Source organism: Flavobacterium sp. HBTb2-11-1, assembly GCF_009826975.1.
In the GTDB taxonomy this organism is placed as follows: Bacteria; Bacteroidota; Bacteroidia; order Flavobacteriales; family Flavobacteriaceae; genus Flavobacterium.
The window spans coordinates 288,356-346,026 of record NZ_WUMO01000007.1; the positions used below are offsets into that span (position 1 = coordinate 288,356).

Sequence of the window (57,671 nt, forward strand, 5' to 3'; positions counted from 1 at the left end):
AAAAAGCGATTGGTTATCCAATCGCTTCTTGTAATTTATTGAATATCTTTTTTTTAGAAAGTATAGTTTAAAGTAAGTCTAAGATCTGAACCTGCTTTGTAAGAAGTTACGGTGATGTCTCCTACAGACTCTTTTCCAGGTACTTCTCCCTGCTCTTGTACACGCTTAAAAGTTGGGTTTAAGATGTTATTGTAAATAAGACCAATTTTTAAGTTTTTAGTTAAGCTAGAGTTTACAATAAAGTCGAGTTTGTTTACGGCTTTATCAACCATGTTTCCAACTCTTGAAGTTCCAATTACAGCTAACTTATCTGAGAAATAAGAGTAAGATACTGTTGCTGAAAGATCTGTGTTTTCTGAAAACTCATTTAAGAATGATAAGTTCGCATTGGCAAGGAAATTAGAAGCTCCTGTTAATTTACTTGACGTAAAAGTAAAGTTAGCTCCAAAATCATTTTCATTGTTTACTTTGTCATTGCTCAGATCTTGTTTAGTGTATAAATATGATCCGTTTGCGTCAAAAGAAAGTTTTGTTTTTAAGTTGTCTCTTTTTTCAATTTCAAAAAGATCTTTTCTATATTCAACTTCAACCCCAGCTACAGTTCCTTTGTCTCCTGTATTTGCATAAGAAATATCATTTGAAGAAGAGTTCAAGAACATTTCGTTGATTGGGTTTTGAATGATTTTACCAAAAGCAGTTACCGAAATTAACTCACTTGCTTTAGGGAAAAATTCCCATCCTAAATCGAAGTTGTAATTTGTTGAAGCATATAATCTTGGATTTCCTTCGTATGCTTGTGCAACATCTTCGTAAATAATTGGCACTTTTTCTTTAAATTGAGGAAGAGTATAAGTCTTACTTGCAGAGAATTTTAAATTCTGTCTTTCATTCAAAGTATATTTTGAAATTAAGCTAGGTAAAATATTGAATTTAGAATCGTCAGAGTTTCCTCCAGATGGAACTGTTGTTGTGATATAGAAAACATTTTGATTTAATTGCTCTAATCTTGCTCCTAGTATTACGCTCAATCTTTCAGTTAAAGAATATTGAACATTAGCAAATGCAGCATTAATATCTAAATTTCCATTATATGTTTGGTGAATTCTGTTTGAGTAAGAAGACCCCCAATGTGCAGGATCTAAATAATTATCTACATGGTGAATGTCTTCTTTAGGGAAAGAGATCGAAGTTCTGTTTGGGAAAAATGAAAATTGCTGCATATCATAATCTACATCTTTGAATTTTCCTGAGTAACCAACTGTTACTTTTCCTTTATAAGTATCATCACTTCCTTTTTTGAAGTTATAAGAAAGAGCAATATTTGCAGCGATTTCATTTTCTTTCAAGTCGTGAAAAAATCTATGGTTATTAATGTTTGAATTCGTAAAAAACGTGTAATCAATAGCATTAGGCGCGTACACGAAAGAGTTCTGCATACGATCTGGAATTGCGCTATCAGAAATACTATATCCAACTCCCCAGTTTAAATTCCACTGATCGTTAAATTTGCTTTTTCCTGTTAATTGGTTTACCACCAATTGAGTTCTTTCAAAAGTTCCACGTTTGATAAAACCGCTAATTTGCTGTTGAGCATCTCCACCACCGTCAAAGTTAATATTAGTTCCTTCATACTCGCTATAGTCTTGCTCACTAGAGTTTAAGAATAAAGAAGTAAAGAAGATAGAATGTTTGTTATTGATTTTATAATCAGCAGTACCCATAACTGTTGTTGTAGTATTATGTTTGTAAGCTGTTCTGATAAAATCAGAATAAATATCTCCGTCTGAAGTAATACCTCCTCGACTGTAACCTTGAGTAAATTTGTTTTTTGCACTGAAAGATCCAGTAACAAAAGCACCAATTGAACTTTCGTCGTTTATTTGAAATCTTTTTCCTCCAGATAAAGTGTAAAAAGCATTTAATACATTTTTACTTTCTTGTCTGTCCCAGCTTGTTGAATAGCTGTAGGGCAATAGTGGAGAATCCGGAACTCCTACTTTCTTAAATCCTGCATAAGTAGGTCCGTCTTGAAGGTAAAAATGATCTTGTCCTAAAACATTTGTATTTGCACCAGTACCAATTGAAACGTTAATGAATGGTTTTCCGCTGAATTTCTTTGCACTAATGTCAATATTAGCTCCTCCAAAGTCAGCATAGTTTTGAGATTCAAAAGTTTTACTAATTCCGATATTATCTACAATGTTTGTAGAGAAAATTTCTAAAAGAATGTTTTTGTTTGCTGGGTTATTTGATGGTAACGGAAGACCATTTAAAGTAGTTACATTATAACGGTCACCTAATCCTCTAACGAATACGTTTCCAGAATCATCTTGTTTAGAAACACCGCTTACTTTTGCAACAGCGTTAGCAACGTCATTAACTCCTTTTCTTGCAATTTCTTCAGCACCAATAGCAGCTTTAAATTGAACTGCATTTTTTTGATCTAATAATAATGCCGATTCTTTTTGTTTGTTTCCTGCAGAAGATTTTACAACTACATCTTTAAGTGTATAACTTCCAGACGAAAGCCCTTGATTAACTGTTACAGTTTCATTTGCTTTTACAGCAACTGGAGCTTCAACAGATTCATATCCTAAAAAACTAAAGATTAAAGTATAATTTCCAGGATTTACGCTTAACGAATATTTTCCGTCTACGTCGGTATTTACGCTAATATTTGTACCTTTAACTAAAACATTAGCAAATGGCAGAGCTGCGTTGTTCATATCCTTGTCAGTCAGAACTCCAGAAATCGTACCTTTGTTTTGCGCGATCGAAATCGTACAGATAAATAATGCAATAAAGAGAAATCTTAAATTGAATTTCATTTTTTTCAGTGTTGTGTTTGTGTCTTATTATTTTTGTGCAAAGAAAGAACCGCTCTGTGAAGTCCATGTTACCGACTTGTTATGTTTTTGTGTTGTTAAGATTATCAAATTGTTACGAGATTAAATTACGGTTAACACCATTTTTTAAAGGTTCTTTTGTTAGTATATTTACCCTGTGAAATAAGAAATATCGAATGTTTAATGAAGAAGTTTCGATATAAAAATCTCAATTTTTGCTATTTATGAAAAAAACACAAACTAAGATTTTATTAGTTGACGATGAACCAGATATCTTAGAAATCGTTGGCTATAACCTTGCTCAGGAAGGCTATCAGATTGTTACAGCTTCTAATGGAAAAGATGCTATAGCAAAAGCGCAGAAAGAGCTGCCAGAACTAATCATTATGGACGTGATGATGGCAGAAATGGACGGAATGGAGGCTTGCGAGCATATTAGAAAAATTCCAGAGTTAAATAATGTTATCATAACATTCCTTACAGCAAGAAGCGAAGATTATTCTCAAGTAGCTGGTTTTGATGCCGGTGCTGATGACTATATTACTAAACCAATAAAACCAAAATTATTGGTCTCTAAAGTAAAGGCGCTGTTAAGAAGGTTAAAAGAACAGGAAGTTGTTACGGATACTTTAAATGTAGGCGGAATCGAAATTAATCGTGAGGAATACAAAATCATAAAAGGCAATGTAGAAATTGCTTTGCCAAGAAAAGAATTCGAATTGTTCTATCTATTAGCTTCAAAACCAGGGAAAGTTTTTAAAAGAGACGAAATCTTGGATAAAGTTTGGGGAAATGAAGTTGTAGTTGGAGGAAGAACGATCGATGTTCATATCAGAAAACTGCGCGAGAAAATTGGAGAAGATCTTTTTAAAACCATAAAAGGAGTTGGTTATAAATTTGAAGTTTAATAACTCACTATAAAGTTGAACCATATAAGTGATATAAGTTCATTTAATTATGGTTGCTTTCAAAATAAAAAAGCTCATTTTTGTCAAAGTTTTAACTTTGATAAAGATGGGCTTTTCAAAATTATTAGTTGTTCGAAAAAAAAGTTATTTTTAAATGAACTTATAGCACTTATATGGTGTAAAAAAGTTTTTAATGGTTTATTATTTTAAATATTTCAATGAAGATTAATTTTAAAAAAACATACAAATTTGCTATAAAATCGGCATTGTATATCAGTCTCTTTACAACAGCATTTGTGCTGATGTTGATGTCGCTATTTTATAAAAATCAATTAAAACACCAAGTTGCGTTTGGAATAATCTTCATTATCGTAATCTATATTTTTTCATTTCTCGTTTTGCAATATCGCGTAGAACGTTTTATTTACCGAAGAGTAAAGAAAATCTATGATGAGGTTTCATTGTTAGAATCAACAACCTTAATCAATCAGCCGATTAATACCGATATGGAAACGCTTTCGCGCGAAGTGAAAAAGTTCGCGACCGATAAAAAACTCGAAATCGAAATGCTTGAAATTCGTGAGCAATATAGAAGAGAGTTCTTAGGAAACGTTTCACACGAATTGAAAACACCTTTATTTACTGTTCAAGGTTACGTTTCTACTTTGCTTGATGGCGCAATGGACGATAAAAATATTAGAAAAAAATATTTAAAACGCGCCGAAAAAGGAGTAGAGCGTCTTATCTATATCGTAGAAGATTTGGATATGATTACTAAATTAGAATCAGGCGATTTGGATTTGAATATGACTGATTTTGATATTGTCGAATTAATTCAGAATGTCTTTGAACTGCTCGAAATGAAAGCAGACAAAAAGAAAATAAAACTGGCTTTTGAAAGTAAAAATGTACAGTCAGTCATGATTAGAGGAGATAAGGATAGAATTCAGCAGGTGCTGGAAAATCTGATTGTCAATTCAATTAAATACGGAAAGGAAGGCGGCTTGACTGAAGTTGGCGTCGTAAACTTAACTAAGAAAAAAGTTTTAATCCGCATTAGCGATAACGGCGAAGGTGTTGAAAAACAAAACATTCCCAGACTTTTTGAACGTTTTTACCGAGTGGATAAAAGCGGAACTAGATCTGAAGGCGGTTCTGGTTTAGGATTAGCGATTGTAAAGCATATTATTGAAGCACATAAAGAGAAAGTTTATGTAGAAAGTGAGTTCGGAATTGGCTCTGAATTCTCTTTTACGCTCGAAAAAGCAAATAAAACATCAAAAACTGACGTTAAAAAATCGTAACGTCAGTTTTGCTAAAAGCCCTAAAACAAAGGTGTTTAACACTAAATAAACATTCCGATTTAGGCCATAACATTAAATTTTTATTATAGTAACATCTGGTTAATGATTTCTTAACATAGGTGCTCCATCTTTGCATCCTGAAATTAAGGGAATTACAGAACTAATGATAAAAAGAAAACTATTGGCAGTTTTATTACTGCTAACTTGTGCAGCCAATGCGCAAGAAACAAACAAACAAGAATTGAATAAGCAGGATGTAAAAAACGAAGTAATGCGTATTTTAGATTCTATAAACAAAGCAAAACTTCCGGAAACAAAATCTGGAGGTGGAGTTGAGGAACATTGGTATGATAGAATCTCTTTAAGAGGTTACGCGCAAATCAGATATAACGGTTTGTTTTCTACAAATGATAAAGTTTCCTGTGAGCAATGCGATAGATCTTGGGGAACAACATCGACGGCTCCAGATGCAAAAGCAAACAACGGGCTTTTTATTCGCCGTGCCCGTTTAGTGTTTTCTGGACAAGTGCATCCAAATGTATTTTTCTATTTTCAACCCGATTTTGCGAGTTCGCCGAGTACAGGAATTCAGAACTTTGTTCAAATTCGTGACCTGTATTTTGATCTTTCTTTTGATAAGAAAAAAGAATATCGGGTACGTGTCGGGCAGAGTAAAATTCCATACGGATTTGAAAATATGCAGTCAAGTTCACAGCGTTTAACTTTAGACCGTGCTGATGCCATCAACTCTTCAATTTTAAATGAGCGTGATTTAGGAATATTCTTTTATTGGGCGCCGGCCGAAATCAGAAAACGTTTTGAAATGTTGGTTAAAGATGGCTACAAAGGTTCTGGAGACTTCGGGGTTTTTGCTTTAGGAGTTTACAATGGTCAGATTGCAAATAAGTTAGACGGAAACAGAGACTTAAATGTTGTGTCTAGAATAACATATCCTTTTGTTATCGGAAGCCAAATTATAGAACCTGGAATTCAGGCTTATACTGGTAAATGGGCATTCACGGGGGAAGTTTCGCCAGGAGTGGTTGTCAATGATCCGCAATACGTAAAAGATCAGCGAGTTGGAGCGACTTTCGTTTTATATCCACGACCATTCGGAATCCAGACGGAATACAACATCGGAACAGGACCTCGATACAATCCTGCAACCAATAGAATTGACCAAACCGATTTGAATGGAGGTTACGTTTTATTAAACTATAAATGGGATCTTAAAAAACAGCGTATTTATCCTTTTGCCAAATTCCAATATTATGACGGAGGAAAAAAATATGAAAAAGATGCTAGAAGTTATGTGGTTAGAGATTACGAATTTGGTGTAGAATGGCAGCCGATTAAAGCATTTGAACTTACAGCAGAATACGTAGTAGCCGACCGAACTTTTGAAGATAGTGTCTTGCCTGTAAACAGACAGCAAGGAAATGTTCTAAGATTGCAAGTGCAGTTTAATTTCTAAAATCAGTACGCGGATTAAACGGATTTTACAAATTCTTTTCACATAAAAAAAACCTCCAATTTTAATTGGAGGTTTTTCATTTTTATAAAATAAATCAGTTTTTATCAGCGTCTTTGCGATAGCAAATCCGTTTTATCCGCGTGCAATCAAGCAATTTTGTCCTCAAAAACTTTAAATAATGAATCCCAATCAATATTATTTTCAAATTGGGACAATCCTTTAAACGATTTTACTTTTGATAAATCTTCAATGGTAAAATCGTCTTGCATCGCATACGGTACAAGATTTTCTTCCTGAAGTTTTATCGCCAGATATTCCTGCTCATATTGTCCGGGTGTCGGAATAAAGAAGGCTTTTTTGCCCAGCTTTGCCAAATCCATTACCGTTGTATAACCCGAACGGCACAATACAAATTCACTTTCATTAAAAGTCTGTTCGAGCTGTTTGGAGTTCATGAAATTATAATAAGTAACATTTCCAGCTTGCCACTTTTCCTGTGATTTTTCTACTTTTCCTTGTACAAAAACCACTTTTCCAGGATATTTTGCCGCTTCTTTCTGCAGTTTTTCATCCAAAAAAGTACGCTGAGGTTCTGGGCCAGACAATATAATCATTAGATCATATATTTTTGGAGTTTCCTTTTTTTTCATGCGGCTCAGCGGACCGATGTATTTTAAATTCAGCTCATTATTTTTTAAATGACCCAAATCTCCCGTTAGGTTTATTTTTTCGTTGGTGTCAGGAACCCAGCATTCATTGTATTTTTTAATAAAATGCTGATGACATTTACTGGTAAACCAAGTCGTATTTCCTGTCATAACATTTAATTGGTGCGTAATAAAAACCGAAGGCACTTTTTTACTGATGACTCCCAATCTGTTGTCTGAGATAATACCGTCAATGCCATGTTTTTTGATCCAATGATTCACCATTTTTTTCTCATCCAAAATAGCAGTAATCATTTTCGGAAGATTTTTAATCAGCTTCCATTTAAAGTTTTTGCCATTTTTAGCATATTCAATATGATAAGAAGGCAGTTCTAAAGTTTGTATATAAGGAAATTCTTTTCGTAATAAAGCCAGAGCAACTCCATCAGAAGCAATAATCGGAATATAATTATTCTCTTGTAGCGCCTTGATAATAGGTATGCATCGGGTAGCATGTCCAAGTCCCCAATTTAGCGGAGCCACTAAAATAGTTTTATTCGCAGAATAATCTATACTCATTTTTAACAGTTTTAAAAACGAAGATAGAAAAATATGTTTTTTATGTTATTTCGGAGGTATTACCAAATTATTAATTTAAGGTGTTAAGTTTCTGAGTTGCTAAGCTTCTAAGTTCAAAGATTTTCTGTTTAGAAAACAAGAAAGCCGAACTATAGGTTCGGCTTAATTTGTTAATCTTAGAAGCTTAGCAACTTAGAGTCTCAGCATCTTAGAAACTTAATCTTGAATATACGTTTTATTTCCATTTTTGTTAATGTAGTATTTACCGCCTCTTGGACCTGTATATACTTTTTTGCCATTGTACTCGCCAGTTACTTTGTCTGGGACAGCAGGAGCTTTTTCGTTAGTTTCTTTTAAAGTTTTTGCGGCCGATTTTTTGGCAGCTGTTGCATCTTTTTTAGCAGCGTCAGCTTTTGCGGTCGTTTTCTTGGCATCGGCTTTGGTTTTGTCAGCAGAGCTTTTTGCTTTGTCAGCGGTACTTTTTGCTTTATCAGATTCTACAGTTGCTTTTTTGGCATCAGCTTTAGCTTTTGCAGCTTCTTTGTCGGCTGTCTTTTTTGCTGCGTCAGCAGATTCTTTTTTGGCTTTTGTCGAAGCAGCTTTTGCGTCATCTGCTGCTTTTGTAGATTTTGCTGCTTCCTTTTTTGCGTCGGCCGAAGCTTTGTCTGCACTTGCTTTCGCTTTTTTTGCTGAAGCTTCTGTTTTACTTTTCGTAGTTTTTGCAGTTGTTTCCTGAGCATAAAAATTAGAAGAGAAAACAACCATCAAACAGAACAATACTAATTTTTTCATAAGGTTAAAAGTTTAAATTTCAATTAAAATTAAACAATTTATTGTCATCTTTTTCGCAACACATTAAAAATATGCACGAAGCTGAACGTTTCCCGTATGAATCGTATTTCCCGTTTCGCTTTTTCTGCCCTGATAATTTAAATTGACATCCAAAAATGACGTAATGTTCTTTTGCAGAAGCAGTTTCCAAACCAAATTTGATCCCGCTTGAAGTCCTTCGAGCATCTGAAAACCGACTGATGAAAATTCATTTCCGTTAAATTTATTTTCATAAAAAGAAAATTCGCCATTCACCGTCACTTTCTTTTCGCCTGCATAAGAAAAAGAAGTTCCGATTCTATTTTGATCTAAAGTTTCGAAATTTCCCATCTGATTTTTTTTGTTTTGAAGCTCGTAAAAGAAATCCAATTTGGTGTTTTTTGAGAATAAATAACTGACTTTTGGTGCCAGTTGCCAGCCTTGAATATCATAGTTTTTTTCAACAAAATCTTTAGAAACCAAATCGGTTTTTATGGTTTTGGTGAAGAAATTAAATAGCCAGCTGTTTTGGTATAAATGGGTGTACTGAATTTGATGCGAATAATTCTGTACATGCTGCGAACCAACAGAAAGCAGACTTTTACCTTTATTAATCAAATAAGAATACGTAACCGAATGTTTTTGCTTGCCTCGATTGTAAAATAAACTATTTCTGAAACTCGAATTCAATCCTAAAATATTGTCTTCTGAAGAATCAAACGGATTCAATTCTAATTTTTCTCCATCGCTTTTCACCTTTCGATCCATTATAAAAGAGGTCTGATTGTAAAAATAAGACAGCAGTTTTTTAAAACCTTTTTCATTCTGCCATTGCAACGGATTTAAAGTTAAGGATTGCGAAAACTTATTTTGGTTGGTTTTGATGTAAACCTGATTTGGAAGAAAAACCCTTACATATCGCGCCTGATCTTGGTAAACCGCAACTTCAAATTCTTCCAATTCCTGAATTCCGTTGCCGTTATAATCATTCCAAGTATAAACACCTTGACCTGTCGGGACTTCTACATATGTAAATTCTTGCTGTGCAATAGTTCCAGAACTAGTTTCGTAAGCCGTTCCAATCTGCATAAACTGATTAAAAAAACGATCATTGTATAAAATTCTCGAATTTAATGAAGGTTCGTTCTGTCTAGATTTATCAGTAAAATCTAAATTTCGATAACTTGCATAAACGGCTAAATCAGTTGTTTTGTTCTGGATCAATTTTGATTTTAAATAATACGTCTGCGAATTATTAACGTGCTGTAATAATCCATTTTGCAAACTATCGTTTCGTCTTTGTAGAAAACCAACTTCAACAAAAACTTTAGTGCTGTCGCCGCGTCCGGTAAATACTCCATATTCTAAAAATCTTTGGCTTACAGCCGAAAACTGATTGGTAACTTTATCTTTTTGCTGATTGTCTTCCAATTGCATAGTTCCTCCAACCCAATTTTTTCCAAAATGATATTTAGTCCTGGTCTGGTTTCTAATGAACTTTGAAGTCGAAGTTGTGGCGTCAGAATTTAGAAAACTTCCGTTGTTTTCAATCGTCCAATTTTTCAATTTGAATAAAGCGTTTGTTGTATGCCTCGCTCCAGAATAGCTCTCACTAAAATCTAATTTCTCAAATTGATAAGTCAGCAAACCAATATTTGAAGTTTCTTTTTTCGAAAATAAGTCAAAATTCAAACCCGTAACCAAAAGGCTTTGATTGCCATACAGAGTTCCAGTTAAATTCCAATCGCGATTAAATTCAATATTGTACAAACGTTCTACCGATTTGAAATTCTGCTGTACATATTGATAATTTGCAAAAGCATCTAAATTCCAGCTTCTAGAAAAAAGGCGTTTTTTAAGATTGGTTTTAAAAGCCACCCCTTCATTATTAGCATCATCAATTCCAGAAAATAAATTCTGGTCATTATTGCTGACTGCCAATTCAAAATCAACCAACGTTTTCTCATTCGGATTATATTTCCCTAAAAAAGTCGCCACCTGAAGTTTCATTGGCGCGACAAGCTGTACAATTGGCTCGTAATTTCCTTGTAGAATTCCGTTTACAGGTTCAACATATTGATAAATACGTTCAACAGAATTATTGTTTTGAATAATATAATTTCCAGCATTCGCACCAACTTGACTAAATCTTACATTGTACAAAACATCGGCAGGATTATTTGAATATTCATAAGCTTCAACCGAATTGACCAATATTTTTTTGTACAGAATTTTATTCTCCGCATAGGTATCTTCATAGGCAGAAGGCGCTTTCATCAAATTAATATCATCTCCAGCTTGGCTTAAAATCTGAACTTGTTCTGGAGAAAGATTTTGCTGCAAAGGCTGATTTTTCATGTCATTTTCAGAATATACATAACCTCCAAAACTCCAGTTTTTGTTTTCATGCGTTGCGCCTGCGTATGTCACAAGACGATTGTAATTTCGTTCAGAATATTGGTATTCGACATTAATACGCATTTCTGAAGTGATGGTAAAAAGTGACGTAAAGACAATTTCTCCGGCATTGTAATCAATCACATAATCATTGTTTTCGCCTCTTTTTAATAAAACGCCGTTTACATAAACTCGTTCTGATCCCGAAATCACGAGAACATACAATTCGCCATTCTGGCCTTTTAATTTATACGGACCTTGATTGCCTTCTTGTCCTGTAAAAGTACTTTTGGCATATTGGCCTTTTACAAAAGCGACTGAGGCAAAAACATTGGTTTTACTTTTTTCGGTATCAAAATCGAAGTTGGCAGAAAGTCCTTGAACCTTTTTATTAAAGCCTAAAAATTGGGTTTTTCTATTTTCTAAAAAGACATCGCCGGCGCGAATGTTCCAATCGTCACTAAAAAGTTCTATGAAAATATTATCAAACTGATCGAGTTTCTGCGAATAACCGCCATCTTGCAGCGGAATATTATTATCTTGGAGTGAAGCTCTTAAACTCACTTTGTCCGATAGTTTTCCTGTAATCTGCAAGTCTAAATTGGAGTTTAAAACCGTACTTTGATTATTTCCCACCGTAACGCCTCGAGTAATGCTTCCAGAAGTTTCAAGTCCGTCAAAAGGAGTTGCTTTTTTTGCGTTTGAAGTGTTGTCTATTCTGTACAGTTTGTCTGTTCCAACATCACCGCTTACAATCTGATCCGATTTATAAAGGCTATATTCTTTGGTTAAGAAGTCAGGATAATTAAGATAATTGACAATCAAAGTATCTGAAATAGCTGGGTATTTTTCATTAAAAAGCAAATATCCTTTTTGAAAATCGACCTTATAGGAAGTCGAATCAACAGGTTCGTTTTTAGAATTTAGAATCTGAAAAAATCCAGAGTTGATGGCCACTTTTTCTAGATGAATGGTGTCTTTTGAAACTACTACTTTTTTGGTTTTGTACAGCGATTCAGTTTCCTGAGCCTGAAGCACAGAAAACCAGAAGAAAACCGTCAAAAACAGTAATTTTTTCAACATAAATACTCTAAACTGTAAAAAGTCAAAAGTAGTATTTATAATCAAGAAATTATGAGGCTTGTATTTATTGAAAAATGAAGCGTTTTGAGATTTTTAAAATCGGAGAGTAAAATAATTGCAGAAAAAATCTCATAGTAAGCGAATCTTTTTTTTAGCTTTGTTTAGGATATAACTAACTTACATTATGGATACTAGCAAAGAACTTTTATTCTTTTTTAGTGCTTTAGGAGCTTTCAACGGAATTATTCTCGGAGTTTATTTCTTCTTTTTTACCAAGAAAAAACACCTGACGAATTATTTTCTGGGTGCGCTTTTGTTTGCTCTAAGTATCCGAATTGCAAAATCTGTATTTGTTTATTTTCATCCGGAGCTGCCAAAAATGTATCTCCAGTTTGGACTAACAGCTTGTTTTTTTATTGGGCCTTGTTTGTATTATTTCGTCAAATCAGCGGTTGATGAAGTTCAGATAATGCCAAAATCTTGGAAGTTTATATTGGCATTTTGGGGAACTCTTATTGTTGGTGCGGGAATTTTGTACCCTTATGAAACTTATTCTGATCTATGGAGAAATTATTTTATACTGGTCATATACTTTCAATGGTTTGTTTACATCGTTTTTTCAGGATTTACTATTAGAAGTATTTTGAAGAAAATTTTCAGCAGCAAAGAAAAAACAAGTCCGTCAGAACTCTGGTTTGGGACATTGTACTTGGGAAATTTTCTCTTATTTCTATTTTATTTCTTGGCGATTATGGGAGCTTCGGCAGCTACTTATATAAGTGGCGCAGTGGTTTTTTCGTTCATTTTATACTTAGGAATTTCGATTCTTTTGTACCGAAAAAAAACAGACGATTTGTTTTTATTGAATGGAAAGATTTCGAATAAAAAAATAGATCCAGCAGAAGCGACAATCTGGTCAGAAAAACTGGAGAACGCCATGTATGAAAAGAGTCTGTACAAAAATCCGAACTTGACACTTCAAGATTTATCCCAAGAAATTAATATTTCAAGCCACCAACTGTCGCAGTTTCTGAATAACAATTTAGGAAAGAATTTTACGAGTTATGTAAACGAATTTAGAATCAGTGAAGCTTGTAAAATTATTACATCTTCAGATAAATTGACTCTAGAATCCGTTGGCTACGATGTTGGTTTTAATTCTAAATCTACTTTTTTCGCGGCCTTCAAAAAACATACGGGAACAACCCCACTTAATTATCAAATTCAGGCTTTACAACCTTAAAAGGGAGTATTAATTTATAAATCCGTACTCCTGATTTCGCTTTTTGCAATCTCATTTATTGATTTTCAGATGACTTTTGTTTCAAATAAAAGTCAAACAGCTAATCATTAAAATTTATGAGATTTCTAAAATGGGTTATCATTTCTATTTTTTTTCTTGCTTTTTCATCAATAGAAATAAAAGCGCAACGCTTCAAAAATGTTAAAGACAAAAGTTATTACAGCGATGATGTGATTCTCGGAAAAAAGCCATTAAAGTCTGCTCAAGATACTGTGCTTAGTAAAGAGAAAGAGCAAAATGAATTAAATGAAGTGGTTATAAAAAGCCAGCCTTCATTGCTAAAATATGGAGCAAACGGAAACATTGATGTCAATGTAAACGGAACCGTTCTGGCAACAAGCAGTTCGGTAAACGAATTGCTTGGAAGAGTGCCAAATGTTGTGGTCGCCGACGGAGAAATTAGCGTTGTCGGGAAAGGCGAAGCCATTATTTATCTCAACGGAGTTTTGATTAATTACGAACGGTTTGCCGCAATTCCAGTTTCTCAGATTCAAAAAATTGAAGTTATTTCCAATCCTTCTTCGAGATATGATGCCGAAGGAAAAGCGGTGATCAATATTATAACCAAACAAAATATGGATAGTGGTGTAATGGGAACTGTCAATCAGCATGTAACAGTGTCTAAATTTGGAGGAACGCTTTACAACACGCTTTTAGATTTTAATTATTCTAAAGGGAAATTCTCTTTTGTAACTAATTACGGTTTGCAGTTAGGAAGAAATCGCGAGCTGCTGTATACGACCAGAACCCGACCAAATCCAGATGATTTTATGAAATCTGAATTGACAACCGATTGGAAAAGAAGATTTAATAATTATTCGAATTTCGGATTAGGGCTTCAGTATAGTTTTTCTACAAATAATTATATTTCATTGGCTTATAGCGGAAATGTGAGCGATTTGGGCGGCATTACAGTAAGCAGGAATTCGATAACCAACAATTCAGGAAAAAGTTTTTATGCTACAGATGTTGACCGAAATGATGTTTTGTTAAATCAGTTTGCCAATTTGAATTATAATTGGATAACTGCTAAAGGTTCTACATTATTTATTGGATCACAATTTTCAAATTACAATCAAACGATAAGAGATTTTATTGAAGAAAACAATTTGGTAGAACAAACAGATTCTGAAAGATTTTTAAAGAATAATGTTGGAAGCAGAATCAATATAATAGCTGTTCAAGCCGATTATTCGAAGAAAATAAATGAAAAGACAAAACTCGAAGCAGGAGCAAAGTTTAGTAACGCCACGATAAACTCAGGAACAGATTTTTTGATTTCTGATGACGAAATAAATTTTGAATTCGACGATGAGCTTTCGAGTGATTTTAAATACAATGAAAAAATTGCCGCCGCTTACTTTAATTATATTATGACATTAAACGAAAAAGTTAATTTTTCGCTTGGTGCACGCGGTGAAAAAACAAGCTATAATTTGTTTACAAATGCCAACGGAATTCAGAAATTTGATAAATCGTACGGTAATTTTTTTCCAAACGCACTTTTGAATTTTGATCTTTCAGAAGATTGGAAAGGACATTTCTCTTATGTTTCCAGAATTACAAGACCCAGATATCAGGCTTTAAATCCGTATGTGATTTATCAGGATCCTTTTACTACAATTGAAGGAAATCCAAATCTGCTTCCAGAAAAAACACATGCTTTTGAAATAGGCACGATGTACAAAAAGTTCGATTTTAAAGTCGGTTACACTTATAAAATTGATCCTATTTCTGCAGCTGCTTTGCGAGGAGATACACCAAACAGTTATATTTTAAGAGCACTGAATCTTGAAAAAGGGCATACTTTTTTTACCTCGCTTTCCAGATCTTTCAACTTCAAATGGTGGAACTCTGTTAATACAGCCAGCATCACATGGCAGAAATCGGTAGACAATTATTATGCATTTGCTTTTAGTCCGGTAGAACCTCAGATTTATTTATATACTAATAATACATTTACGATTCCTAAACTTTTTAAGTTGCAATTTTTAGCTTGGTATTTAAGCGACCGCAGCTACGGATTAGGAAGCGAAAACGGCCGTTCAACCATAACTTTAGGAATAGAAAGAAATTTTTTTAAAGACGCACTAAAACTCAATTTTACCGCAAACGACATCTTTCATAAGTTTATGGTTTCAGGTGATTATAATGTCGGGCAAACCCAAATTTATTATCACCGAACCTATAGTACTGATTATTTTAAAATAATTGCAACTTACAATTTTGGAGACTCAAAAAAGGTGACTTATAAGAAAACTGAAATTGAACAGTCGGAGAATAATAGGACGAGGTAGATTACTTGATACTTTCTGATAAAATCATTAAAACAAGAATAAGCACAACGCAAAGAAAAACTGAATTAGGATTTGCAAAGTTGATCGTCCAGCCAAATTCTTTAATTCTCTTTGGAGGAAAAATTCTTTTATCTTCTGGATTGTAATAGAAAAGTCCCCATACCCAATTGTCTGGATCTTGTTTCCAATTGTTTTTGTTCTTTTTCAAGGTTAATTGTTGTGGTTCATAAATTTTATTAAGAGATGTTTTCTTTCCAATATTCACTGTAAAAATTATCTGTTTTCATTAATTCTTCATGATTTCCAAACTTTGTTATTGTTCTATTTTCCAATATATAAATCGTATCAGCAATATTTCTTAATTTATGTAAGCGATGCGAAATGAATAAAACCGCACAATCTTGTTTTATTTTTTGGAGTAACTGAATAGTGAAATTCTCAGTTTTTCGATCCATAGCTGAAGTGGCTTCATCTAAAATTAAAAATTGTGGCTTTTTAAAAAGAGCTCTGGCGAGTGCGATAATTTGTTTTTGTCCGCCACTTAAATTGATTCCTTCTTCACCAACAATTGTCATTAAGCCTTGTGGTAATAGGTCAAAATATAATTCAAAACCATATTTGCGGATAAAATCAATCATGTTTTCAAGCGTTTCTGTAGCTCCCAACAAAATGTTGTCTAATACATTTCCGTTGAAAATTGTTATTTCCTGTGGGACTACACCTAATAATTCTCTATAACTTTTTAATCCAATTTCAGAAAGCTTATATTTATTATTAACTGTTATATTTCCGATTTCATACGGATAAAAGCGTTTTAGTATTTGACCTAGTGTACTTTTTCCACTGCCACTTTCTCCAACAATTGCAATAATTTTGCCTTTTTCAATTTCTATATGTAAATCATGAAATAAAAGGCTTCGCCCTGGAAATCTAAAAGAAATATTTTGAATTGAAATTTTATTTATTTCAAAAATTTCTAAACCATCTTCATTTTCTTTTTCGATTGATGCAAATTCATACATTCTGTTAAAAGCTATTTTAGCTTCGTTTATCGGGATTGAAATTAACGCTAAATTTGCAATCGAAGGAAGTAAGGAGCCTACAATTCCTAAAATAGCCATCAATTCTCCTATTTTGATTTCTTTATTAAAAACTTGAATTGAAGCATAAATTAAAACTCCAATCAAAAATAAAACACTTGCAAAACCTGATTGCCATGATAGAGAAATATTTATTTTTTCTAAATTGAAAATTTTCTCCTGAAAACCAGAAAAAATATTTTGATTTAATTTGCTAAAAATATATTGTTTGTTGTAGTTTTTTATAGTTGAAATGCCTTGAATTGTATTGATGAAGTTGCTTTCTGTCAAAGCATAATTTTGCATAACATCCACTTGGGATTTTATAATGTTTTTATTATTCCTGTAAATTATATAGAAATAAATTGGTAAGCTTAGTAACGAAATTATTCCTAATTGCCAGGAAAAACTAAATAGAAAAACTAAAGAAATAAGTGCAACCAATGTATCAATAACTAATGAACTCGTTAAGGTTTTAATAACACTCTGTATTCGTTGTGTGTCATTTAATCTAGCTATTAATTCGCCTATTTTTCGTGTATGGAAAAAAAGTTTGGGCAATTGTAATAATGAAGAGAAAAAGGTATTATTTATTCGGTTGTTGAAATCTTTAGATTGTTGTATTAAGAAGTGCTGTCTTAAAATTGACAATCCAACTCTTGCAGAAAGTAGGATGAATAGTAGTGTGATTCCGGAAATTAATTTGTTTATATTATTTGAAGGCAATATATCGTCGATTAATTTTTGAGAAAAGATAGCCATTGCCATTCCTAGTCCAGCAACAAAAATACCAATGATTGTCGAAATGATTAATAGTTTAAAATCATCTCTAAGTAAGGTAATGAAGTACTTTTTTTTCGTTTTTTCTATTTGTTTCTCAGTTACAAATTTTGAGTTTGGAAATAGTAACAAGCAGTTCTTTGATTGCCATAATTGGTCAAGATTTTTTTCCGAGATATAATTTATTCCGATAGCTGGATCTCCAATTATAAATCCTTTTTCTTTATCATATTCATAACAGACTACATAATGATCTGAATTGTTTTCTGTTTTGATTTGTAGAATTGCAGGTTCTGTATTTTCTTTTAAAGTATCTGTTGAAATGTTAAATCCTTCGGCATCAAAACCAAGATTGTTGGCAACTTCATACAAACCAAGCATAGTTGTTCCCTGAGACGTTGTGCCACTTAGTTCTCTTAGTTTTTCCAGCGAATAATTGCCTTTATAAAATTTAATTATGGATAGTAAACAGGCAACTCCACAATCAGATCTGTCAAGTTGTAAAGTATGGGTGTTTCTGATGTGTTTTGAAATCATTGATAATGTAGCTAATGAAACTATATTTTATCTTTAACAATATCGTTTGGTGTAAAATAGAAAACGTTTGGTATTGGATTTAAAGGCACATGATCTTTTACAATATTTTTTAATCGAATTAGATTATAATACATGCCTTCAAATTCATTTTTGTATATAATACTTCCATTATCCCATTTTATATCACCTGGTAAACCTTCAACAATTATGAAATCAAAGAAAGCTTTTATTTTACCTTCTTTTTCTGCTTGTTTAACCACATAAGTCATACTTTGTATTCGCTCTGGAAAATCAAATATTGAGGCTCCATTCTGCAATTCATAAAATAAAAAATTGCATTCATCAAAACAAAAATGCTCAGGTCTGCTAAAAACAAGTTTATAATCTTTGCTTTGCTTAAATAATGTGTTGGTAAATTCAATATTTCGGTACAAACAAAATGTACCAGTTATGAAATCGTGTCTGCTACTTACAACATCATATTCTGAAAGTAATTCTTCAGTCATAAAATCTCGTATGTTGCCATAAACCATATCAATATCACCATGTCCCCAAAAATCATAGTCCTGTAATATGTCAGAAAAAATAAAACCATATGCAGGTTTGAAATCGCATAGTTTGTACGGATATTCGAGATTAACGGTAAAACCCAATTTTTGTGAAGCTAAATTTCGAATGTCATCAGGAGTTTTGTAAATAATCTTTACATTTTTGGGTTTGTTTGGAATAGTTTCGAGGTTATTGGTAATTATTATAAAATCAACAGTTGGATTGTAGACGCAAGAATGGACAAAATACGGAAAATACCATGGATAATCGCCATACCAACATGTAAGCATTGCAATAGAAGTTAATTTTGTCATTGTTTATTTATTTTCTTCAAGATGTGATCAATTTTTACTTGACCTTTTATTTTTTCTAATAATTGTTGTTGATTATTATAGATTACAATTGTTGGAAAAGCTTTAACATCAAATGTTTTAGAAAAGACAACTTGTTTGTCATAGATGAAATGAATGTTATCATGATTCAATAACTGATAATTTTCGGCAAATTTTTTGATTTTTAAAGGTGATTCAAATGAAATAAATATCAATTGTGTGTTTTTGAATTGCTCAATGTTTTTCTTAATTATTTCAACTTCAGTATTGCAAAACTCACATTCAGTATTAAAATATAAGAATATGGTTGGTGTGTTTTTTTTTAAGTTATGATTGTTGAATAAAACCCCATTGATATCCTCAAATGAAAATTCAGGTATTTTTTTGATATTTTTTGTGACCTCATTTTTATGATTTATTCTAAAAATTATTTTAGTTATCAGAAAGGATAAAAGAATCAAAACAGTTAGGGGCAAAAATATTTTTAACGGCTTTTTCATTTTTCTTCTTTTATAAATTAAGTGTAATTAAGAGTGAAAAACATTACTGTCGCAACCCATAAAGCTAATGATGGTATATAGCTTAAGCCAACTATTTTTAATCCATAGTCAGCATTTGTGTTTGTTATTTTGCCAATTTGATATGCCAAATAAATAATGTATGAGAGTTCAAATAAATTGAGTACCTGAAAAGGATAAATGAACCATGTTTCCAGATTTTTGTAACCCACAATATTTAAAGCTGATAAGGGGTAGAAATTTTGAACATCTATTAAATTGTAGTCAGGTTGAAAAAATAAAAACCAAAGAGTTTTAATTATTGGAACTAATAAAAAAATGAATTCTGTATTGAGAGCAATATTCCATATTTGTTTAAATTTCAAATCTCGGCTATTTAAGAATAAGCCAACATAAAGAATTGTTGCAATAATCGATGTTTTAAGTAAAAGCATTATTGAAATATAGAAATATGTCAACGAATGCCATTTATCCTGAAATTCAAAATACTTCTCGATTTGTTGTAATGTGAAAAAATCTGAAAGATAATCACGAATTAAACTATTTAGATGTAGAATCCTACTTGTTATTTCTGCTATAATTATAAGTAATATTGAAAGTATTATATATTTTGCAAAAGGACTCTTCATAAAGTAAATATTTTACGATTGTTAATAAAAGCACTACCTCTTTTGAGGTAATGCCTTTCTTTTCAATACTATTATCTAGTTAATCTAGCTATTCCAGCATGCTTTTGCCATTGTATTCCAAAACTGAGAAGTTGAATTAGCACCAACATTTGCCCACACAAACATGATACCCACTGTACCACAACCATATCCGCTTCCAGCCATAATGCTTTCCATTTCAGATGTAGTGAGTTTATTCCCAATATTTGCAAGACATATTTTTTTTACTTTTCTTTTTTTCATGATTTATGTTTTTTTTAAATTAAAAACTTACTTTTCTTTTATAAACATATACAACAATAACATGTTCCATATTATAAGCATTATGAGTAAAAAATGAATCCAAATATTGTCAATTTGAAAAAGCAATCTCTCATTACAAAAAACTAATATTGAAGCAATAATGTTAAATGAAATTATGAACAATTTTGATCCTATTTTTTTCATAGTGTTAAGTTTTAAAAGCAATTTGAAGATGCAGCAGAATAAAATCCTCCAATAGCTCCACCAGCAAATAGCATCCCAACACCACCTCCGATAGCTGAGGCAGCTCCCATGAATCCAATTCCAACGCCCATTAAAAAGCAATTTCTACCTGTACTCCCAGCCATAACATTCTCCATTTCATCTTTTGTCAATTTGCCTTCAATATTGACAAGACTCATTTTTTTGATTTTAGTTTCAATTTTTTCCATGATTATATAATTTATTGGTTAATATTAGATTATCAGAATAAATGATATAGCAAATTTATAATAGGTCACAAAAAAGTCTCAACCGAAAATCGGTTATTAAAAACCTGAATTCGAATAATTGTAAAATAATTCTTATGTTTATATTTGTTTTTTAAATTGTTAATTATGAATAAAATTGTAGGAGATAATCTAAAAGTTTTGAGAAAATCAAAAAATATGTCGCAAGAAGAGGCTGCGGATCATTTGAAAATTTCTCAATCGGCTTATGCTAGAATGGAACGTGGAGAGAGTACATCTTGGGCTATCCATTTTAATAAAATATGTCAGATTTTTGAAATATCTCCAGAAGAATTAGTTCGAAAAGGATTAGGAGATTCTGTTTATGAAAGTCTAATGAATACAGAACGACAAACAGAGATTGCAATGTTAGGGGTTTATAGAAAAATTATAAAGCAATATGAGTTGCAAATTCAAGATTTGAAAACCATTATAAGACACTTAAATAAAGGCAAAAATTAAATAATTGGGAGTTAATTTCTTCTTCTTTTCAGTTGAGTATAGGTTATAAGAATTCCAACTGTAGATAAAAACGGACCGATTACTAATCTGAAATCTGAAAAAGAGATGTCTTTTATGTCTTTTGCAAGTAATGGACTTAAAGATATACTGATGTATAATAAACCAAGAATAATGAAAACTAATAAGAAGCCTTTTTTGCTCATTTTAAGTTCTTTAGAAAGAAAAGTAAATATAATCAAAAATTGACTAAATAAAGAAAATTCTTTCGAAATAAAAAAGACCTCACAATTATGTGAAGCCTTTTCAATAATTTTCGAATTAAATAATTACCTTTTATAAAGCAATATTAGTTTAATTCTTTAGTCACAATCTGCATGGTTTCACGGCTAACTTGTTTCAACAAAACTTCTTTGTTAGCTTCAACAGTTTGAGCAGCTTCTTCTGTAAAGTGACGAATAGTATATAAGGTTACATTCTCACTATATTCTACTTTGAATTTTTTAGAAAGAATAGCATTCAATTCTGGGAAATTTCCAAATTTATCTTCCACACAAACAGAGAAACTAATTGCTGAGTTCTGGATCAAATTCACTTTGATTTTGAATTCGTGGAATAAACCAAAAATCTCACTAATGTTTTCTTCCATGATGAAAGAGAAATCAATTGATGAAAGAGAAATCAAAAGTTGTTCTCTTTTTACAATAAAACATGGATATTGAGGCTCCAAATCTACGCCTTTTGATACACAAGTTCCTTTTAATAAAGGGTTGATAAACGATTTTACGTATAATGGAATTTCTTTTTTCTGTAACGGCTGTAATGTTTTTGGGTGAATAACCGTTGCTCCGTAAAACGCCAATTCGATAGCTTCACGATATGAAATTTGGTTTAGCAAACTTGCATTTTCAAAATAACGAGGATCGGCATTCATAACTCCAGGAACGTCTTTCCATATCGTTACACTTTCAGCATTTAAGCAGTAAGCAAAAATTCCAGCAGTATAATCAGAACCTTCACGTCCAAGAGTTGTAGTAAAGTTATTTTCATCTGCACCCAAGAAACCTTGTGTGATGTTTAACTGTTTTCTTGGAACATTTTTGCTGATATTTTGCTGTGTAGTTTCCCAGTCAACTTCAGCATCTCTATAGTTTGCATTCGTTTTAATGAAATTACGAACATCAAGCCATTGCGTCTGAATTCCTCTGAAATTCATATAATGACTTAAGATATTAGTCGAAATCAATTCACCAAAACTTACCACCTGATCATAAACAAAGTTGTAATTTGGAGATTTATTATGGGCCAAGAAGTATTCTAATTCGTCAAACTGAGCATTTACAGCCGCAAAAACAGCATGATTTTCATCTTCAAACAAATCCAATAAGATCTGATTGTGATATTTTTTAATTTCTTGAACAGAAGCATTTAATTCTGTCGATTTTTCAAAGTAATTCTTGATTACAACTTCAAGAGCATTTGTTGTTTTTCCCATTGCCGAAACTACAAGAATTACGTCTTCGTAACCTACTTTTTGTAAAACGTCATAAACGTTTTTAATTCCATCTGCATCTTTTACTGATGCACCACCAAATTTAAATACTCTCATTTTTAATTTTAGATTTTTAGATTTTAGATTCCAGATTTAAGGAAATCTAGTATTTTATTTGTTGCCACGAATTTCACTAATTTCCACTAATTAATTCGTGCTAATTTGTGAAATTCGTGGCAAAAAACTTTTTATAATTTTTCTAAGAATGCATTAACTCCAGCTTCATCCATTTGAACGACCTGCCAATCGTCAAGGATTTTTGCGCCCGAATTTTTATAAAAATTTACAGCTGGAGTATTCCAAGCCAAAACATTCCATTCCACTCTTCTAACATTATCTCTTTTTCCTTGTTTCATGATTTCAGCATAAAGAGCAGAACCTAAACCTGTGCCTCGCATCTTCTCTTTTACGATCAAATCTTCAAGATGTATGGTTTTTCCTTTCCAAGTAGAATAGCGGTAATAATACAAAGCTATTCCAACAATTTCTTTCTGTTTTTCTTCATTTTCGATCTCCGCTACAAAAACATTAAATAATGGTTTTTCGCCAAATCCGTCACGCACTAAATCTTCCTCTGTAATGACAACCGCATCAGGCTCTTTTTCGAATATAGCCAGCTCCTGAATAAGCCCTAACACCGATTTCATATCTTCAGGATTTCCTTTTCTAATATTCATATATTCTTATTTTTAACTATTTATTATCTAAAAAAGCGTCATTTTATTGGATGCTTTTTGCAGATTGTTAGCAAATATACAATAGTAGCAAACAAACAAAATAATTTTTAAATCATTCTCACAAAATAAGCGATATTTGTGACTTAAAAATAAAACTATAACGATTTAGAAATGGAAGAACGCAATAAAACACTGGGAGAGTTTATTATTGAGAACCAAAAAGCATTTCAGTATTCGTCGGGAGAGCTCTCGCGAATTATCAACTCTATTCGATTGGCGGCAAAAGTGGTCAATCATAAAGTAAACCAAGCGGGTTTAGTAGATATTGTGGGCGCGGCAGGCGAACAGAATGTCCAAGGTGAAGACCAGCAAAAATTAGATGTCTATGCAAACGAAGTATTTATCCAGACGTTAATAAACCGTGAGATTGTCTGTGGTATTGCTTCAGAAGAAAACGACGATTTTATTACAGTTCAGGGGAGCGACAACTGTCATAATAATAAGTACGTGATCTTAATGGATCCGCTAGACGGATCTTCAAACATTGATGTAAATGTTTCTGTGGGAACTATTTTTTCTGTTTTCAGAAGAGTTACTCCAATAGGAACTCCGGTAACTAGCGAGGATTTTTTACAGCCGGGAATCAATCAAGTTGCAGCAGGCTATGTGATTTATGGAACTTCAACCATGCTTGTGTATACGACAGGACATGGCGTAAATGGTTTTACGTTAAATCCAGCGATAGGTACATTTTATCTTTCGCATCCAAACATGAAATTTCCAGAAAATGGGAACATTTATTCGGTAAACGAAGGAAACTATGTTCATTTTCCGCAGGGAGTAAAAAATTACATTAAATACTGCCAGCGAGAAGAAGGAGACAGACCGTACACTTCGAGATACATTGGAAGTTTGGTAGCCGATTTTCATCGAAATATGATTAAAGGTGGAATTTATATTTACCCTACAAGTTCGAAAGCGCCAAAAGGGAAGTTGCGTTTGCTGTACGAATGTAATCCGATGGCGTTTTTGGCAGAACAAGCAGGAGGAAAAGCAACAGATGGTTTTGGAAGAATTATGGAAATTCAGCCAACCGAATTGCACCAAAGAGTGCCTTTCTTTTGCGGGAGCTATAAGATGGTAGAAAAAGCTGAGGAATTTATGGCGGCTGAGTGAGTGATCAGTTTTTAGTGTTCAGTCACAGTCGCAGTTTTCAGTCTGGATTTTAAATATTAAACCCGACAGGTTTTTAAAACCTGTCGGGTTTTGTTTTTTTAATTTTCGTTAGCAGTCAAGTTTCAGTACAAGAACTGAATACTAAAAACTGATTACTGAATACTATTTATGCATATGTTGCATTTCGTAGATAAAAGTATCTGCATCTACTTTTTTGTCAACCAATGACAATGCTTTTGCAATAATATAGTCTACGTTGCTTGGTGTAAATCCAAGGGCAACACTTATCTTTTTTAGAAGTACTTCTTGTTTGTCTTCAAGCTGATGGTCAACATGCACCATGCGAGTTAGGTCATATAAACGCTCCAAGCGTTGAACATATGAATAAGGTGGATTGATCGGATATTTTAAAGGATCGCTAAGAATTTCTTCATATTCCGATTCTGTAATTTCTAAGCGAGAAGCAAGTTTATCTAAAAAGGCTTTTTCTTCTGGATAAACCACCCCATCAGCTAAAGCTACGCGAACAATAGCAGAAAAGTGTCCTTTGTTTCTTTGCTTGAATTCGCTATCAAATAATTCTGAAAATGACATAATGATAAAGTTTTATTATAACAAATATAATCCTATTTTTAAATTATTGATTTTAAATTTCTGCTAAAATTTAACTTATTTTTATTGCAGGATTTAGTAGCCCGAATCTTTAATTTTGAAAATTAATCGTAAGTTTACAACCCCTAATTATTTAATTACATTATACCTATGTCACAATTTTGGATTTATTTTCAAATAGGATTAAAACACGTTTTAGACATTAATGCTTACGATCACGTTCTTTTTTTAATCGCCTTAACCGTTCCGTATCTTTTTAAAGACTGGAAAAGAATTTTCTTATTGGTTTCTCTTTTTACAATTGGCCATACCTTGGCTTTAATTCTTTCTGTTTACGGCATAATTGCCATAAAAGTGAATGTTGTAGAATTCCTGATTCCGATTACAATCTTGATAACAGCTCTTTATCATTTGTTTACGGCCGGAAAGACCTCAAAAAATGATGGTGTAAATCTAGTATTTTTCATAACTTTATTCTTTGGAATTATTCACGGACTAGGTTTTTCTAATTATTTCAAAACAATTTTAGGAGGTTCTGCCACCTCAAAATTGTTGCCTTTAGGAGAGTTTGCCTTAGGAATAGAAGCTGCTCAGCTGGTAGTAGTTTTTGTTGTTCTGGTAATTTCATATATAGTGCAGACAGTTTTCCGTTTTTCAAAACGCGACTGGGCACTTGTAATGTCGGCTTTTATTATCGGAGTTGTAATTCCGATGATTATTGAAAGCCCAATTTGGAACAGATAAATTAAATGGAAGTAAAAAAACTGAATAAATACGATAAAGCATATCTGCGAATTGCAAAAGAGTGGAGCCTGCTTTCTTACTGTAAGCGTAAACAAGTCGGTGCCATTATTGTAAAAGATAGAATGATCATTTCTGATGGTTACAATGGGACACCGTCAGGATTTGAAAATTGCTGCGAAGATGAAAACGGATTGACACGTTGGGATGTTCTGCATGCCGAAGCAAATGCAATCCTGAAAGTAGCAAGATCAACGCAATCTTGTGAAGGAGCAACATTGTATATCACGCTTTCGCCTTGCAAAGAATGCAGCAAATTAATACATCAGTCGGGTATAAAAAGAGTGGTATATCATAATGGATACCGTGACGATTCGGGAATCCAATTTTTAATAAAAGCAGGGGTAGAAGTAGAACATATTCCTGTTTTGGAAGAATAATGAAATTTAATTCGAAATATTTGCCAATCGTAATAGGAGCGACTTTTGCTCTTGGAACAATTGCCGGAAGCTTGATGAATGCTCCTGCAAGTGACCAGCTTTTGGCTAAAAATTACTCCAAAACTAAACTTAACAAACTCATTGATTTTATCAATACCGAATATGTTGATAGCGTCAATACCGATTCGATTGTAAACCTTACAGTCGATAATATTCTTTCTAAATTGGATCCGCATTCAGTTTATATTCCGCCAAGCGAACAGGCTGAGGTTGCCGAAAGCATGAAAGGAGATTTCGTGGGAATCGGAATCAATTTTTATATGTATAAAGATTCGGTTGCGATCATAAAGCCAGTAGAAAACGGTCCTTCAGCAAAAGCAGGAATAAAATCTGGCGATCGAATTTTATTTGCAGGAAAAACCAAATTGTATGGCAGAAAATTGCCTTCAGATAGTTTGTTTTCTAAATTAAAAGGACTTCAAGGTTCAGAAATTGAATTGACTGTTTTTAGGAAATCAGAACAAAAGAAACTAAAGTTTAAAGTAAAACGAGATATTATTCCAATTAAAAGTGTTGATGCTTCTTTGCTGATTGGAAATAATGTGGGGTATATCAAAATAAACCGTTTTGCCGAAACTACTTTCAATGAATTTAAAACTGGTTTGACTAGATTAAAGCAAAAAGGAATCCAGTCGCTTGTAATTGACCTTCGCGATAATGGAGGCGGTTATATGGAAGAAGCGATAGCTATTGCCGATGAGTTTTTAAAAGACAAACAGTTAATCGTTTTCACTAAAAGCAAAAACGGCTCAACTGAAAAAACATACGCAACAAAAGCAGGAAGTTTTGAGACAGGTAAAGTATATGTTTTAATTAATGAAAATAGCGCTTCTGCGAGCGAAATCTTAGCAGGAGCCATTCAAGATAATGATCGCGGAACTATTGTCGGAAGACGTTCTTTCGGAAAAGGTCTTGTTCAAAGAGAAATGGACTTTAATGACGGATCTGCTGTGAGATTGACTGTAGCACGTTATTATACACCAACAGGAAGATCAATTCAAAAGCCGTATAAAAAAGGAAACGAAGAATATTTTAAAGAATCGGAATCTAGAATTGCTACTGGAGAATTATATGCAAAAGACAGCATAAAAGTAGCAGATTCTTTGAAGTTTAAAACTCCTAAAGGAAAAATCGTTTATGGCGGCGGCGGAATTGTTCCAGATGTTTTTGTCCCAATGGAAGCAGAGCATGGAAATGAAAATGTTGCTTATTTATTGCAAACAGGAATTGTTGGCCATTTTGTCTTTGAAGAATTAGATAAAAATAGAAATGCTTTTGCGGGAGATAATTTCAATGAGTTTTTGACTAAAATGAAAGGCTCAGATTTTTATTTCAAAAGATTTAAAAACTATATTTTAATGACAGGTTTAGATTTGAAATTGGATAAAACGAAAGCGCTCGTAAACCGTCATATTACAGCTGAATTTGCACGACAGCTGTTTGGAGAATTGTATTATTATGATGTAATCTTGAAAGATGATGCCATGATAAAAACAATTCTAGCTCCAAAGAAATAACTTCAATCTTTATATCATGAAAATAGAAACCGTTGTTGATGCAGAAATCGAACTCTTGACTGCAATTAAAAAATCGGATGTTATGGCTTTGGAAACAATCCTTCATGATGATTTATTGTTTAATATGCCCGACGGACAAACCATAACGAAAGAGTTTGATTTGGAATCATATCGTTCAGGAAAGTTAAAAATTAATTCTTTGGAAGCATCAGATCAAATTGTCAGTATAATTGATGATTCGGCTGTTGTTGCTGTTACAGTTGCCTTAAAAGGCGCTTATGACGGAAATGCAATCAGCGGAGTTTTCAAATATTTAAGGGTTTGGAAAAAATCGGGTAAGAATCTAAAAGTTATTGCAGGGAGCTGTGTTCAGTTGGCGTAAAGTTTGATGCAATAAAATAATAGTAACTTAAAATAAAACTTTGCGAACCTTTCGTAAATCCTCGCGAACTTCGCGGTTAAACTAATAATATATGAAAAATTTAAAAAGAGTAAGTTTTCTAGTGCTTTTAATGACTTTTGTAATCTCTTGCACAACTATGAAAAATGATGCTAATGCTGTAGTTTCAGGAAAAGTAGACGGTATAGAAGCAGGTAAAGATGGTTACACGGCCAAAATTACAACAGACGCAAAAGAAGTTTACTTTGCAACAATCAGTATTGTAAACGTTGGCGGGCCTCAGAATTACAAACAATTAAAAATTGGAGATGTAGTGTCTGTAAAAGGAGAAAAATGGAAATCTGAAGATGAAAACCATATTAAAGTAACAGAAATCGTTTCGGTTAAATAAGTTAACCATAAAGTTTTAAACCATTAAGAGATTAAGTTTATTAAGCTGTATAGCTGTTTTCTTAATCTCTTAATGGTTTTTTCTGTTTGGAGTTTTTTCTTAATGAAACTTGGTAATTAAGTTTGCATCAAAATAGAACTTAATTTATCTTAATCTCTTAATGGTAAAAACAAAAAATTATCGAGTGCTATCATGAGCGTGAGTCTGTACGCCGTTATTCCATAAAGTAAGAATGTCTGTCGCTACAGCAGCGCCACTTCCGGCTGCAATTGCCAATTGACTTCTCCAACCCGCTAAAGTACCGATTACATAAATGCCGTCAGCAACTTTATGGTCTTCATTTTTAAGCTGTATACGCTGTTTTTCTGGAAGCGCTTTTTTGTGAGGTTCAACAAATTGCATCAAACCTTCAATGTCGAAAGTATTGGCAGAACCAATTCCGACCACGATATTTTTTGTTTGGTATGAATTCTTGTTGGTTACTACGGTAAATTCTGGATAACTGCCTTCAATTTTCATTACTTTTTCATTTGAAATCTGAGTAATGTGCGGGTAAGTTGTTACTAAATGCTGTGTGCTTTCAGTTAAAAGTTCAGAACCTAATTTTCCTGGTGTAATTCCGTGAGCGTTATAAAATACTGCCTCTTGTAAAGAAGAATTTTTCTGATGAGTAAAAATTCCGATTTTTTTGTCAGTAACAAAAGTTTTGTTTTTTGCGGATCCTAAGACAAGAGCACAAGACATGCCAGATACTCCTCCGCCAATAATTAAAACATCAAACATATTATCTGTTGTCATTCATTTTTTCTTCAATTCTTTTTGAAATTCTAAAAATCAAAAGAATCAAAACAGCGCAAAATGAAGCGGCGATTCCAATAAAAGCTACCATGCTATCTCCTTGAAAAGGGTTTTTAAAGTCTAATAGCGTAATATTAAAAACGATTAAAGCTAATGCCAAAAGCACTAAGATTGAAGTGAAAATTTTCATAAGGTTGTCTTTGTTTTTGTCTAAAATAATAAAGTAGAACTTTATGGGGAAATTGCCTCAAAGTTGTATTTTAGAAATTTTACGGGGTAAATTTATAAAAATAAAATTTAGACAAACAAACCTTTAACATTAGCAGCGAATAATTTAACAGCAATTGCTAAAAGTATTACTCCAAATGTCTTGCGAACCACTCCAAGTCCGTTTTCTCCCAGTAGATTTTCGATTTTTTTAGAAGACTTTAAAACGATGTAAACTAGAATAATATTTAATAAAATGGCAATGATAATATTGATGGTATGAAACTGTGATCGAAGTGATAATAAAGTGGTCATTGTTCCTGCACCAGCAATTAGAGGAAACGCCAGCGGTACAATAGAAGCAGACCCTGGTTCTTCATCGCGATAGATTCTGATTCCTAAAATCATTTCTAAAGCCAAAAAGAACAAAACAAATGATCCTGCAACGGCAAACGAGTGAACGTCGATACCAATCAAATTCAGTAAGCCTTCTCCAACAAAAAGAAAAACAATCATGATAGCGCCTGCAACAATCGATGCCTTTTCAGACTCGATGTGTCCAACTTTTGCTCTTAAATTCACAATAATCGGAATCGAACCAACAATATCAATTACGGCAAAAAGCACCATACTAACGGTAATGATTTCTTTAAAATCGATTTCTAACATATCGCTTTGATTTTTAGGGTTTAAAAAACTGCTGCAAAAGTAGTTAATAAAGTTAGGTATTTTTTCAATATCATGTACTTTTGTTATAAAAACATGTTTTAATAGCTAAAAAAGTGATATTTGTAACAATTGTTATTTTCTTTTGCATTTAGTAAAACTTATAATAGGATTAACCGCAAAGCACGCAAAATTAAATTCGCAAGGTTCGCAAATTAAAATAGGTATTGGAAATGTGTGCGTATAAACTTTGTGAACCTTTGCGCAAATCCTTGCGAACTTTGCGGTTAAATTTTCATCCTATTTTATCTCCTTTCTTTGACTATCTTTGCATTTTAAAATTTACAGTATTTAATATCATGTTTCAGTTAGGTAAAACTATTATTTCAGAGGACATTCTGGAAAAAGAATTTGTGTGCAACTTGTCTGCTTGTAAAGGAGCTTGTTGTGTGGATGGAGATGCGGGGGCGCCTTTGAATGAGGCTGAAACTAAAATCTTAGAAGAAATTTACCCAAAAGTAAAACCTTTTTTGCGAAAAGAAGGAATTGAAGCAATCGAAACACAAGGAACTTGGGTAAAAGGAACAGATGGTGATCTAGAAACGCCGCTGATTGATAATAAAGATTGCGCTTATGTGATTTTTGACGGGAAAACGGCACTTTGCGGAATCGAGCAAGCTTACAATCAAGGAGTAGTGGATTGGAAAAAACCTGTTTCTTGTCATTTATACCCAATTCGAGTAAAAGACTTCACAGAATTTGCAGCTGTCAACTATGATAAATGGGATATCTGCGATGATGCTTGTTCGTTAGGAAAAGAACTTGAAGTTCCAGTTTACAAATTTGTAAAAGAGGCATTGATTCGCCGTTTTGGAGAAGACTGGTATTTGGAGCTAGAAAAGGTAGCTGAAGAGCTTAAAAATTCTTAAAAATTAAAGTGTAATTTATACCTTTTTCTCTCTTCATTTTTTGACTCAAAAAAACAAAGTTTTAACTCAAAAAAAACTTTTTAAAACTATTTAAAATTTCTTGCTTTTTATATTTAAAAGTCTATATTTTACGGGGCTTTCAGGTATGATTATTGGTTTTAAATGTTTCATTTACAGTAAATTAATTATTGTATGAAAAATGTTTCAAAAAATTAACGTTGTTAAAAACTACAGCAAATTGTGAATAAGTTTGACTTTCATTTTTGGCGTTAATTGACAATCTTTGTAGTCTATTGAATTAGCAAAAAATTCGGTATAAAAATTAAACAAAAATTGTCATGTCTCAAGTAGAACCAATCTTACAAGAAAATAAAAATCGTTTCGTTATTTTTCCTATCAAACATCATGATATTTGGGAATGGTATAAAAAAATGGAAGCTAGTTTCTGGACTGCTGAAGAAATCGATTTGCACCAAGATTTGACAGATTGGAATAACAAACTGAATGACGATGAAAGATATTTCATTAAACATATTTTAGCATTCTTTGCAGCTTCTGACGGGATCGTAAATGAAAACTTGGCTGAGAACTTTGTAAACGAAGTTCAATATGCAGAAGCGAAGTTTTTCTATGGTTTCCAGATCATGATGGAAAACATTCACAGCGAAACGTATTCTTTATTAATTGATACTTACGTTAAAGATGAAGCTGAGAAAACGGAATTGTTTAATGCTTTAGAAGTTTTCCCGGCTATTGCTAAAAAAGGAGAATGGGCTTTAAAATGGATCGAGTCAGATTCATTTGCTGAAAGACTTATTGCTTTTGCTGCAGTTGAAGGAATCTTTTTCTCAGGAGCTTTCTGTTCAATTTATTGGTTGAAAAAACGTGGTTTAATGCCAGGTTTAACATTCTCTAATGAATTGATTTCTCGTGACGAAGGCGTACACTGTGATTTTGCTGTTCACTTGCACAATCACCATTTGGTAAACAAAGTGCCAAAAGAAAGAATCAAAGAAATTATTGTCGATGCCTTAGATATCGAAAGACAATTTATTACTGAATCTCTTCCGGTAAGTTTAATTGGTATGAACGCTACTTTAATGACACAGTACTTAGAGTTTGTTGCCGATAGGCTTCTAGTAGAGTTAGGTTGTGAGCGTGTCTACGGATCAGCGAATCCATTCGATTTCATGGACATGATTTCTCTTCAAGGAAAAACTAATTTCTTTGAAAAACGTGTTGCGGAGTATCAAAAATCAGGTGTGATGAACAATGACAGCGATGCTCAAAAAATTTCATTCGATGCAGATTTTTAGACAACAAAAAATATTTTAGCGTCTATCTTCTAGAGACACTAAAAAAAGATTACAGATTATTTTTAAAGGTTGAACCTCTTTCCCCAAGTCGCAGGTTCAATAGCAATTTTTGACGCATTTAAATTCGTTTTTCGGATTTGAAACGAGTAACTATTGAGAATTTGGTAATTCTCTAAAATTAATTTAAAAACACGCAATGTTTAAGTACTGGAATTCGTTTTCTAGTTACTTTAATTTTTTCAATAACCATAAAAGGTAAGCTTATGTATGTAGTAAAAAGAGATGGCCATAGAGAGCCCGTAATGTTTGATAAGATTACAGAAAGAATCAAAAAATTGTGTTACGGCTTAAACGAGCTTGTAGATCCGGTTAAGGTAGCCATGAGAGTTATCGAGGGATTGTATGATGGAGTTTCGACTTCTGAATTGGATAATCTTGCAGCAGAAACGGCGGCTTCTATGACAATTGCGCATCCCGATTATGCTCAATTAGCAGCTCGTGTAGCAATTTCTAACCTGCATTCAAATACCAAAAAATCTTTCTCAGAAACGATGAAAGATATGTATCACTACGTAAACCCAAGAAATGGACAAGATGCGCCATTAATTGCTGATGATGTTTACAAAGTGATCCAAGAAAACGCTGCCTTTTTAGATTCTCATATCATTTATACAAGAGATTTTAATTACGACTATTTTGGTTTCAAAACTTTAGAGCGTTCTTATCTTCTTAAAATAAACGGAAAAATCGTTGAGCGTCCACAGCACATGTTAATGCGTGTTTCTGTTGGGATTCACTTAGATGATTTAAAATCGGTTATCGAAACTTACGATTTGATGTCTAAAAAGTTCTTTACGCACGCAACGCCAACGTTGTTCAACGCGGGAACTCCAAAACCGCAAATGTCATCTTGTTTCCTTTTGGCAATGCAGGAAGATAGTATCGACGGTATTTATGATACATTAAAACAAACAGCTAAAATTTCGCAGTCAGCGGGAGGAATCGGACTTTCTATTCACAACGTTCGTGCGACTGGATCTTACATTCGCGGTACAAACGGAACATCAAACGGAATTGTTCCGATGTTGAGAGTTTTCAACGACACAGCACGTTATGTAGATCAAGGTGGAGGAAAACGTAAAGGAAGTTTCGCGATTTACATCGAAACTTGGCATGCTGATATTTTCGATTTCTTGGATTTAAAGAAAAACCACGGAAAAGAAGAAATGCGTGCAAGAGATTTATTCTTCGCAATGTGGACTTCAGATTTATTCATGAAACGTGTTCAAGAAGATGGGCCATGGACTTTAATGTGTCCAAATGAATGTCCAGGTTTGTATGATGTTTACGGAGACGAATTTGAAGCTTTGTATACAGGATATGAAGCGCAAGGAAAAGGAAGAAAAACAATCCGTGCTCGTGAATTATGGGAGAAAATCCTAGAATCTCAAATCGAGACTGGAACACCATATATGTTGTACAAAGATGCAGCAAACCGTAAATCAAACCACAAGAATTTAGGAACAATTCGTTCTTCTAACTTGTGTACAGAGATTATGGAGTTTACTTCTAAAGATGAAATTGCAGTTTGTAACTTGGCTTCAATCTCATTACCAATGTTCATTGAAAATGGAGAATTCAACCATGAATCACTTTACAATGTTACAAAACGTGTAACTCGTAACTTGAACAAAGTAATCGACAGAAACTACTATCCGGTAAAAGAAGCTGAGAACTCAAACATGCGTCACCGTCCAGTTGGATTAGGAGTGCAAGGTTTAGCAGATGCTTTCATCATGTTACGTATGCCATTTACAAGTGATGAAGCTAAAAAATTAAACCAAGAGATTTTCGAAACATTATACTTCGCAGCTTGTACCGCTTCTATGGAAATGGCAAAAGAAGAAGGGCCATATTCAACTTTTGAAGGTTCTCCAATGTCACAAGGAGAATTCCAACACAATATGTGGGGAATGAAAGATGAAGAATTATCAGGTCGTTGGGACTGGGCTTCATTAAGAAAAGAAGTAATGGAACACGGAGTTCGTAATTCATTATTAGTTGCGCCAATGCCAACAGCTTCTACTTCTCAAATCTTAGGAAACAACGAAGCTTTTGAACCATATACTTCAAACATTTATACTCGTCGTGTATTGTCTGGAGAGTTCATCGTAGTAAACAAACATTTACTAGAAGATTTAGTAAAATTAGGTTTATGGAATGAAGATTTGAAACAAGAAATTATGCGTCATAATGGATCTGTTCAAAATATCAATATTATTCCACAGGACTTAAAAGATCTTTACAAAACAGTTTGGGAAATGTCGATGAAGGACATTATCGATATGTCTCGTCAAAGAGGATATTTCATTGACCAGTCTCAATCGTTGAACTTGTTTATGCAAGATGCCAACTATTCTAAATTGACTTCAATGCACTTCTACGCTTGGCAATCTGGTTTAAAAACAGGAATGTACTACTTGAGAACAAAAGCGGCTGTAGATGCAATTAAGTTTACATTAAACAACGATAAAAAAGAAGAAACAGCTCCATCATTGGTTCAGGAAACTGAATCAATCAGCGTTGAGGATTACAAAGCAATGCTTTTAAAAGCACAAGCTGCAGATCCTGAGGATTGTGAGATGTGTGGGTCTTAATTTTTCTTAGAAGAAAGAGAATAGAATAAAGAAGAAAGATTTATTCTGAATTTATAGAAAGCAGTTATTGTAATGATAGCTGCTTTTTTTGCTAATAACAACTAAATAGTTTATGACTAAAATTTTAAGCTTAGTTTTTTTATTTTGTCTTTTTTCATGTAAAGAAAAAACAGAGGAACTAAAAGTACTGAAAGAACAGAATTTAGAAGAAATTGATCAGGAAGATGTAAGAACAATAAGTACGAGAGTGACAGATTACGATACATTAATTAATCGGGTTAAAAAGAAAGGTGATGTAGAAGCTTATGATGAACTTTTTTATAGTTTCAAAGATTGTTGTTTCCGTGAAAGCACAGATAGTGTAATGTTATACGCTAAAATTATGGCGGAGAAATTTAATTATGAAAGAGCTTATTTTGATTATTATCAAGCTATGTTGGAAAAATACAATATAGATAATTCAAATTTTCCTCAAATTGACATTAGTAAAATGAATAAAAAGGAAAAACTGAAATTGGAAAATTGGTTTAAAATGATGGTTCAAAAAAAGCTAATAACACAGCGGAGAGTGGATTCTATTAAAAGGTAATCTGTATAGGCAATTGTTTTCAAACATAGCCCGTGGTTTCAACCACGGGAACACAATGCATTTCCCCAATCCGATTCCCATCTTTGAAACCACGGGCTATACTGACTGTGATTGTTTCATAATAAAAAAGCAATATCCCCAAAAATTATCCGTTCTAAATTAATACCAAAGACTTTCAAAACTCAGCACCTTAGAATCTCAGCGACTTAGCATCTTTAAAATTAAACCTTTAAAAGAAAGTCGAGTCTTATTGTAATAATTTCTGAACGATGAAAAAAAGCAGTCTTTGGTCCTTACGTTTAGGTTTTTCAGGAAAACAAGCTTCAAAAATTGAAAAACTCGGCTTAGAAAAATTTCTAAAGCAATCTTATAATTCAAAATTCGATATAGCACTTCCAGACTTTCTGCAAGATCAGCCTAAAACTACTTTAGAGTTGAAACAAGTTCGGGGAATCATCAAAACTTCAGACCCCGAAACCAAAAAGGAAATTCAGAAAAAAGAAAATCAAGCAACTGCCGAATTCAAAAAATGGTGGATTGCTAAAATGCGAAATGATGAATTTCCTTTGCGCGAAAACATGGTTTGTTTTTGGCACAATCATTTTGTTTCGACTTCACAAAAAGTAAAAATCAATTACTGGATTTATCAGCACAATATGATTTTGCGCGAAAATGCCTTTGGCAATTTCAAAGAATTAACCAAACAAATTCTGAAATCAAACGCAATGGTGCGATACCTCGATAATGGCGATAATAAAAAAGGAAAAGTAAACGAAAATCTAAGCCGTGAATTACTAGAACTATTCACAATCGGAATTGGAAATTATACCGAAGACGATATTAAAAATGGTGCAAAAGCTTTGGCTGGACTTAATATTAGTGATGAAGGTGCCGTTTACAGAAAAAATATCGAAGATAATAGCGATAAAATCTATTTCGGAAAAAAAGGAAATTGGAAAGCAGATGATTTAGTGGATATTATTTTCGAACAGAAAAACATTCCGTACCTCATTACCCGAAAAATTTTGAAATGGTTTATTTGTGATAATCCGTCTGAAGATTTAGTGGTGTATTACGGAGATTATCTTCGAAAGCAAAAATTTGAAATCGAACCTTTATTGACTAAAATCTTTACGGAAGAATTTAAAAAAGAAAATTCTGGAAATAAAATCAAAAATCCGCTGGTTTATATTTTACAGCTTTGCGACGAATTGCAGATGGAGAATGTAAGTGATGCCGCAATTATGGCATTTATAAAGCAGCAGGGAATGGATTTGTACAATCAGGTGAATGTAAAAGGCTGGGATGGTGGAAATTCTTGGCTGACTTCGCAGATTTATCTTCAAAGAAACAATACAGCCGATTTATTATGCAATGGAAAAAGTCTGAATCGAAAGGTTTTGAAAACGATGATGAACGGAGTTGAAAAAGAAAAATCGGAATATGAAAAAGTTGCCGTAAAAGTCGCTTTTGATTCTGATGGAAATAATAAAACGATTATTTCAGAATTGTCAGACCGATTATTATTTAATGTCAGCGATTCGGCTCAAAAAGATATGGAAAATCTTCTGAAATACGATTTTGATCCTAAAGACCCACACGCCGATTTTGCTGTGGTCAGACTTTTTAATTACATCGCAAAACTTCCAGAATATCAATTAATCTAAAAAGCAGTAATCATGAACAGAAGAAATTTTCTAACATTGACAGGAACTTTTACAGGCGGATTGCTTGTGCTTCCCGATTTTTTACACGCTTTTGGTTCTCAGAACAATTTGATTGTGGGAGAACAATGTGTCGTTTTTGTACAGCTGAATGGCGGAAATGACGGTATAAATACCTTTATTCCATATGATGATCCATTATATTATGATTTACGAACGAAAATTGCTTTAAATAAAGATTTGGTTATTGGTAAAAATAAAGGAATGGCATTTCATCCTTCGTTAAAAGATTTTGCCCAAATGCAACAAAACGGAGATTTAACCGTAATTCAGAATGTCGGTTATCCAGAACCTATTCGTTCTCATTTTAGAAGTCAGGAAATCTGGCAGACCGCAACCGATTCGAATAAATATATAAATGAAGGCTGGCTCGGTAGATTTCTAGATTTGCAATGCAACGGACATCATGCAACGGCGGGAATAAATTTAGATTCGATTGATAATTTGGCTTTAAAAGGTGTTGAACCTAATTTTATAACCGTAAAAGATCCAGACCGATTTAAAGTGAAATCAAAAGAAGAAGATGTGACTTTGTCTAAAAATCCACATTTAGATTTTGTTCGAAAAATTGCCAATTCGGTTACCGAAGGTTCTGATGAAATCCAGAAAGCTTTGGCAAAATCTAAAACCGAAATCAGTTATCCAAAAACAGAATTATCGAAAAATTTGGAATGGATTGCAAGACTGATAAAAGGAAATCTAAATTCAAAAGTATATTATACCTCTCTCAACGGATTTGATACGCACGACAATCAGCTTGCAATTCACGAAAGAAAATTAACAGATTTAAACGATGCTTTATATAGTTTTTATTCTGATTTAAAACAGTCACAATTATTGCAAAATGTCACAGTTGTAGTTTTCTCCGAATTTGGAAGACGTGTAAAAGACAACGGCAACGGAACCGATCACGGAACTGCTGCGCCAATGTTTGTTATTGGAGGAAATAACAAAGGAACCATTTTAGGGAAAAATCCGAATCTCGCAGACTTAGATAACGGCGATTTAAAATATGAAATTGATTTCAGAAGTGTTTATGCCTCTTTATTGAAAGAGAAAATGAATTTCGATTATAATAAAATTGGGATTTCGAATAATCCTGTTTCTGGACTGTTTTGAATTAAATAATTAGTGACTAAATTTGCTTAAATTTGTATTCAACTTAATAATAAAAATATGCAAATCAAAAATTTATCTAAATATAGCAATGCTGAAAAAATTGTTTTAGCAGAGCAGTTATGGGACAGTGTTTCTAAAAATGATTTAGAAATTTCTGATGAAGTAAAAAAAGAATTAGATATTCGCATACAGAATTTGGAAGAAGGAAAAACTGAATTATATACGTGGGAAGAAGTTAAAGCTCATTTGAAATCTCTAAGATAAAGTGTATAAACTTCGTTTTGTAAAAGAAGCATTATTTGATATTGAAGATATTGTTCTGTGGTATGAAGAACAACGGATTGGTCTTTCATATGATTTTGAACTTTGTTTAGAGGCTGGAATAGATGCAATATCTCGAAATCCAAATGCTTTTCAAAAGAAATATAAGAATGTCAAAATTCTATTCATTTCAAGATTCCCTTATGGAATTCATTATAGATTCGAAAAACAGGAAATAGTTGTTATAGGTGTTTTTCATACTTCTCGCTCTCCTAAAAATTGGTCAAAGAGATTAAGCAGTAAGTAAAAACCTCAGTTCCTTAGCATCTCAGTATCTCAGAAACTTCAAAACCCTATTGTATATATCTCATTTTAAGCCGATATTTTTATATTATCATACAAAACCTGCTAAATTTGTTAAGAAATCCTTTTTTGTTTCATAAAATGCAATCTTTTTTTTGGCGCACTAAAAATAATTTATACATTCGCAAAGATTTTAAAACAAAACACAAACAAAATGGCAAGTAACCGTTTTTATTTTAGCAACAATTTTTATTTCTTCTTTAGTAGAAGTCAGGATTGTGCTATGGTTATTTGAGAAAAATTTTAAGACAAATAAAACTAATATACAATCCTGATGCAAATCAGGATTTTTTTTTGACTATATGACAACGAAAATTGCAATACAAGGTATTAAAGGATCATTTCATCATCAGGTTGTGAAAGAGTATTTCTCTGAAAATGTGGATATTGATGAGTGTCTGTCTTTTGAAGAATTGATCGACAGCCTTATTGCCGGAAAATCTGATCAGGCTGTAATGGCGATCGAGAATTCAATTGCAGGGCCGATTATCCCGAATTACGCATTGATTGACAAGAATAATTTGCACATTATTGGAGAACATTATTTGAATATTCAGCAGAATTTAATGGCTTTAAAAGGCCAGAAAATTGAAGATATAAGAGAAGTTCATTCACACCCAATGGCACTTTTGCAGTGTATGGATTTCTTGAAGCAATATCCAAATATCAAATTGGTTGAGGATAAAGATACTGCTGAAACAGCAAGAAGAATTCAGGAAAAACAGTTAACCGGAATTGCTGCAATTGCGAGTGTAACCGCTTCTGAAATGTATGATCTGGATATTATTGCATCATCGATTCAAACGATAAAAAACAATATGACGCGTTTCGTGATCATCAAAAAGCAAAATTCATTTTTGCCAGAAAGCGAAATCAACAGAGCATCGGTAAAATTTGAATTAGATCATAAAAGAGGAAGCTTAGCAGCGGTTTTAAATGTAATGAGCGACTGCAAACTGAATTTAACCAAAATCCAGTCGCTTCCAAAAATCGAAACACCTTGGAAATATTCATTCTTTGTAGATGTAACATTCGAGAAATACGAAGATTTTGCAAAAGCAAAGACATTATTAAACATTATGGCAGAATATTTTAAAGTGTTGGGAGAATATAAGAATACCAGACCGTAAAAAAAGGAAATTCCAATTAAAGAAATTCCAAATTCCAATCCTTCGGGATTAAAAAATAAAGAAACTCTAAAAGAGAATAAATAGAAATTATGATTACAACAGCAAAACGATTAGACACAGTTGAAGAATACTACTTCTCATCAAAACTAAGAGAAGTTCGTCAGTTGATGTCTGAAGGAAAATCGATCATCAACATGGGAATTGGAAGCCCTGATTTGAGTCCGTCTAAAGCAGTAATTGAAGCAGTCGCTGCAGCAATTCAAGACGAAAACGGACATGGCTATCAAAGCTATCAGGGATTGCCAGAAATGAGAAAGGCGATGGCAGATTTTTATCGTGATCAGTTTGGTGTTGAAGTGAATCCGAATAATGAGATTTTGCCTTTGATGGGTTCAAAAGAAGGAATTATGCATATTTCGTTAGCATTTTTAAATGAAGGCGATCACGTTTTGATTCCGAATCCGGGTTATCCAACTTATACTTCGGTAACCAATTTGGTTCAGGCAGTTCCAGTTTATTATGATTTGAAAGAAGAAAACGGCTGGGAACCGGATTTTGAAGCTCTTGAAAAATTAGACCTTTCGAAAGTAAAAATTATGTGGCTGGGTTATCCCCACATGCCGACAGGAGCTAGAGGAAGTTTAGCGTTATTTGAAAAATTGGTTGCTTTTGCTAAAAAACACAATATCTTATTGATCAACGACAATCCGTATAGTTTTGTTTTGAATGATAATCCGATGAGTTTATTGCAGGTTGAAGGAGCGAAGGATGTAGCTTTAGAATTGAATTCGTTAAGTAAAACATTCAACATGGCAGGCTGGAGAGTCGGTATGGTTTTAGGAAATCCTGAAATTATCGATGCGGTCCTAAAAGTTAAAAGCAACATGGACAGCGGAATGTATTACGGAATCCAAAAAGGAGCTATCGCAGCTTTAAAATGTGATAAATCTTGGTTCGAAGACCAAAACAAAATTTACAGACGCCGAAGAGAATTAACAGAGAAACTAGCTGAAAAGCTAAACTGTAAAGTGTATAAAGAAGGAGTTGGTCTTTTTGTTTGGGCAAAATTGCCAGAAGGAATTGAATCAGCAGAAAAGTTCATTGACGAAATATTATATGAGAAACATATTTTCATCACGCCGGGAACCATTTTTGGAAGCAACGGCGAAGGATATATCAGATTCTCATTGTGTGTAAAAGAAGAAAAAGTAAAAGAAGCGATAGATCGATTTTAGATTTTAGAATGCAGATTTTAGATTTCAGATTTTGCGAACCTTGCGTAAATCCTTTGCGAACTTTGCGGTTAAATAAGGTTGGAATTTGGAATTTTAAAATTGGAAATTAAAAAGATTATGAAAGTATACGTAATAGGAATAGGGTTAATAGGCGGTTCGATGGTGTTAGACATCAAGGGACGTTATCCTGATGCTACTATTTTAGGAATCGACAACAACGAAAAACATTTGCAGGAAGCAATTGATCTTGGAGTTATTGATGAAGCAGGAAGTTTTGAAGATCTGCAAAAAGCCGATTTTGTAATTGTTTCGGTTCCGGTAGATGTAGCGCTGACGGTTTTGCCTAAAGTTTTGGATGCTGTAGGAGATAAAACAATTGTTTTTGAAGTAGGATCTACTAAAAAACCAATTTGCGAAGCAGTAGCCAATCACCCGAAAAGAAGAAATTTTATTGCGACGCATCCCATTGCGGGAACAGAGTTTTCGGGTCCATCAGCAGCAATAAGAGGTTTGTTTCAAGGAAAGACAAATATTATCTGTGAAGTCGAAAAGACTGCTTTTAAATTACAAGAAAAAGCATTAAATCTTTTCACTTCAATAGGAATGAGAATCCGATACATGGATCCCGTTTCGCACGACAAACACATTGCTTACGTTTCGCATTTATCACACATCAGTTCGTTTATGCTCGGAAAAACAGTAATGAATAAAGAAAAAGACGAACAAGATATTTTTGATATGGCGGGAAGTGGATTTGAAAGCACCGTTCGTTTGGCAAAAAGTTCACCTGCAATGTGGACACCCATTTTTAAACAAAACAAAGAATACGTTCTGGAAACCTTAGAAGGTTATATCGCAAATTTAACTCAGTTTAGAGATTTGCTGGCAGATGATAATTACAATGCCATTTTTGAAGAAATGGAAGGCGTAAATAAAATTAGAGAAATATTAAACGGAATAACTATAAAAAAGTAAACTATAAAAACGATGGAAAATAAGAAAGAAATGAGAAAGTGGTTAGAAGATTTCAATTTAAATCACCCACTTGTGATAGCTGGACCTTGTAGTGCAGAAACTGAAGATCAGGTTTTGAAAATCGCTCACGAATTAAAAGATTCAAAAGTAAGCGTATTCAGAGCTGGAATCTGGAAACCAAGAACTCGTCCAGGAGGATTTGAGGGTGTTGGTGAAATTGGATTAAAATGGTTGCAAAAAGCTAAAGCTGAAACTGGTTTATTAATGGGAACTGAAGTTGCAACTGCAGCGCACTGTAAACTAGCTTTAGAACACGATATCGACGTTTTATGGGTTGGTGCACGTACAACGGCAAACCCTTTCGCGGTTCAAGAAATTGCTGATACTTTAAAAGGAACTGATAAAATTGTTTTGGTTAAAAACCCAGTAAACCCAGATTTAGCTTTATGGTTAGGTGGTGTTGAGCGTTTACACATGGCTGGAATCGAGAAATTAGGTGTTATCCACAGAGGTTTCTCTACTTACGAAAAAACAAAATACAGAAACATTCCAGAGTGGCAGATTGCTATCGAATTGCAAAATAAATTCCCTGATTTACCATTAATCATCGATCCATCTCACATTACAGGAAACCGTAATATGATTTTCGAAGTGACGCAAGAAGCTTTAGACTTGAATTACGATGGTATGATCATCGAAACGCACATCGATCCAGACAACGCTTGGTCTGATGCTGCTCAACAAGTTACTCCAGATGCTTTGAAACAAATCATCAAAGATTTAACGATCAGAAAAACGGATGATACTACAGATGAGTACAGCCAAAAAATGAAAAAATTAAGAGCTAACATCGACGTTTTGGATGCTAACTTATTAGAATTGTTAGGAAAACGTATGAAAGTAGCTGATGAAATTGGTCAAGTGAAAAAAGATGCAAACGTTGCGATCCTTCAAAACAACCGTTGGAACGAAATCTTAGGAAAAATGATTTTGGAAGGTGAGAAAAAAGGTCTTACTGAAGAGTTTGTTTTGAAATTATTCAAAGCAATTCACCAAGAAAGTATTGGTCATCAAGAGAAAATTTTCAACGCATAATTTTGTCTTAAACCATATAAGTGATATAAGATAATTTAGGTTTGGTTGAGATTTATCTTAAGTTTTTCTTATAGCACAATATTAAAAATAGATTGTTTTTTTAAATCCCCATAGCTTTGAAAGAAGTAGTGGGGATTTTTGTTTAGGAAAATATTCGCCCAGTTATATTCAAATATATTACTTATATGGTTTAAATTATTCATTTATCTTTGCAAAAGATTTAGGTTTTAATCTAAAATCTAAAATCAGAAATCTAAAATAAAAGAATGACAGGAACCGTATATAAATCTACAGGAAGCTGGTATACCGTAAAATCTGAAAAAGGAGATTTTATAGAATGCCGTATGAAAGGGAAATTTAGAATAAAAGGAATTAAAAGTACCAATCCTATTGCTGTAGGCGATATAGTCGATTATGAGTTGGATGAAACTTCGGATGCTATTACGGGAACGATTCATAACATTCATGAAAGAAAAAACTATATCGTTCGTAAATCGGTTAACTTGTCAAAGCAGATTCATATTATTGCTTCTAATATTGATCAGGTTTTTTTACTGATTACGATTGATAATCCGCCAACGACGACAAGTTTTATTGACCGTTTTTTAGTTACCGCCGAGGCCTATGGAATTGAGGCTATTCTTGTTTTCAATAAAATTGACACTTTAACAGAACAAACTTTAGACGATCAGCTTTATCTGCAGCATATTTATCAAGAAATAGGATATAAGTGTCTCCGAATTTCATCAACAGAAAATAAAGGAATTGACAAGCTAAAAGAAATGATGATCGGAAAAGTAAGTATGTTTTCCGGACATTCTGGTGTTGGAAAATCAACTTTGGTTAATGCATTAGAACCAAGTCTTCACTTAAAAACTTCCGTAATTTCAGAACAAAGCAAGCAAGGACAGCACACCACGACTTTTGCTGAAATGTACGATTTGTCTTTTGATGCCCGAATTATTGATACTCCAGGAATTAAAGGATTCGGAATCGTAGATATGGAGCCAACTGAAATCACCGATTATTTTCCAGAATTTTTCAGATTGAAAGATCAATGTAAGTTTAACAACTGTTTACACAAAGAAGAACCGCATTGCGCCATAAAAGCAGCTTTGGAAAAAGACGAAATCGCTTGGTCACGATATAATAGTTACCTTAAAATCTTAGAAGGTGATGAAGAACATTATCGTACAGATACGTATGGAGAAGATCGCGCTGCGAGTGATGAAACAAGAAAGTAAATAAATTCCAATTTTAAAAATCCAAATTCCAAACAGAAGGTAAGACCGATTCTAACTGTCGAAATGTACTGCAGTGCATCTAACATTAGAATTTAAAATCTTTTTAATCCTCATATCCCGATAGCTATCGGGAGTGGCTAAAAAAAATAATATAAATGAAAATTGTACTTCAAAGAGTTTCTGAGGCATCTGTAACAGTTGAAAATAAAAAAACAGCAGATATTCAAAAAGGTTTATTGGTTTTAGTCGGAATTGAAGATGCCGATACTCAGGAAGATATAGATTGGCTTGCTGGAAAAATTATAAAAATGAGAATTTTTGGAGACGAAAATGACGTTATGAACTGCTCGGTTCAAGATATTGGCGGAGATGTTATTGTTGTAAGTCAGTTTACGCTTCATGCATCGACCAAAAAAGGAAATCGTCCTTCATATATAAAAGCAGCCAAACCAGATTTTGCAATTCCAATGTACGAGAACTTTGTTCAGGCAGTGGAAAAAGAATTGGGTAAGAAAGTGCAAACTGGAATTTTTGGTGCCGATATGAAAGTCAGCCTTTTAAATGACGGGCCAGTTACAATCGTAATGGATAGCAAAAACAGGGAATAAAATATTATTAAACATTTGTTAAGGATTTCTGAAAATAATATATATTTGACGAAAATACCTACTAATGAAAAACCTGTTTTGCGCGTTATTTTTTATTTTATTTACCGCCAATATTTCTGCTCAAAAGAGCATTTATCCTATATCTTCTATTCCTGATAGTTTAACACAAAATGCTAATGCTGTTCTTCGCTTAGACCAGATGGATATTGTCATTGCTTCGCAAAGAAGTATGAATATTAAAACTCAAAGAATTGTTTCTGTTTTAAACGAAAAAGGTTTAAAAGATATTGATGCTTTTAGTCATTATGATAAGACAACTTCAGTGAAGAATATTGAAGCTATAGTCTATGACGCTTTAGGAAATGAAATCAAAAAAATCAAAAGAAAAGATTTTAGGGATCAAAGCGCCGTAAGCGGAAGCACGCTTTTTTCAGATAATCGAGTGCTTTACTTAGATTATACTCCAATTTCATATCCTTTTACTATTGCTTTTACGTGCGAGACTGAAACTTCAAATACTGCCTTTATACCGCAATGGTATTTTATTGGTAATTATTACGTAAGCATAGAAAAATGTATTTTGAATATTACTTTTCCAAAGGGATTGGGCTTTAAGAAGAAAGAGTTCCGATTTGATAATTTCAAAATAAAAAAAACAGCCGATACCGATACCAATTTAAGTTATATAGCAACACATATTCCTGCTCAAAAACAAGAAGATCTTAGCCCTTCTCCGTCAGATCTTTTTCCTAAAGTTATGATGGGATTAGAAAATTTTCATTTAGAAGGAGTTGACGGAAATGCTACTACTTGGGAAGCATTCGGTAAATGGTATGGAGATAAAATCTTAACGGGAACTACTGTTTTGCCCGAAGAAACCAAAGCAAAAATCAAGGCTCTTGTTGGTGATGAAAAAGATCCTGTTAAGAAAGCTAAAATCATTTACGATTACGTGCAGAAAAAATCCCGATATGTAAATATTGCAGTTGGAATTGGCGGCTGGAAACCTATGCTGGCCAACGATGTTGATCGTTTAGGATATGGGGATTGCAAAGCATTGTCAAATTATACAAAAGCACTTTTGCAGGTTGTAGATGTTCCGTCCTACAATACCATTTTATATGGCGATCGTTATAAAGCAGATATTCAGTCTGATTTTGTTTCGATGCAAGGAAACCATATGATTTTGGCAATTCCGAATAAAGATAGTTACATCTGGCTAGAATGTACAAGTCAGGATGATCCATTTGGCTATCAAGGAACTTTTACAGACGATCGTGATGTTTTGGTTGTAAAACCAGAAGGAGGAGAAATTGTTCGCACTAAAATCTACGACGATCGAGGAAATATCCAAGATGGAAAAGGAACTTACACAATTGATGGATCTGGAAATTTCTCAGGAACATTAAAAATTGCATCACAAGGAAGTCAATATGCATCTAAATCTCGAGTAGAAACCATGCAGCCAAACGAAAAAGAAGAACATTACAAAGAGTATTGGGATAATATCAACAACTTAAAATTGGGTAAAATTACTTTTACAAACGATAAAGAGAATATTCGTTTTACTGAAGATGTTCAGTTAAGCGCAACAAATTATGGAACGTTGACGGGTAATAAAATGATTTTTGTGGTTGATGCTTTTAATCAATATACAGGAAATATAAAACGAGTGCGAAACCGCAAAAATCCATTTCAAATTCAGCGTGGCTATTTCGATACAGATGAAATCGAGATCAATCTTCCTGATGGCTACAGTATTGAATTTCTTCCCCAGAATTATGAGCTAAAAGGAAAATTTGGCGAATACAAAACTGAAATCATCAAAAAAGACAATAACAAATTAACTTATAAAAGAACTATGTTCCTCAACAAAGGAAAATATTCTAACAAAGAATATGATGAATACCGTTTATTTATGGAACAAGTTTCAAGAAACGACAATGCCAAAATAGTCCTAACCAAAAACTAACAATTGTAAACTAAGATAAACCAAAAATTACCAATGAAAATTATTAAATTATTTAGCCTCACTGTGATTTTGTTGCTTGGTCCAAAAATAATTTCTCAGGAATTTAAACTTGGAAAAGTGTCTGTTGCTGAACTGCAACAGAAAATACATCCTAAAGATTCATCTGCCGCGGCTGCCATTTTATACAAAAGAGGAAAAGCAAGAATCGACTACGATCAAAACACAGGATTTGTAACTTATTTGGATGTTGAAACCCGTATTAAAATCTATAAAAAAGAAGGATATAATTGGGCCAATGAGGCAATTTGGTATTACTACGGTACTGATTTTAAAGAGAAAGTATCGGTAAGCGATGCTGTGACGTATAATTTGGTAGGAGGTAAAATTGAAGCTACAAAACTGAAAAGTGATGGAGTATTTGATGAGGCAGTAAGTAAATTTCGAAGCCAGAAGAAAATCACGATGCCGAATGTTAAAGAAGGTTCTGTTATAGAATTCAAATACAGCGTTAGAAGCCCAGATGTACTTATTCGAGATTGGGATTTTCAAACTAGTATTCCTGTAAATTATTCAGAATTTAAAACATATGTTCCTGAATATTTTGTTTTTACTCCAGCACAAAAAGGGTATGTTTTTCCCAAGGTGGTTTCAGAAAAAGCTAACAAATCGTTCCTTATTACTTCAAAAGAAAGATATAACACAGGAGGTTTTGGAGGTGGAGCAACTCAAACAGAGTTTTATCAGGATAAAATTGAATATGTAGAAACTCAAACGACTTATACTGCAGAAAATTTTGCAGCGATGAAAGATGAATCGTATGTAAATAATATAGAAAACTATATGTCATCGGTTTCACATGAATTGTCAATGACGAGATTTCCAAACAAACCTATAAAGCAACTTTCTACAGATTGGAATTCAGTTGTTAAAACAATTTATGATTATGAAGATTTTGGTCCAGAATTAAATAAAACAGGATATTTTGAAGATGACCTGAAAAAACTGCTTGTAGAAACAAAAACACCAGAAGAGAAAATTTGGGCCATTTTTAATCATGTGAAATCAAACGTGAAATGGAACAATTATACAGGTTATAGCTGTGACAATGGCGTAAAGAAAGCCTACAAAGAAAAAACAGGAAATATTGCCGACATTAATTTAATGCTTACAGCAATGCTTCGTTATTCTGGTTTAACGGCAAATCCGGTTTTGGTGAGCACACGTTCTAATGGAATTGCGCTTTTTCCGAACAGAACAGCGTTTAATTATGTAATTGCGGCTGTAGAAACTCCAAGTGGATATATTCTATTAGATGCTTCCGAAAAATTTTCAACTCCAAATATTTTACCACTTAGAGTTTTAAACTGGAAAGGAAGATTAATACGAAAAGACGGAACTTCTGAAATGATTGATCTAATGCCTGAAAAAGCATCAAGTGATAATGTTTTTATGTCTTACAGCATTGATTCTGATGGAAAAGTAACAGGAAAAACTAGAAGACAATATGCAGATTACAATGCTATGATAACAAGAAACAATATTAGCAATCTTAAAGAAGAGGAGTATCTTGAAAAACTTGAAAACAAGCATAACAAAATAGAAATAAGCGATTACTCTAAAACCAATGAGCATGATGTATTGCTTCCTATAATTGAAACTTATTCTTTTACAGGAAATAATTTATGCGAGCTGATTGGCGATAAAATATACTTAAATCCGATGCTATTTTTTACCAATGATAAAAATCCTTTTAAACAGGAAGTGAGAGAATATCCAGTTGATTTTAGTTATCCGTTTGCTGATAAGTATAATATCACGATTAAAATTCCAGAAGGTTTTGCAGTGGAAACATTGCCGGCTCCTGCAGCTGTAACAATGGAAGATAATCTTGGTGCTTTTAAATTTAATATTGCATCCAATGGAGATACTTTACAATTGTCTATTCTACATCAGATAAATGAAGCTATTGTTTCCGCTGAAAAGTATGATATGCTGAAAGAATATTACAAGACCATGATTGCTAAAGAAACAGAAAAAATCGTTTTAAAACGTATTTAAATTATGCCGAAATTTCTCCTGATTTGTATCGCCTTTTTTTGGAGTACAATAACCATTCAAGCTCAAAATTATGAATTGGGCAAAGTAACAATCGCAGAATTAAATGAGAAAGTTCATCCTAAAGATAGCAGCGCACCCGCTGCTATCTTGTTTAAAAAAGGAAGAACTTATTTTGGATATAACAAAGATGTTGGATTCTACGCAAATCATGTCTGTGAAGTAAAAATCAAAATATACAGGAAAGAAGGTTTAAGCTGGGCCGACCAGAAAGTGCGCTTTTATACTGGATACGAAAAGTTAAACGAAGATCGTTTAGAATTTTCAGAAGCCGTGACCTATAATTTAGAGAATGGAAACATTGTAAAAACAAAACTAAACAACCAGGGAGAATTTAAAACCAAGATTAATAAGTATTGGAAGGAAAAGACGATTACCTTGCCAAATGTAAAAGTCGGTTCTATCATTGAGTACAAATATGTTTTAAGATCTGAAAATCTTATTAAATTTCCAGATTTTGATATTCAGTTTGATATTCCTGTTGATTATTTTTATTATAAAACACAGATTCCAGAGTTTTACATTTATAAACCGCTCTTAGTTGGAGGAATTCCGCTCGAAACAGAATCTAAATTTACAAGTGCCAGTCAGAGCTTTGATAATGCTTACAGCCAGACAAGCTCATTTAGCTATAAACAAATTGAAACCTTTTTTAAAGGAAAAGATGTTCCAGCGCTAAAAGAGGAACCTTATGTTAATAATTTAGAAAATTATCGAGGAAGTATTCAGCAAGAATTAGAAAGAGTTCGTCTGCCTGATCAGCCTGTTAAAGACTACAGTTTAACTTGGGAAGGTGTTGCAAAAACTATTTTTAAAGACGAAAGTTTTGGAAAACAGCTTAATCAAGGCACTTTGTTTACAGATGATTTGAATAAATTATTGACTAACGTAGAAGATAAAAAAGAAAGATTGAATCTGATTTTTACCTATGTCAAAAATCGAATGAACTGGAACGAAATTAATAGCTATTACACAGAAAAAGGAGTTGAAAAAGCTTATAAAGAACAAACTGGAAATGTTGCAGAAATAAATTTTATTTTGATAAACATGCTTCGCGCAGCTGGTATAGAATCAAATCCTGTTTTGGTAAGTACAATTCAAAACGGACTTCCGGTTTATCCCACAAGAACTGGATTTAATTATGTAATAGCAGCGGCAGAAATTGATGGTAAAAGAATTCTTTTGGATGCTACTCACAAACTCACAGCGCCTAACATTTTACCATTAAATGTTTTAAATTGGAAAGGGCGACTAATTAAAAAAGATGGGAGTTCGGAAGAAATTGAATTAGATCCAGTAGCACAGTCGAAAGAAATTTATGGCTTGATGGCTAAAATTGATCCAGATGGAAAAATGAATGGTCAAATAAGAGTTCAAAGGACAGATTATGATGCATATAGTTTTAGAGAAGAAAATAATGGTAAAGCAGAGGACGTTTATCTGGAGAAATTTGAAAATAATTTGGGAGATGTAGAGATTTCAAATTATTCAATAGAAAATCAGAAATCAAATTTGGATCAATCTGTTGTAGAAACTTTTTCATTTACATCAAATAACCGTTTTGATATTATTGATGGTAAGATTTTTATCGATCCATTATTGTTTTTTACCAGAAATAAAAATCCTTTTAGCCAAGAAAAAAGGCAAATGCCTATCTATTTTGGATATAAAAATATGGAAAGATTTAATTTTAGTATTCAAATTCCAGAAAACTATGCTGTAGAATCTATTCCAAAACCGGTAAAGATAACTTCAGAGGATAAACAGATGTCTTATATCTTAAATTTTTCGGTTGCTGGAAACAAAATTCAAATTGTGAGCCAAAAAGAAATCAACAATAGTATTTTTGCAGCTGAGGATTACGGAATGATAAAAGAGTTTTTTCAGAAGATGATCGTAAGCCAAAATGAAAAAATAATTCTTAAAAAGATATAGAAGATGGATTTGAAAAATGCACAATTAGCTGTTGACACTTGGATAAAAGAACACGGAGTTCGTTACTTTAATGAATTAACCAATATGGCGCAGCTTACAGAAGAAGTTGGTGAGGTTGCCAGAATTATTGCGCGCCGTTATGGAGAACAATCTGAAAAAGAAAGCGATAAGAACAAAGATTTAGGAGAAGAATTGGCAGATGTTGTTTTTGTTGTGCTATGTTTAGCCAATCAAACAGGAATCGATTTGCAAGCGGCTTTCGACAAAAAAATGGATTTAAAATCGGTTAGAGATAAAGATCGTCACAAAAACAATGATAAATTGAAATAATTGTGAAATATCACTCATAAGTTTTGAATTATGAGTTTTCAATTTTGAATTATGAATGGGGAGTGGTAAATTGCGGGGCTGAATTATGTTTCTAATCATTCATAATTCATAATTCACAACTTACAATTAAAAAAATGAATTTAAAATTAAGCACGAATTCACCATTCACCATTGATGATTCGCAACTAAATATCACCGGTTCAAAAAGTGAAACGAACCGTTTATTGCTTCTAAAAGCTTTATTCCCAAATATTACTTTAGCCAATACTTCAAACTCAGACGATAGCGAAGTAATGCAGAAAGCATTAGTAGGAAATGATGAAATCGTAGATATTCACCACGCCGGAACTGCAATGCGTTTCCTGACTGCTTATTTTGCTGTAAACGAAGGTAGAGAAGTGGTTATGACAGGTTCTAGCAGAATGCAGGAACGCCCAATCAAAATTTTGGTTGATACTTTAAGACAATTGGGGGTTGAAATCTCTTATGAAAAAGAAGAAGGTTATCCGCCAATTCGAATCAGAGGAAAAAAAGTTACGGCTTCAAAAGTTACTTTGGCAGCAAATGTGAGCAGCCAATATATTTCAGCACTTTTGCTTGTAGCTTCAAAATTAGAAAATGGATTAGAATTGACTTTAGAAGGAGAAATCACTTCGATTCCATATATCAAAATGACTTTGGCTCTGTTGAATGATTTAGATATTAAAACCAGTTTTGAACGCAATGTAATTAAAGTTTATCCGAAGGAAACTGTTGAAACAAAAGAAATGGTTGTAGAATCGGACTGGAGTTCGGCTTCTTATTTCTTTAGTCTTGTAGCTTTGGCCGATGCAGCAAAAATCACTTTGAGCAGTTATAAAGAAAACAGCCTTCAGGGAGATTCTGAATTAGTTTCGCTGTATGAAAAAATGGGAGTGAAAACTACTTTCCAAAACAATAAAATGACTTTGGAAAAAGTGTCAGGATTCAATTATCAAGATGTAAATTTTGAATTGAACAATACGCCAGATATTGCGCAAACAATTGTAGTAACTTGTTTAGGTTTAGGAATTGGATGTCATTTAACAGGTCTTCATACTTTAAAAATTAAAGAAACAGACCGATTAGAAGCGCTTAAAACAGAACTTACAAAATTAGGAGCTAATATTTCTGTAACTAATGATAGCTTGACTCTAGTAAAATCTGATACTATAAATCACGATGTAAAAATCGGAACCTATAATGATCACCGAATGGCAATGGCTTTTGCGCCGTTGGCAATAAAAGTTCCAATTATTATAGAAGATGCAGGAGTTGTTTCAAAATCGTATCCAGATTTTTGGGACGATTTAAAGGCTTTAAACTTTCAAATTTCAGAATTGTAAAAAAAATGAACCATGTAAGTAATATAAGTTCATTTAAATAAAAGCTTACTCAAAGTATTTAAAACATAGCCTCTGGTTCAGCCAGAGGTTTTTTATGTCCAAGTTTGAATATAATCGCAAAGTTTGTGATTTCGACGAAGGAGAAATCTTCGCAAGTAGCTCCGCAATCAAAATCTAATCTTTGTCGAGTTTCTGGCGAAGATTTCTCCTTCGTCGAAATGACAATAATATGTTGAAAATGTTTCTTATAGAAAAAAACACATTTTTAATGGTTCTCGAAACCTCACAAAATCAAGGACTTTTGAAAATAAAAGCCAAAACACTTGACAACGCCTATCTCACAATCGTATATTTGCAACCGATTTAAAATTTTAGATAAACAAATCTAAAAACTACACTCTAAAATCAACAATTCAAATATGAAATTATCACACTTCAATTTCAATTTACCGAAAGAACTTTTGGCTGAATTTCCAGCAGAAAACAGAGATGAATCTCGCTTAATGGTAATTGACCGTAAAAAAAACACTATCGAACATAAAATGTTTAAAGACGTGATCAACTACTTTGATGACGGAGACGTTTTAATTCTTAACAATACAAAAGTTTTCCCTGCGCGTTTGTATGGAAACAAAGAAAAAACTGGAGCTAGAATTGAGGTTTTCTTATTAAGAGAATTAAATTCAGAGCAACGTTTATGGGACGTTTTAGTAGATCCTGCTAGAAAAATCCGTATTGGTAACAAACTTTATTTTGGTGACGACGATTCGTTAGTTGCTGAGGTAATTGACAATACAACTTCTCGTGGTAGAACTTTACGTTTCTTATACGATGGTTCTTATGAAGAATTCAGAAACAAATTGACTGAACTTGGAGAAACTCCAATTCCTAAATACATCAACAGAGACGTTACTCCAGAAGACGCTGAAAGATACCAAACGATCTACGCAAAAGAAGAAGGAGCTGTAGCGGCGCCAACTGCTGGTCTACACTTCTCTAAGCACCTTTTGAAAAAATTAGAAATCAAAGGAGTAAATTTTGCTGAGGTAACTTTGCACGTAGGTTTAGGAACTTTTAATCCAGTTGAGGTTGAAGATTTATCTAAACACAAAATGGATTCTGAGGAATTAATCATTACACAAAAAGCTTGTGATATTGTAAACGAAGGAAAAGCAAAGAAAAAACGTATTTGTGCTGTAGGAACAACTTCTATGCGTGCAATTGAAAGTTCTGTTTCTTCTGCGAATACGTTGAATCCTTACGAAGGATGGACAAATAAATTTATTTTCCCTCCTCACGATTTCAGTATTGCAAACTGTATGATTACAAACTTCCACACGCCAAAATCAACATTATTAATGATGATTTCTGCTTTCTGTGGTCACGATTTAATGAAAAAAGCATACGAAGAAGCGATCAAAGAAGGATACAAATTTTATTCTTACGGAGATGCGATGTTAATTCTTTAATAAGAATTAATTTTTCACTATAAGAACCCGACAGTTTTTTAGAAGCTGTCGGGTTTTTTATTTGTTTCAAGTTTAAAGTTTCAAGTTTGACTTTCGGTGCGAAATTTAAACGCAATCCCGATAGCTATCGGGAGCAAGGATTTTTTGCGAACTTAGCGTTTGTAAATGTTAGCCTTAATAAAAAAAAGACTTTGCGAACTTTGCGTTAAAAAAACACACAAAGCATATCAACCTGAAACAAACCAAACAAAATTTGTTATTTTAGCAGGCAAAACAAAAACAAAATGACTTTTCAAAATACACGCGAATTTGCACGAGAGTTAGATTCGAAAGACGCATTAAACCATTATCAAGAACAATTTATTTTTCCTAAAGTAAACGATAAACGAGTTATCTATTTTACAGGAAACTCATTAGGACTACAGCCAAAACGTACCAAAGCATACATTGACGAAGTAATGAATGATTGGGCAGAATTAGCTGTCGAGGGTCATTTTTATGCTGAAAAACCTTGGTGGGATTATCAGGAAAGATTTGCAGAACCATTGAGTAAGATTGTTGGAGCGCTTCCGTCAGAAGTTACCGTAATGAATACTTTGACAGTAAATCTTCATTTGCTGATGGTTTCTTTTTATCAGCCAAAAGGAAAACGTTATAAAATTATCTGTGAAGAAAAAGCTTTTCCGTCAGATCAGTATATGTTTCAAAGTCAGGTAAATTTTCACGGATACAAACCTGAAGATGCAATTGTAGAAATTAAACGCAGGGAAGGAGAACACAATATTCGTTTGGAAGATATTTTGGCAAAAATTGAAGAAGTTGGAGATGAACTGGCTTTAGTTTTAATTGGCGGAGTAAATTATTATACAGGACAAGTTTTTGATATTAAAACCATAACTGCTGCGGGACAAAAAGTTGGCGCAAAAGTGGGTTGGGATTTGGCACATGCTGCCGGAAATATCAAATTAGAACTTCATGATTGGAATGTAGATTTTGCTGCTTGGTGCAGTTATAAATATATGAATTCAGGTCCAGGAAATGCTTCTGGATGTTTCGTTCACGAAAAACATCACAATTCAAATTTACCCAGATTTGCAGGATGGTGGGGACACAACAAAGAGCGCCGTTTTAAAATGGAGCCAAATTTTGATCCCGTTCACGGAGCCGACGGATGGCAAATTAGTAATCTTCCAGTTCTTTCTTTAGCGCCATATTTGGCTTCAGTAGAAATGTTTGCTGAGGTTGGAATGGACTCATTAATTGCAAAACGTGATCACATTACTTCATATTTGGAATTTATTCTTCACGAAATTGATAAAGAAGTAGAGAGTACTTTCGAAATCATTACACCAACAAATCTAGCAGAAAGAGCTTCGCAATTATCTGTTTTCCTTCACGGAGAAGGAAGGGCTTTATTTGATTATCTAATGAAAAACGGAGTAATTACAGATTGGCGCGAACCAAATGTAATTCGTCTGGCTCCAGTCCCGTTATATTGTTCTTATGAAGATATGTACGACTTTGGACAAATCTTGAAAAAAGGGATTTTAGGGAAATAAAAAATAATCTCGCAAAGGCGCTAAGACGCAAAGTTTTTTTATTTAAAAGAAATAATTAAGCGTACCATTTGTCATTTCTGGATTTCTCGAAATGACAAAAATGAGAATTACTTTGCGCCTTCTCGAGCATAAATTATTCAGCTTTAAAATCAAAGTGTTTGCTAGAAACGACTCCAATCTTCAAATGTTATAAACTTTCAAAAAAATTCTGTAACAACCGTTATAACAGATATTTCTTAATTTGTAGTGTATAATTTTAAAATTACAAGATCATGAAAGGCTTATATATTTTATTGACCGTGATATTTTTAACTTCTTGTCAACAACAAAATAAAGAAGATATAAATAAAGCCAAACAAGCCAGCATTGATTCAATGAAAGTTGAGATTAACAAACAGCGAGTTATCGATTCAATGAAGACAGAAATGGCAAAATTAAATGAAGAAAAGATCGAAGCTCAAAAAGAGAAAGTCGTGGTTGTTCATCAGCAAGATGGAACAGCTGCAACCACTACAACTACTAAAAAGAAAGGTTGGAGTGCAACAGCTAAAGGAGCTGTAATTGGTGCAGGTGTAGGTGCTGCAACTGGAGCAATTGTCAGTAAGAAAAAGGGAGAAGGCGCTATTATTGGCGGTTTGGCTGGAGCTGCAGTGGGTACAGGTACTGGAGCTGTTATTGATAGCAAAAACACACAGAAAGAATAACTTTATTCTATAAATAAAACAAACCCCAAATTAGAAATAATTTGGGGTTTTTAATTTTAAACCAACTCTGAAACGGGAATTTTTATACCAACTAATTCTGATTTACAAGAATCGAGTTGATTTAAGTCGCCTTTAAAGACTGTCGTCGATTCAAATAAATTTTTATAATACTCAATTCCATCTAACAGATTAGATTTAAAAGAATTCCATTTTTTAAGCTGAGCCGCTGTAAACTCTCCAGAAACAGATTGAATTTCATTTCTAAAATAATTAATATACATTTTAAGCTCTTTTATAAATAAGTTCGGACGATCATTTGTTCTAATAATCGACTTGCCTTGATAGATATGCTGGATCATTTGTTTTAAAGAAACTTCCTGATCAAAATATGCCAAGTTTGGCCCTGGGCAAATTACAAC

General features: G+C 33.2%; 53 protein-coding genes (1 of these 53 cut by a window edge). 34 read left to right on the forward strand and 19 right to left on the reverse strand.

Going from position 1 to position 57,671, the window contains the following annotated elements:
- Positions 1-53: 53 nt before the first annotated feature.
- Positions 54-2,828 (reverse strand): TonB-dependent receptor, encoded by a 2,775-nt coding sequence (locus GR162_RS17125; RefSeq protein WP_008465099.1) that lies wholly within the window; start codon positions 2,826-2,828, stop codon positions 54-56.
- A gap of 242 nt (positions 2,829-3,070) precedes the next feature.
- Here GR162_RS17125 and GR162_RS17130 point away from each other — a divergent pair, with 242 nt between their 5' ends.
- The 3 genes from GR162_RS17130 (at position 3,071) to GR162_RS17140 (ending at position 6,532) form a co-directional block, all read left to right on the forward strand.
- Positions 3,071-3,754, forward strand: a complete 684-nt coding sequence (locus tag GR162_RS17130) for a response regulator transcription factor (RefSeq protein WP_008465097.1) — start codon at positions 3,071-3,073, stop codon at positions 3,752-3,754.
- A gap of 218 nt (positions 3,755-3,972) precedes the next feature.
- Positions 3,973-5,058: a cell wall metabolism sensor histidine kinase WalK gene (locus tag GR162_RS17135; protein ID WP_066033437.1), complete on the forward strand. Its 1,086-nt coding sequence runs from the start codon at positions 3,973-3,975 to the stop codon at positions 5,056-5,058.
- 163 nt (positions 5,059-5,221) lie between these two features.
- The gene (locus tag GR162_RS17140) at positions 5,222-6,532 is read left to right on the forward strand and encodes a porin (protein ID WP_119793183.1); all 1,311 of its coding nucleotides are present in this window, start codon (positions 5,222-5,224) and stop codon (positions 6,530-6,532) included.
- Positions 6,533-6,678: 146 nt separating this feature from the next.
- Here GR162_RS17140 and GR162_RS17145 read toward each other — a convergent pair whose 3' ends face one another.
- From GR162_RS17145 to GR162_RS17155, 3 genes are all read right to left on the reverse strand, one after another.
- A complete protein-coding gene (locus GR162_RS17145) occupies positions 6,679-7,758 on the reverse strand; it encodes a glycosyltransferase (RefSeq protein WP_008465092.1) in 1,080 nt (359 codons plus the stop codon).
- A gap of 216 nt (positions 7,759-7,974) precedes the next feature.
- A complete protein-coding gene (locus GR162_RS17150) occupies positions 7,975-8,550 on the reverse strand; it encodes a hypothetical protein (protein WP_035691322.1) in 576 nt (191 codons plus the stop codon).
- Positions 8,551-8,613: 63 nt separating this feature from the next.
- Entirely contained in the window at positions 8,614-12,048 is a 3,435-nt protein-coding gene (locus GR162_RS17155) for a hypothetical protein (protein WP_160783116.1), read from the reverse strand.
- Between the two features lie 184 nt (positions 12,049-12,232).
- On the opposite strand from GR162_RS17155, the gene GR162_RS17160 reads away from it, so the two are divergent.
- On the forward strand, positions 12,233-13,291 hold the full coding sequence (locus GR162_RS17160) for an AraC family transcriptional regulator (protein ID WP_160783117.1): 1,059 nt from the start codon (positions 12,233-12,235) through the stop codon (positions 13,289-13,291).
- Positions 13,292-13,407: 116 nt separating this feature from the next.
- Positions 13,408-15,648: a TonB-dependent receptor domain-containing protein gene (locus GR162_RS17165; protein ID WP_160783118.1), complete on the forward strand. Its 2,241-nt coding sequence runs from the start codon at positions 13,408-13,410 to the stop codon at positions 15,646-15,648.
- A gap of 1 nt (position 15,649) precedes the next feature.
- Here GR162_RS17165 and GR162_RS17170 read toward each other — a convergent pair whose 3' ends face one another.
- From GR162_RS17170 to GR162_RS17200, 7 genes are all read right to left on the reverse strand, one after another.
- On the reverse strand, positions 15,650-15,856 hold the full coding sequence (locus GR162_RS17170; protein WP_160783119.1) for a DUF5808 domain-containing protein: 207 nt from the start codon (positions 15,854-15,856) through the stop codon (positions 15,650-15,652).
- Between the two features lie 28 nt (positions 15,857-15,884).
- A complete protein-coding gene (locus GR162_RS17175; protein WP_160783120.1) occupies positions 15,885-18,044 on the reverse strand; it encodes a peptidase domain-containing ABC transporter in 2,160 nt (719 codons plus the stop codon).
- A 20-nt stretch (positions 18,045-18,064) separates the two neighbouring features.
- Positions 18,065-18,907 carry a DUF6625 family protein gene (locus GR162_RS17180; RefSeq protein ID WP_091135481.1) on the reverse strand — a complete coding sequence of 281 codons (843 nt, stop codon included), beginning with the start codon at positions 18,905-18,907 and terminating at the stop codon, positions 18,065-18,067.
- Positions 18,904-19,425, reverse strand: a complete 522-nt coding sequence (locus GR162_RS17185) for a peroxiredoxin (RefSeq protein ID WP_160783121.1) — start codon at positions 19,423-19,425, stop codon at positions 18,904-18,906. Before GR162_RS17185 ends, GR162_RS17180 begins: the two co-directional genes overlap by 4 nt.
- Positions 19,426-19,442: 17 nt before the next feature.
- A complete protein-coding gene (locus tag GR162_RS17190) occupies positions 19,443-20,072 on the reverse strand; it encodes a hypothetical protein (protein ID WP_160783122.1) in 630 nt (209 codons plus the stop codon).
- 84 nt (positions 20,073-20,156) lie between these two features.
- On the reverse strand, positions 20,157-20,354 hold the full coding sequence (locus GR162_RS17195) for a hypothetical protein (RefSeq protein ID WP_160783123.1): 198 nt from the start codon (positions 20,352-20,354) through the stop codon (positions 20,157-20,159).
- A gap of 215 nt (positions 20,355-20,569) precedes the next feature.
- Positions 20,570-20,806, reverse strand: coding sequence for a hypothetical protein (locus GR162_RS17200; protein WP_160783124.1), 237 nt, complete (start codon positions 20,804-20,806; stop codon positions 20,570-20,572).
- A gap of 165 nt (positions 20,807-20,971) precedes the next feature.
- On the opposite strand from GR162_RS17200, the gene GR162_RS17205 reads away from it, so the two are divergent.
- Positions 20,972-21,325 carry a helix-turn-helix domain-containing protein gene (locus GR162_RS17205; RefSeq protein ID WP_160783125.1) on the forward strand — a complete coding sequence of 118 codons (354 nt, stop codon included), beginning with the start codon at positions 20,972-20,974 and terminating at the stop codon, positions 21,323-21,325.
- 11 nt (positions 21,326-21,336) lie between these two features.
- Here GR162_RS17205 and GR162_RS17210 read toward each other — a convergent pair whose 3' ends face one another.
- From GR162_RS17210 to GR162_RS17220, 3 genes are all read right to left on the reverse strand, one after another.
- On the reverse strand, positions 21,337-21,528 hold the full coding sequence (locus tag GR162_RS17210; RefSeq protein WP_160783126.1) for a hypothetical protein: 192 nt from the start codon (positions 21,526-21,528) through the stop codon (positions 21,337-21,339).
- A 143-nt stretch (positions 21,529-21,671) separates the two neighbouring features.
- Complete coding sequence (locus tag GR162_RS17215) at positions 21,672-22,931, reverse strand: aspartate kinase (RefSeq protein WP_160783127.1); 1,260 nt, start codon at positions 22,929-22,931, stop codon at positions 21,672-21,674.
- Positions 22,932-23,062: 131 nt separating this feature from the next.
- The gene (locus GR162_RS17220) at positions 23,063-23,551 is read right to left on the reverse strand and encodes a GNAT family N-acetyltransferase (RefSeq protein WP_160783128.1); all 489 of its coding nucleotides are present in this window, start codon (positions 23,549-23,551) and stop codon (positions 23,063-23,065) included.
- A 171-nt stretch (positions 23,552-23,722) separates the two neighbouring features.
- Here GR162_RS17220 and fbp point away from each other — a divergent pair, with 171 nt between their 5' ends.
- The gene (gene fbp / locus GR162_RS17225; protein WP_160783129.1) at positions 23,723-24,727 is read left to right on the forward strand and encodes a class 1 fructose-bisphosphatase; all 1,005 of its coding nucleotides are present in this window, start codon (positions 23,723-23,725) and stop codon (positions 24,725-24,727) included.
- Positions 24,728-24,889: 162 nt separating this feature from the next.
- Here the strand turns inward: fbp and GR162_RS17230 are convergent, their stop codons facing one another.
- Entirely contained in the window at positions 24,890-25,321 is a 432-nt protein-coding gene (locus tag GR162_RS17230; RefSeq protein ID WP_008465064.1) for a TerB family tellurite resistance protein, read from the reverse strand.
- A gap of 168 nt (positions 25,322-25,489) precedes the next feature.
- Between GR162_RS17230 and GR162_RS17235 the strand changes: the two genes are divergently transcribed.
- From GR162_RS17235 to GR162_RS17255, 5 genes are all read left to right on the forward strand, one after another.
- A complete protein-coding gene (locus GR162_RS17235) occupies positions 25,490-26,083 on the forward strand; it encodes a HupE/UreJ family protein (RefSeq protein ID WP_160783130.1) in 594 nt (197 codons plus the stop codon).
- Positions 26,084-26,088: 5 nt separating this feature from the next.
- The gene (locus tag GR162_RS17240) at positions 26,089-26,520 is read left to right on the forward strand and encodes a dCMP deaminase family protein (RefSeq protein ID WP_160783131.1); all 432 of its coding nucleotides are present in this window, start codon (positions 26,089-26,091) and stop codon (positions 26,518-26,520) included.
- The gene (locus tag GR162_RS17245; protein WP_160783132.1) at positions 26,520-28,097 is read left to right on the forward strand and encodes a S41 family peptidase; all 1,578 of its coding nucleotides are present in this window, start codon (positions 26,520-26,522) and stop codon (positions 28,095-28,097) included. The genes GR162_RS17240 and GR162_RS17245 overlap by 1 nt, the downstream gene beginning before the upstream one ends.
- Before the next feature lie 16 nt (positions 28,098-28,113).
- Positions 28,114-28,479: a nuclear transport factor 2 family protein gene (locus tag GR162_RS17250; RefSeq protein ID WP_160783133.1), complete on the forward strand. Its 366-nt coding sequence runs from the start codon at positions 28,114-28,116 to the stop codon at positions 28,477-28,479.
- Positions 28,480-28,570: 91 nt separating this feature from the next.
- Positions 28,571-28,888, forward strand: coding sequence for a hypothetical protein (locus GR162_RS17255; RefSeq protein WP_008465057.1), 318 nt, complete (start codon positions 28,571-28,573; stop codon positions 28,886-28,888).
- Between the two features lie 177 nt (positions 28,889-29,065).
- On the opposite strand, the gene GR162_RS17260 is transcribed toward GR162_RS17255, so the two are convergent.
- The 3 genes from GR162_RS17260 to GR162_RS17270 all read right to left on the reverse strand — a co-directional run bounded on the left by GR162_RS17260 (position 29,066) and on the right by GR162_RS17270 (position 30,562).
- Positions 29,066-29,671, reverse strand: coding sequence for an FAD-dependent oxidoreductase (locus tag GR162_RS17260; protein ID WP_160783172.1), 606 nt, complete (start codon positions 29,669-29,671; stop codon positions 29,066-29,068).
- Between the two features lies 1 nt (position 29,672).
- Positions 29,673-29,876: a hypothetical protein gene (locus tag GR162_RS17265; protein WP_008465053.1), complete on the reverse strand. Its 204-nt coding sequence runs from the start codon at positions 29,874-29,876 to the stop codon at positions 29,673-29,675.
- Positions 29,877-29,983: 107 nt separating this feature from the next.
- Positions 29,984-30,562, reverse strand: coding sequence for a MarC family protein (locus tag GR162_RS17270; protein ID WP_091494800.1), 579 nt, complete (start codon positions 30,560-30,562; stop codon positions 29,984-29,986).
- Between the two features lie 356 nt (positions 30,563-30,918).
- On the opposite strand from GR162_RS17270, the gene GR162_RS17275 reads away from it, so the two are divergent.
- The 22 genes from GR162_RS17275 to GR162_RS17380 all read left to right on the forward strand — a co-directional run bounded on the left by GR162_RS17275 (position 30,919) and on the right by GR162_RS17380 (position 57,252).
- On the forward strand, positions 30,919-31,488 hold the full coding sequence (locus GR162_RS17275; protein ID WP_160783134.1) for a DUF3109 family protein: 570 nt from the start codon (positions 30,919-30,921) through the stop codon (positions 31,486-31,488).
- A 338-nt stretch (positions 31,489-31,826) separates the two neighbouring features.
- Positions 31,827-32,804 carry a ribonucleotide-diphosphate reductase subunit beta gene (locus GR162_RS17280; RefSeq protein WP_066033454.1) on the forward strand — a complete coding sequence of 326 codons (978 nt, stop codon included), beginning with the start codon at positions 31,827-31,829 and terminating at the stop codon, positions 32,802-32,804.
- 263 nt (positions 32,805-33,067) lie between these two features.
- A complete protein-coding gene (locus tag GR162_RS17285) occupies positions 33,068-35,461 on the forward strand; it encodes a ribonucleoside-diphosphate reductase subunit alpha (protein ID WP_160783135.1) in 2,394 nt (797 codons plus the stop codon).
- Positions 35,462-35,573: 112 nt separating this feature from the next.
- Positions 35,574-36,050 carry a hypothetical protein gene (locus GR162_RS17290; RefSeq protein WP_160783136.1) on the forward strand — a complete coding sequence of 159 codons (477 nt, stop codon included), beginning with the start codon at positions 35,574-35,576 and terminating at the stop codon, positions 36,048-36,050.
- Positions 36,051-36,319: 269 nt separating this feature from the next.
- Positions 36,320-37,717 (forward strand): DUF1800 domain-containing protein, encoded by a 1,398-nt coding sequence (locus GR162_RS17295; RefSeq protein WP_160783137.1) that lies wholly within the window; start codon positions 36,320-36,322, stop codon positions 37,715-37,717.
- A gap of 12 nt (positions 37,718-37,729) precedes the next feature.
- Positions 37,730-38,893, forward strand: coding sequence for a DUF1501 domain-containing protein (locus GR162_RS17300; RefSeq protein WP_160783138.1), 1,164 nt, complete (start codon positions 37,730-37,732; stop codon positions 38,891-38,893).
- Positions 38,894-38,950: 57 nt separating this feature from the next.
- Positions 38,951-39,157 (forward strand): addiction module protein, encoded by a 207-nt coding sequence (locus GR162_RS17305; RefSeq protein ID WP_091494817.1) that lies wholly within the window; start codon positions 38,951-38,953, stop codon positions 39,155-39,157.
- Position 39,158: 1 nt separating this feature from the next.
- The gene (locus GR162_RS17310; RefSeq protein ID WP_160783139.1) at positions 39,159-39,461 is read left to right on the forward strand and encodes a type II toxin-antitoxin system RelE/ParE family toxin; all 303 of its coding nucleotides are present in this window, start codon (positions 39,159-39,161) and stop codon (positions 39,459-39,461) included.
- Positions 39,462-39,819: 358 nt separating this feature from the next.
- Positions 39,820-40,647, forward strand: coding sequence for a prephenate dehydratase (locus GR162_RS17315; RefSeq protein WP_091135504.1), 828 nt, complete (start codon positions 39,820-39,822; stop codon positions 40,645-40,647).
- Positions 40,648-40,736: 89 nt separating this feature from the next.
- Complete coding sequence (locus GR162_RS17320) at positions 40,737-41,882, forward strand: pyridoxal phosphate-dependent aminotransferase (protein WP_160783140.1); 1,146 nt, start codon at positions 40,737-40,739, stop codon at positions 41,880-41,882.
- Between the two features lie 117 nt (positions 41,883-41,999).
- Complete coding sequence (locus tag GR162_RS17325; protein WP_008465022.1) at positions 42,000-42,857, forward strand: prephenate dehydrogenase; 858 nt, start codon at positions 42,000-42,002, stop codon at positions 42,855-42,857.
- A 12-nt stretch (positions 42,858-42,869) separates the two neighbouring features.
- Positions 42,870-43,952, forward strand: coding sequence for a bifunctional 3-deoxy-7-phosphoheptulonate synthase/chorismate mutase type II (locus tag GR162_RS17330; RefSeq protein WP_160783141.1), 1,083 nt, complete (start codon positions 42,870-42,872; stop codon positions 43,950-43,952).
- A gap of 266 nt (positions 43,953-44,218) precedes the next feature.
- The gene (gene rsgA / locus GR162_RS17335; protein WP_160783142.1) at positions 44,219-45,196 is read left to right on the forward strand and encodes a ribosome small subunit-dependent GTPase A; all 978 of its coding nucleotides are present in this window, start codon (positions 44,219-44,221) and stop codon (positions 45,194-45,196) included.
- A gap of 155 nt (positions 45,197-45,351) precedes the next feature.
- Positions 45,352-45,804 (forward strand): D-aminoacyl-tRNA deacylase, encoded by a 453-nt coding sequence (dtd, locus tag GR162_RS17340; RefSeq protein WP_066033463.1) that lies wholly within the window; start codon positions 45,352-45,354, stop codon positions 45,802-45,804.
- Between the two features lie 64 nt (positions 45,805-45,868).
- Positions 45,869-47,776: a DUF3857 domain-containing protein gene (locus GR162_RS17345; RefSeq protein ID WP_160783143.1), complete on the forward strand. Its 1,908-nt coding sequence runs from the start codon at positions 45,869-45,871 to the stop codon at positions 47,774-47,776.
- Between the two features lie 33 nt (positions 47,777-47,809).
- Positions 47,810-49,834 carry a transglutaminase domain-containing protein gene (locus tag GR162_RS17350; protein ID WP_160783144.1) on the forward strand — a complete coding sequence of 675 codons (2,025 nt, stop codon included), beginning with the start codon at positions 47,810-47,812 and terminating at the stop codon, positions 49,832-49,834.
- 3 nt (positions 49,835-49,837) lie between these two features.
- Positions 49,838-51,826, forward strand: a complete 1,989-nt coding sequence (locus GR162_RS17355) for a DUF3857 domain-containing protein (RefSeq protein ID WP_160783145.1) — start codon at positions 49,838-49,840, stop codon at positions 51,824-51,826.
- A gap of 3 nt (positions 51,827-51,829) precedes the next feature.
- Positions 51,830-52,156, forward strand: coding sequence for a nucleotide pyrophosphohydrolase (locus tag GR162_RS17360; RefSeq protein WP_008465007.1), 327 nt, complete (start codon positions 51,830-51,832; stop codon positions 52,154-52,156).
- A 134-nt stretch (positions 52,157-52,290) separates the two neighbouring features.
- Positions 52,291-53,520, forward strand: coding sequence for a 3-phosphoshikimate 1-carboxyvinyltransferase (gene aroA / locus GR162_RS17365; protein WP_160783146.1), 1,230 nt, complete (start codon positions 52,291-52,293; stop codon positions 53,518-53,520).
- A 419-nt stretch (positions 53,521-53,939) separates the two neighbouring features.
- Entirely contained in the window at positions 53,940-54,989 is a 1,050-nt protein-coding gene (gene queA / locus GR162_RS17370) for a tRNA preQ1(34) S-adenosylmethionine ribosyltransferase-isomerase QueA (protein WP_008465005.1), read from the forward strand.
- Between the two features lie 284 nt (positions 54,990-55,273).
- Positions 55,274-56,548, forward strand: a complete 1,275-nt coding sequence (gene kynU, locus GR162_RS17375; protein ID WP_160783147.1) for a kynureninase — start codon at positions 55,274-55,276, stop codon at positions 56,546-56,548.
- Positions 56,549-56,820: 272 nt separating this feature from the next.
- The gene (locus GR162_RS17380; RefSeq protein ID WP_160783148.1) at positions 56,821-57,252 is read left to right on the forward strand and encodes a YMGG-like glycine zipper-containing protein; all 432 of its coding nucleotides are present in this window, start codon (positions 56,821-56,823) and stop codon (positions 57,250-57,252) included.
- A gap of 56 nt (positions 57,253-57,308) precedes the next feature.
- Here GR162_RS17380 and GR162_RS17385 read toward each other — a convergent pair whose 3' ends face one another.
- Positions 57,309-57,671, reverse strand: the 3' end of a protein-coding gene (locus tag GR162_RS17385; RefSeq protein ID WP_160783149.1) for a hypothetical protein. The gene runs 1,437 nt beyond the window's last position; 363 of the gene's 1,800 nt are visible here — the last part of the coding sequence; its start codon lies off the right edge, out of view; its stop codon occupies positions 57,309-57,311.

Excerpts from the sequence above, each read along its gene's own strand:
- GR162_RS17245 (WP_160783132.1), top strand. The coding sequence starts at position 26,520 with ATGAAATTTAATTCGAAATATTTGCCAATCGTAATAGGAGCGACTTTT.
- GR162_RS17145 (WP_008465092.1), bottom strand. The coding sequence starts at position 7,758 with ATGAGTATAGATTATTCTGCGAATAAAACTATTTTAGTGGCTCCGCTA.
- GR162_RS17190 (WP_160783122.1), bottom strand. The coding sequence starts at position 20,072 with ATGAAGAGTCCTTTTGCAAAATATATAATACTTTCAATATTACTTATA.
- aroA (WP_160783146.1), top strand. The coding sequence starts at position 52,291 with ATGAATTTAAAATTAAGCACGAATTCACCATTCACCATTGATGATTCG.
- GR162_RS17360 (WP_008465007.1), top strand. The coding sequence starts at position 51,830 with ATGGATTTGAAAAATGCACAATTAGCTGTTGACACTTGGATAAAAGAA.
- GR162_RS17325 (WP_008465022.1), top strand. The coding sequence starts at position 42,000 with ATGAAAGTATACGTAATAGGAATAGGGTTAATAGGCGGTTCGATGGTG.
- GR162_RS17230 (WP_008465064.1), bottom strand. The coding sequence starts at position 25,321 with ATGTCATTTTCAGAATTATTTGATAGCGAATTCAAGCAAAGAAACAAA.
- GR162_RS17175 (WP_160783120.1), bottom strand. The coding sequence starts at position 18,044 with ATGATTTCAAAACACATCAGAAACACCCATACTTTACAACTTGACAGA.
- GR162_RS17180 (WP_091135481.1), bottom strand. The coding sequence starts at position 18,907 with ATGACAAAATTAACTTCTATTGCAATGCTTACATGTTGGTATGGCGAT.
- GR162_RS17290 (WP_160783136.1), top strand. The coding sequence starts at position 35,574 with ATGACTAAAATTTTAAGCTTAGTTTTTTTATTTTGTCTTTTTTCATGT.
- GR162_RS17265 (WP_008465053.1), bottom strand. The coding sequence starts at position 29,876 with ATGAAAATTTTCACTTCAATCTTAGTGCTTTTGGCATTAGCTTTAATC.
- GR162_RS17380 (WP_160783148.1), top strand. The coding sequence starts at position 56,821 with ATGAAAGGCTTATATATTTTATTGACCGTGATATTTTTAACTTCTTGT.
- GR162_RS17285 (WP_160783135.1), top strand. The coding sequence starts at position 33,068 with ATGTATGTAGTAAAAAGAGATGGCCATAGAGAGCCCGTAATGTTTGAT.
- GR162_RS17215 (WP_160783127.1), bottom strand. The coding sequence starts at position 22,931 with ATGAGAGTATTTAAATTTGGTGGTGCATCAGTAAAAGATGCAGATGGA.
- GR162_RS17235 (WP_160783130.1), top strand. The coding sequence starts at position 25,490 with ATGTCACAATTTTGGATTTATTTTCAAATAGGATTAAAACACGTTTTA.
- GR162_RS17250 (WP_160783133.1), top strand. The coding sequence starts at position 28,114 with ATGAAAATAGAAACCGTTGTTGATGCAGAAATCGAACTCTTGACTGCA.
- rsgA (WP_160783142.1), top strand. The coding sequence starts at position 44,219 with ATGACAGGAACCGTATATAAATCTACAGGAAGCTGGTATACCGTAAAA.
- GR162_RS17280 (WP_066033454.1), top strand. The coding sequence starts at position 31,827 with ATGTCTCAAGTAGAACCAATCTTACAAGAAAATAAAAATCGTTTCGTT.
- GR162_RS17205 (WP_160783125.1), top strand. The coding sequence starts at position 20,972 with ATGAATAAAATTGTAGGAGATAATCTAAAAGTTTTGAGAAAATCAAAA.
- GR162_RS17295 (WP_160783137.1), top strand. The coding sequence starts at position 36,320 with ATGAAAAAAAGCAGTCTTTGGTCCTTACGTTTAGGTTTTTCAGGAAAA.
- GR162_RS17220 (WP_160783128.1), bottom strand. The coding sequence starts at position 23,551 with ATGAATATTAGAAAAGGAAATCCTGAAGATATGAAATCGGTGTTAGGG.
- GR162_RS17270 (WP_091494800.1), bottom strand. The coding sequence starts at position 30,562 with ATGTTAGAAATCGATTTTAAAGAAATCATTACCGTTAGTATGGTGCTT.
- GR162_RS17155 (WP_160783116.1), bottom strand. The coding sequence starts at position 12,048 with ATGTTGAAAAAATTACTGTTTTTGACGGTTTTCTTCTGGTTTTCTGTG.
- GR162_RS17160 (WP_160783117.1), top strand. The coding sequence starts at position 12,233 with ATGGATACTAGCAAAGAACTTTTATTCTTTTTTAGTGCTTTAGGAGCT.
- GR162_RS17240 (WP_160783131.1), top strand. The coding sequence starts at position 26,089 with ATGGAAGTAAAAAAACTGAATAAATACGATAAAGCATATCTGCGAATT.
- GR162_RS17195 (WP_160783123.1), bottom strand. The coding sequence starts at position 20,354 with ATGAAAAAAAGAAAAGTAAAAAAAATATGTCTTGCAAATATTGGGAAT.
- GR162_RS17350 (WP_160783144.1), top strand. The coding sequence starts at position 47,810 with ATGAAAATTATTAAATTATTTAGCCTCACTGTGATTTTGTTGCTTGGT.
- GR162_RS17320 (WP_160783140.1), top strand. The coding sequence starts at position 40,737 with ATGATTACAACAGCAAAACGATTAGACACAGTTGAAGAATACTACTTC.
- GR162_RS17345 (WP_160783143.1), top strand. The coding sequence starts at position 45,869 with ATGAAAAACCTGTTTTGCGCGTTATTTTTTATTTTATTTACCGCCAAT.
- GR162_RS17135 (WP_066033437.1), top strand. The coding sequence starts at position 3,973 with ATGAAGATTAATTTTAAAAAAACATACAAATTTGCTATAAAATCGGCA.
- GR162_RS17130 (WP_008465097.1), top strand. The coding sequence starts at position 3,071 with ATGAAAAAAACACAAACTAAGATTTTATTAGTTGACGATGAACCAGAT.
- GR162_RS17260 (WP_160783172.1), bottom strand. The coding sequence starts at position 29,671 with ATGTTTGATGTTTTAATTATTGGCGGAGGAGTATCTGGCATGTCTTGT.
- dtd (WP_066033463.1), top strand. The coding sequence starts at position 45,352 with ATGAAAATTGTACTTCAAAGAGTTTCTGAGGCATCTGTAACAGTTGAA.
- GR162_RS17140 (WP_119793183.1), top strand. The coding sequence starts at position 5,222 with ATGATAAAAAGAAAACTATTGGCAGTTTTATTACTGCTAACTTGTGCA.
- kynU (WP_160783147.1), top strand. The coding sequence starts at position 55,274 with ATGACTTTTCAAAATACACGCGAATTTGCACGAGAGTTAGATTCGAAA.
- GR162_RS17300 (WP_160783138.1), top strand. The coding sequence starts at position 37,730 with ATGAACAGAAGAAATTTTCTAACATTGACAGGAACTTTTACAGGCGGA.
- GR162_RS17210 (WP_160783126.1), bottom strand. The coding sequence starts at position 21,528 with ATGAGCAAAAAAGGCTTCTTATTAGTTTTCATTATTCTTGGTTTATTA.
- GR162_RS17315 (WP_091135504.1), top strand. The coding sequence starts at position 39,820 with ATGACAACGAAAATTGCAATACAAGGTATTAAAGGATCATTTCATCAT.
- GR162_RS17305 (WP_091494817.1), top strand. The coding sequence starts at position 38,951 with ATGCAAATCAAAAATTTATCTAAATATAGCAATGCTGAAAAAATTGTT.
- queA (WP_008465005.1), top strand. The coding sequence starts at position 53,940 with ATGAAATTATCACACTTCAATTTCAATTTACCGAAAGAACTTTTGGCT.
- GR162_RS17150 (WP_035691322.1), bottom strand. The coding sequence starts at position 8,550 with ATGAAAAAATTAGTATTGTTCTGTTTGATGGTTGTTTTCTCTTCTAAT.
- GR162_RS17330 (WP_160783141.1), top strand. The coding sequence starts at position 42,870 with ATGGAAAATAAGAAAGAAATGAGAAAGTGGTTAGAAGATTTCAATTTA.
- GR162_RS17165 (WP_160783118.1), top strand. The coding sequence starts at position 13,408 with ATGAGATTTCTAAAATGGGTTATCATTTCTATTTTTTTTCTTGCTTTT.
- GR162_RS17255 (WP_008465057.1), top strand. The coding sequence starts at position 28,571 with ATGAAAAATTTAAAAAGAGTAAGTTTTCTAGTGCTTTTAATGACTTTT.
- fbp (WP_160783129.1), top strand. The coding sequence starts at position 23,723 with ATGGAAGAACGCAATAAAACACTGGGAGAGTTTATTATTGAGAACCAA.
- GR162_RS17275 (WP_160783134.1), top strand. The coding sequence starts at position 30,919 with ATGTTTCAGTTAGGTAAAACTATTATTTCAGAGGACATTCTGGAAAAA.
- GR162_RS17125 (WP_008465099.1), bottom strand. The coding sequence starts at position 2,828 with ATGAAATTCAATTTAAGATTTCTCTTTATTGCATTATTTATCTGTACG.
- GR162_RS17200 (WP_160783124.1), bottom strand. The coding sequence starts at position 20,806 with ATGGAAAAAATTGAAACTAAAATCAAAAAAATGAGTCTTGTCAATATT.
- GR162_RS17355 (WP_160783145.1), top strand. The coding sequence starts at position 49,838 with ATGCCGAAATTTCTCCTGATTTGTATCGCCTTTTTTTGGAGTACAATA.
- GR162_RS17185 (WP_160783121.1), bottom strand. The coding sequence starts at position 19,425 with ATGAAAAAGCCGTTAAAAATATTTTTGCCCCTAACTGTTTTGATTCTT.